This is a genomic window from Streptomyces aquilus, assembly GCF_003955715.1.
In the GTDB taxonomy this organism is placed as follows: Bacteria; Actinomycetota; Actinomycetes; order Streptomycetales; family Streptomycetaceae; genus Streptomyces; species Streptomyces aquilus.
This window is the reverse complement of record NZ_CP034463.1, coordinates 7,861,283-7,918,953: the sequence shown is the minus strand read 5'-3', so window position 1 is coordinate 7,918,953 and position 57,671 is coordinate 7,861,283. Positions and strand designations below refer to the sequence as shown.

General features: G+C 71.5%; 47 protein-coding genes (2 of these 47 running past the window's edge). 28 read left to right on the top strand and 19 right to left on the bottom strand.

Annotated features, from left to right (window positions below; genetic code table 11):
* A protein-coding gene (locus EJC51_RS36380) for a cytochrome P450 family protein (protein WP_126274929.1) crosses the window boundary here: on the top strand, positions 1 to 161 show its final stretch. It extends 1,081 nt beyond the left edge of the window; 161 of the gene's 1,242 nt are visible here — the last part of the coding sequence; the start codon falls outside the window, past its left edge; the stop codon is at positions 159 to 161.
* 5 nt (positions 162 to 166) lie between these two features.
* On the opposite strand, the gene tatA is transcribed toward EJC51_RS36380, so the two are convergent.
* On the bottom strand, positions 167 to 388 hold the full coding sequence (tatA, locus tag EJC51_RS36375) for a Sec-independent protein translocase subunit TatA (protein ID WP_126274928.1): 222 nt from the start codon (positions 386 to 388) through the stop codon (positions 167 to 169).
* Positions 389 to 545: 157 nt separating this feature from the next.
* Here tatA and EJC51_RS36370 point away from each other — a divergent pair, with 157 nt between their 5' ends.
* From EJC51_RS36370 to EJC51_RS36340, 7 genes are all read left to right on the top strand, one after another.
* Positions 546 to 2,045: an LCP family protein gene (locus tag EJC51_RS36370; protein ID WP_126274927.1), complete on the top strand. Its 1,500-nt coding sequence runs from the start codon at positions 546 to 548 to the stop codon at positions 2,043 to 2,045.
* A 185-nt stretch (positions 2,046 to 2,230) separates the two neighbouring features.
* Positions 2,231 to 3,256, top strand: coding sequence for a substrate-binding domain-containing protein (locus EJC51_RS36365; RefSeq protein ID WP_126274926.1), 1,026 nt, complete (start codon positions 2,231 to 2,233; stop codon positions 3,254 to 3,256).
* Between the two features lie 61 nt (positions 3,257 to 3,317).
* Complete coding sequence (locus EJC51_RS36360) at positions 3,318 to 5,582, top strand: sensor histidine kinase (protein WP_126274925.1); 2,265 nt, start codon at positions 3,318 to 3,320, stop codon at positions 5,580 to 5,582.
* An 11-nt stretch (positions 5,583 to 5,593) separates the two neighbouring features.
* Positions 5,594 to 6,016 (top strand): roadblock/LC7 domain-containing protein, encoded by a 423-nt coding sequence (locus tag EJC51_RS36355; protein ID WP_059195721.1) that lies wholly within the window; start codon positions 5,594 to 5,596, stop codon positions 6,014 to 6,016.
* A gap of 1 nt (position 6,017) precedes the next feature.
* Positions 6,018 to 6,380, top strand: a complete 363-nt coding sequence (locus tag EJC51_RS36350; protein WP_059195574.1) for a DUF742 domain-containing protein — start codon at positions 6,018 to 6,020, stop codon at positions 6,378 to 6,380.
* Positions 6,367 to 7,002, top strand: a complete 636-nt coding sequence (locus EJC51_RS36345) for a GTP-binding protein (protein ID WP_126274924.1) — start codon at positions 6,367 to 6,369, stop codon at positions 7,000 to 7,002. Before EJC51_RS36350 ends, EJC51_RS36345 begins: the two co-directional genes overlap by 14 nt.
* An 80-nt stretch (positions 7,003 to 7,082) precedes the next feature.
* Positions 7,083 to 8,504 carry a glycoside hydrolase family 43 protein gene (locus EJC51_RS36340; RefSeq protein WP_126274923.1) on the top strand — a complete coding sequence of 474 codons (1,422 nt, stop codon included), beginning with the start codon at positions 7,083 to 7,085 and terminating at the stop codon, positions 8,502 to 8,504.
* Positions 8,505 to 8,559: 55 nt separating this feature from the next.
* Here the strand turns inward: EJC51_RS36340 and EJC51_RS36335 are convergent, their stop codons facing one another.
* Positions 8,560 to 9,474: an ABC transporter substrate-binding protein gene (locus tag EJC51_RS36335; RefSeq protein WP_244362996.1), complete on the bottom strand. Its 915-nt coding sequence runs from the start codon at positions 9,472 to 9,474 to the stop codon at positions 8,560 to 8,562.
* Between the two features lie 315 nt (positions 9,475 to 9,789).
* Between EJC51_RS36335 and EJC51_RS36330 the strand changes: the two genes are divergently transcribed.
* The 4 genes from EJC51_RS36330 to EJC51_RS36315 are packed head-to-tail and all read left to right on the top strand — an operon-like array spanning position 9,790 to position 13,594.
* Positions 9,790 to 12,141, top strand: a complete 2,352-nt coding sequence (locus EJC51_RS36330) for an ATP-binding protein (protein WP_126274921.1) — start codon at positions 9,790 to 9,792, stop codon at positions 12,139 to 12,141.
* On the top strand, positions 12,138 to 12,587 hold the full coding sequence (locus EJC51_RS36325; protein WP_079311484.1) for a roadblock/LC7 domain-containing protein: 450 nt from the start codon (positions 12,138 to 12,140) through the stop codon (positions 12,585 to 12,587). Before EJC51_RS36330 ends, EJC51_RS36325 begins: the two co-directional genes overlap by 4 nt.
* Positions 12,588 to 12,606: 19 nt before the next feature.
* Positions 12,607 to 13,032: a DUF742 domain-containing protein gene (locus EJC51_RS36320; protein ID WP_126274920.1), complete on the top strand. Its 426-nt coding sequence runs from the start codon at positions 12,607 to 12,609 to the stop codon at positions 13,030 to 13,032.
* The gene (locus EJC51_RS36315; RefSeq protein ID WP_390897611.1) at positions 12,971 to 13,594 is read left to right on the top strand and encodes a GTP-binding protein; all 624 of its coding nucleotides are present in this window, start codon (positions 12,971 to 12,973) and stop codon (positions 13,592 to 13,594) included. Before EJC51_RS36320 ends, EJC51_RS36315 begins: the two co-directional genes overlap by 62 nt.
* 4 nt (positions 13,595 to 13,598) lie before the next feature.
* Here the strand turns inward: EJC51_RS36315 and EJC51_RS36310 are convergent, their stop codons facing one another.
* On the bottom strand, positions 13,599 to 14,477 hold the full coding sequence (locus EJC51_RS36310) for an RNA polymerase sigma-70 factor (protein WP_341870691.1): 879 nt from the start codon (positions 14,475 to 14,477) through the stop codon (positions 13,599 to 13,601).
* Between the two features lie 129 nt (positions 14,478 to 14,606).
* On the opposite strand from EJC51_RS36310, the gene EJC51_RS36305 reads away from it, so the two are divergent.
* The gene (locus EJC51_RS36305; protein WP_126274918.1) at positions 14,607 to 15,092 is read left to right on the top strand and encodes a carboxymuconolactone decarboxylase family protein; all 486 of its coding nucleotides are present in this window, start codon (positions 14,607 to 14,609) and stop codon (positions 15,090 to 15,092) included.
* An 18-nt stretch (positions 15,093 to 15,110) separates the two neighbouring features.
* Here the strand turns inward: EJC51_RS36305 and EJC51_RS36300 are convergent, their stop codons facing one another.
* The 3 genes from EJC51_RS36300 to EJC51_RS36290 are packed head-to-tail and all read right to left on the bottom strand — an operon-like array spanning position 15,111 to position 17,592.
* Entirely contained in the window at positions 15,111 to 15,779 is a 669-nt protein-coding gene (locus EJC51_RS36300) for an ABC transporter permease (protein ID WP_126274917.1), read from the bottom strand.
* A complete protein-coding gene (locus EJC51_RS36295; RefSeq protein ID WP_126274916.1) occupies positions 15,779 to 16,483 on the bottom strand; it encodes an ABC transporter permease in 705 nt (234 codons plus the stop codon). Before EJC51_RS36295 ends, EJC51_RS36300 begins: the two co-directional genes overlap by 1 nt.
* Positions 16,480 to 17,592, bottom strand: coding sequence for an ABC transporter ATP-binding protein (locus tag EJC51_RS36290; RefSeq protein WP_166682936.1), 1,113 nt, complete (start codon positions 17,590 to 17,592; stop codon positions 16,480 to 16,482). The genes EJC51_RS36295 and EJC51_RS36290 overlap by 4 nt, the downstream gene beginning before the upstream one ends.
* 199 nt (positions 17,593 to 17,791) lie before the next feature.
* On the opposite strand from EJC51_RS36290, the gene EJC51_RS36285 reads away from it, so the two are divergent.
* Positions 17,792 to 19,036, top strand: a complete 1,245-nt coding sequence (locus EJC51_RS36285; RefSeq protein WP_126274915.1) for a TIR-like protein FxsC — start codon at positions 17,792 to 17,794, stop codon at positions 19,034 to 19,036.
* Positions 19,033 to 22,131: a KGGVGR-motif variant AAA ATPase gene (locus EJC51_RS36280; protein ID WP_126274914.1), complete on the top strand. Its 3,099-nt coding sequence runs from the start codon at positions 19,033 to 19,035 to the stop codon at positions 22,129 to 22,131. The genes EJC51_RS36285 and EJC51_RS36280 overlap by 4 nt, the downstream gene beginning before the upstream one ends.
* Before the next feature lie 3 nt (positions 22,132 to 22,134).
* Here the strand turns inward: EJC51_RS36280 and EJC51_RS36275 are convergent, their stop codons facing one another.
* From EJC51_RS36275 to EJC51_RS36265, 3 genes are read right to left on the bottom strand one after another with little or no spacing between them, the layout of a single operon-like run.
* Positions 22,135 to 22,872: an FAD:protein FMN transferase gene (locus tag EJC51_RS36275; RefSeq protein ID WP_126274913.1), complete on the bottom strand. Its 738-nt coding sequence runs from the start codon at positions 22,870 to 22,872 to the stop codon at positions 22,135 to 22,137.
* Between the two features lie 2 nt (positions 22,873 to 22,874).
* Positions 22,875 to 23,579 carry an FMN-binding protein gene (locus EJC51_RS36270; RefSeq protein WP_126274912.1) on the bottom strand — a complete coding sequence of 235 codons (705 nt, stop codon included), beginning with the start codon at positions 23,577 to 23,579 and terminating at the stop codon, positions 22,875 to 22,877.
* 10 nt (positions 23,580 to 23,589) lie between these two features.
* Positions 23,590 to 24,873: a ferredoxin reductase family protein gene (locus EJC51_RS36265; protein ID WP_425276851.1), complete on the bottom strand. Its 1,284-nt coding sequence runs from the start codon at positions 24,871 to 24,873 to the stop codon at positions 23,590 to 23,592.
* A gap of 147 nt (positions 24,874 to 25,020) precedes the next feature.
* On the opposite strand from EJC51_RS36265, the gene EJC51_RS36260 reads away from it, so the two are divergent.
* Both EJC51_RS36260 and EJC51_RS36255 read left to right on the top strand, forming a co-directional pair.
* Complete coding sequence (locus EJC51_RS36260) at positions 25,021 to 25,773, top strand: response regulator transcription factor (protein ID WP_126274910.1); 753 nt, start codon at positions 25,021 to 25,023, stop codon at positions 25,771 to 25,773.
* Entirely contained in the window at positions 25,770 to 27,245 is a 1,476-nt protein-coding gene (locus EJC51_RS36255; RefSeq protein ID WP_126274909.1) for a sensor histidine kinase, read from the top strand. Before EJC51_RS36260 ends, EJC51_RS36255 begins: the two co-directional genes overlap by 4 nt.
* A 33-nt stretch (positions 27,246 to 27,278) precedes the next feature.
* Here the strand turns inward: EJC51_RS36255 and EJC51_RS36250 are convergent, their stop codons facing one another.
* The 4 genes from EJC51_RS36250 to EJC51_RS36235 form a co-directional block, all read right to left on the bottom strand.
* Positions 27,279 to 28,352, bottom strand: a complete 1,074-nt coding sequence (locus EJC51_RS36250) for a LacI family DNA-binding transcriptional regulator (protein ID WP_126274908.1) — start codon at positions 28,350 to 28,352, stop codon at positions 27,279 to 27,281.
* A 117-nt stretch (positions 28,353 to 28,469) separates the two neighbouring features.
* Positions 28,470 to 30,794, bottom strand: coding sequence for a beta-galactosidase (locus EJC51_RS36245; RefSeq protein WP_126274907.1), 2,325 nt, complete (start codon positions 30,792 to 30,794; stop codon positions 28,470 to 28,472).
* On the bottom strand, positions 30,794 to 32,557 hold the full coding sequence (locus EJC51_RS36240) for a glycoside hydrolase family 35 protein (RefSeq protein ID WP_126274906.1): 1,764 nt from the start codon (positions 32,555 to 32,557) through the stop codon (positions 30,794 to 30,796). The genes EJC51_RS36245 and EJC51_RS36240 overlap by 1 nt, the downstream gene beginning before the upstream one ends.
* Positions 32,558 to 32,598: 41 nt before the next feature.
* Entirely contained in the window at positions 32,599 to 33,771 is a 1,173-nt protein-coding gene (locus tag EJC51_RS36235) for an MFS transporter (protein WP_244362994.1), read from the bottom strand.
* 91 nt (positions 33,772 to 33,862) lie between these two features.
* On the opposite strand from EJC51_RS36235, the gene EJC51_RS36230 reads away from it, so the two are divergent.
* Entirely contained in the window at positions 33,863 to 36,949 is a 3,087-nt protein-coding gene (locus tag EJC51_RS36230; protein ID WP_483025185.1) for a beta-N-acetylglucosaminidase domain-containing protein, read from the top strand.
* Positions 36,950 to 37,061: 112 nt separating this feature from the next.
* Here EJC51_RS36230 and EJC51_RS36225 read toward each other — a convergent pair whose 3' ends face one another.
* The gene (locus tag EJC51_RS36225) at positions 37,062 to 37,826 is read right to left on the bottom strand and encodes a sugar isomerase domain-containing protein (RefSeq protein WP_126274905.1); all 765 of its coding nucleotides are present in this window, start codon (positions 37,824 to 37,826) and stop codon (positions 37,062 to 37,064) included.
* Between the two features lie 153 nt (positions 37,827 to 37,979).
* On the opposite strand from EJC51_RS36225, the gene EJC51_RS36220 reads away from it, so the two are divergent.
* The 6 genes from EJC51_RS36220 to EJC51_RS36195 all read left to right on the top strand — a co-directional run bounded on the left by EJC51_RS36220 (position 37,980) and on the right by EJC51_RS36195 (position 47,251).
* Positions 37,980 to 38,861 (top strand): MurR/RpiR family transcriptional regulator, encoded by an 882-nt coding sequence (locus EJC51_RS36220; RefSeq protein WP_097270098.1) that lies wholly within the window; start codon positions 37,980 to 37,982, stop codon positions 38,859 to 38,861.
* A gap of 118 nt (positions 38,862 to 38,979) precedes the next feature.
* Positions 38,980 to 43,197 (top strand): glycoside hydrolase family 38 N-terminal domain-containing protein, encoded by a 4,218-nt coding sequence (locus EJC51_RS36215; RefSeq protein ID WP_126274904.1) that lies wholly within the window; start codon positions 38,980 to 38,982, stop codon positions 43,195 to 43,197.
* Positions 43,194 to 43,856 carry a peptidyl-prolyl cis-trans isomerase gene (locus EJC51_RS36210; RefSeq protein WP_244362992.1) on the top strand — a complete coding sequence of 221 codons (663 nt, stop codon included), beginning with the start codon at positions 43,194 to 43,196 and terminating at the stop codon, positions 43,854 to 43,856. The genes EJC51_RS36215 and EJC51_RS36210 overlap by 4 nt, the downstream gene beginning before the upstream one ends.
* A gap of 136 nt (positions 43,857 to 43,992) precedes the next feature.
* Positions 43,993 to 45,369 carry an extracellular solute-binding protein gene (locus tag EJC51_RS36205; protein ID WP_126274903.1) on the top strand — a complete coding sequence of 459 codons (1,377 nt, stop codon included), beginning with the start codon at positions 43,993 to 43,995 and terminating at the stop codon, positions 45,367 to 45,369.
* 2 nt (positions 45,370 to 45,371) lie between these two features.
* The gene (locus tag EJC51_RS36200; RefSeq protein ID WP_126274902.1) at positions 45,372 to 46,373 is read left to right on the top strand and encodes a carbohydrate ABC transporter permease; all 1,002 of its coding nucleotides are present in this window, start codon (positions 45,372 to 45,374) and stop codon (positions 46,371 to 46,373) included.
* Positions 46,370 to 47,251: a carbohydrate ABC transporter permease gene (locus EJC51_RS36195; protein WP_126274901.1), complete on the top strand. Its 882-nt coding sequence runs from the start codon at positions 46,370 to 46,372 to the stop codon at positions 47,249 to 47,251. The genes EJC51_RS36200 and EJC51_RS36195 overlap by 4 nt, the downstream gene beginning before the upstream one ends.
* Here the strand turns inward: EJC51_RS36195 and EJC51_RS36190 are convergent.
* Together EJC51_RS36190 and EJC51_RS36185 are read right to left on the bottom strand one after the other, a co-directional pair.
* Positions 47,241 to 49,505: a glycoside hydrolase family 3 N-terminal domain-containing protein gene (locus EJC51_RS36190; RefSeq protein WP_126274900.1), complete on the bottom strand. Its 2,265-nt coding sequence runs from the start codon at positions 49,503 to 49,505 to the stop codon at positions 47,241 to 47,243. The two genes, EJC51_RS36195 and EJC51_RS36190, sit on opposite strands and share 11 nt — an antisense overlap.
* A 30-nt stretch (positions 49,506 to 49,535) precedes the next feature.
* Positions 49,536 to 50,564: an N-acetylglucosamine kinase gene (locus EJC51_RS36185; protein ID WP_126274899.1), complete on the bottom strand. Its 1,029-nt coding sequence runs from the start codon at positions 50,562 to 50,564 to the stop codon at positions 49,536 to 49,538.
* A gap of 8 nt (positions 50,565 to 50,572) precedes the next feature.
* Between EJC51_RS36185 and EJC51_RS36180 the strand changes: the two genes are divergently transcribed.
* A complete protein-coding gene (locus EJC51_RS36180; RefSeq protein ID WP_126274898.1) occupies positions 50,573 to 51,832 on the top strand; it encodes a glycoside hydrolase 5 family protein in 1,260 nt (419 codons plus the stop codon).
* Here the strand turns inward: EJC51_RS36180 and EJC51_RS36175 are convergent.
* Entirely contained in the window at positions 51,829 to 53,316 is a 1,488-nt protein-coding gene (locus tag EJC51_RS36175) for a glycoside hydrolase family 3 N-terminal domain-containing protein (protein ID WP_126274897.1), read from the bottom strand. The genes EJC51_RS36180 and EJC51_RS36175 overlap by 4 nt on opposite strands.
* A 362-nt stretch (positions 53,317 to 53,678) precedes the next feature.
* On the opposite strand from EJC51_RS36175, the gene EJC51_RS36170 reads away from it, so the two are divergent.
* Together EJC51_RS36170 and EJC51_RS36165 are read left to right on the top strand one after the other, a co-directional pair.
* Entirely contained in the window at positions 53,679 to 54,680 is a 1,002-nt protein-coding gene (locus tag EJC51_RS36170) for a lysylphosphatidylglycerol synthase transmembrane domain-containing protein (RefSeq protein ID WP_208870763.1), read from the top strand.
* Positions 54,681 to 54,856: 176 nt separating this feature from the next.
* Positions 54,857 to 55,471, top strand: a complete 615-nt coding sequence (locus EJC51_RS36165) for an RraA family protein (protein WP_126274895.1) — start codon at positions 54,857 to 54,859, stop codon at positions 55,469 to 55,471.
* 30 nt (positions 55,472 to 55,501) lie between these two features.
* On the opposite strand, the gene EJC51_RS36160 is transcribed toward EJC51_RS36165, so the two are convergent.
* Positions 55,502 to 56,857, bottom strand: a complete 1,356-nt coding sequence (locus EJC51_RS36160) for an FAD-dependent oxidoreductase (RefSeq protein WP_126277266.1) — start codon at positions 56,855 to 56,857, stop codon at positions 55,502 to 55,504.
* Between the two features lie 182 nt (positions 56,858 to 57,039).
* On the opposite strand from EJC51_RS36160, the gene EJC51_RS36155 reads away from it, so the two are divergent.
* Positions 57,040 to 57,237 (top strand): dehydrogenase, encoded by a 198-nt coding sequence (locus EJC51_RS36155; RefSeq protein WP_126274894.1) that lies wholly within the window; start codon positions 57,040 to 57,042, stop codon positions 57,235 to 57,237.
* 41 nt (positions 57,238 to 57,278) lie between these two features.
* Here the strand turns inward: EJC51_RS36155 and msrB are convergent, their stop codons facing one another.
* A protein-coding gene (gene msrB, locus EJC51_RS36150; RefSeq protein WP_126274893.1) for a peptide-methionine (R)-S-oxide reductase MsrB crosses the window boundary here: on the bottom strand, positions 57,279 to 57,671 show its 3' portion. It continues 15 nt past the right edge of the window; only the last 393 of its 408 coding nucleotides appear in the window; its start codon lies beyond the right edge, outside the window; its stop codon occupies positions 57,279 to 57,281.

Here is a 57,671-nt window from a genome sequence, read left to right as displayed (position 1 = left end):
GCCTGGGTGCCCCGCTCGGCCGCCTGGAGGCCCGCGTCGCGCTGCCCGCGCTGTTCGCCCGCTTCCCGGGGCTCGCGCTCGCCGTGGCGCCGGGGGAGCTGGAGCCGGTGGACTCGTTCATCTCCCACGGCCACCGGTCACTACCGGTGCGCCTCGGCTGACGTACTCACTGCGACGGCGATTGCGCGGCAGCCGGCGTCTCCACGGGCGCGGTCACCGCCGTCGCCGGCGCTGACTCGTCCTTCATCGCCTGCGCCTCGCTCTTGAGAATGCGCATGGACCTGCCGAGCGCCCGCGCGGTGTCGGGCAGCTTCTTCGAGCCGAACAGCACGATCACGACGATCGCCACTATCAGCAGGTGCCAGGGTTCCAGTCCGTTACGCAGCACGGCCGCGCCTTTCTCTCGCCCGAGTTCTCAACTCGCTCTTACGTCGGTCGCGCACACTTGCGGCGGCCGCCGCCCGTCGGATGACGGTTGCTGTCGTGCGCAACTGTACAACCGGGGCTTAGGCGACAAATCCCAGCAATTTGCAAAAAGGGCGCGGATGACGATCACCAGTGCAGGGAGGCCGGCACCCCCGCGGCACCGGCAGGAGCGCCCCGGCGGCCGTCGCCGGGCGGGCCGCCGCCGGGGCCGCCGGATACGCGTCGCCCTCGCCGTCTGCCTCTCGCTGCTGGTCCTCGCGACCGCCGGCGCGGGCTGGCTCTATCTGAAGCTGGACGGGAACATCAGCACCTTCGACTCGGGCGGCGTCTCCGACGACCGGCCCCGGGCCGGCTCCTCCAAGGGTGAGAACGTCCTGCTCATCGGCTCCGACGCGCGCACCGACGGCAACGCGGCGCTCGGCGGCGGGAACAAGGACGACATAGGGCGCTCCGACACCACGCTCCTGCTGCACGTCTACGCCGACCACCGGCACGCGCTCGCGGTCTCCATCCCCCGCGACACCCTGGTCACGATCCCGCCCTGCAAGCTGCCCGACGGCAGCTGGACGAAGACGCAGACCGACACGATGTTCAACGCGGCCTACTCGGTGGGCGACACCGCCAAGGGCAACCCGGCCTGCACCCAGAACACCGTCGAGCACCTCACCGGCCTGCGCGTGGACCACACGGTCGTCGTCGACTTCAAGGGTTTCGCCCGGCTGACGGAGGTGGTGGGCGGGGTGCGGGTGTGCCTGCCGCAGGACGTCTACGAGAACGATCTCAACCCGCACCGGACGACCCCGGGCAGGCTGCTGTTCAAGAAGGGGGTGCAGACCGTCTCCGGGCAGAAGGCGCTGGACTACGTCCGCATCCGGCACGGCATCGGCGACGGCTCCGACATCGGCCGCATCAAGCGCCAACAGGCTTTCGTGGCAAGCCTGTTGAAGGAGGTGAAGAGCAAGGGCCTGACCCCGACCCACCTGTTGCCGCTCGCCGACGCCGCGACGAAGTCCCTCACCGTCGACACCGGCCTGGGCTCCGCCGACAAGCTCATCTCCTTCGCGATGTCCCTGAAGGACGTCGACCTGCACAACACCAAGTTCGTCACCCTGCCTTGGCGGTACGACGGTTCACGCGTCGCGATCGTCGAACCGGACGCCGACGCCCTGTGGGCGGCCCTGAAGTCCGACCGCACGATCGACGGCAAGAACGCCACGGGGAAGCAGAAGACACCCACGGCGTCCCCCACCCCCGTCTCCGGCGCCGGCATCTCCGTCGGCGTCTACAACGGCACCACGGTCACCGGCCTCGCCGCCCGCGCCGCCGCCGCGCTCACCTCCGACGGCTTCACGGTCACCGGCACGGCCACGGCGACCACCCAGGACCACCCCACCACCCTCGTCGAGTACGGCCCCGGCGAAATGTCCCGGGCCCGCACGGTCGCCGCGGCCTTCCCCGGCGCCACGCTGGAGTCCGTCACGCGCGCCGGCATCAGCCTCGTACTGGGCCAGTCGTACGCCACCACACCCACCGCGTCCCCGACGGCCGTGCCCAGCACGGTCGCGGACGGCGCCCGGTCGGCGGACGACAACCCCTGTTCGAACCTGACCTACGGCTGACCTCGCCGTCGACCATCACGATGCGGCACCGAGAAGTCGCTACAAGCGGCTGATCACTTGACTACCGGCGGTCACACGCGGTTGGCTCCGGGCAAGTGAAAGTTCAACAGGCCGACGCACACCCGCGTTTCGGCCTCCCTTTCGCGTTCCACCTGCTCGGCCGCACAGTGAGGTGCCGCACCCTCATGATCACCACTCCCCCACCGCAGGCATCTTCCGGATCCGGCGCATCCGTGCGTCTCGCCGTCGCGGCCTCGGCCGCCCTCCTGCTGCTCGTCGGCTGTTCCGGCCCGGGTTCCGCTTCCGGTTCCGGTTCCGCAGCCGCGCGGCTCGGGTCGGGGGCGAAGGGCGCGATGAAGGTCGCCCTGGTCACCCACGGGGGTGAGGGGGACGCCTTCTGGGAGCTGGTGCGCAAGGGGGCGGAGGCGGCGGCCGTGAAGGACGGGGTCGAGCTGACGTACGTGAGCGACTCCGACCCGGCCCGGCAGGCGCAGTTGGTGCGGGACGCGATCGGGGAGCGGGTGGACGGGATCGCGGTGACGCTGGCCAAGCCGAACGCGATGAAGGCGCCGGTCGCCGAGGCCAGGGCGGCGGGTATACCGGTCGTCGGGCTCAACTCCGGTATCGACGCGTGGAAGTCGCAGGGGTTGTTGGAGTACTTCGGTCAGGACGAGAGCGTCGCGGGCGCCGCCGTCGGGGACAAGCTCGACGCGCTGAAGGCCAAGCACGCGCTGTGCGTCATCCACGAACGGGGCAATGTCGCGCTGGAGGCGCGCTGCGCCGGGGTGAAGAAGACGTTCGGCGGCGAGACCGAGAACCTCTATGTGGAAGGCACCGACGCCAAGGCCGTGGACGCCGTCCTCACCGCCCGGCTGCGGCAGGACCCCGGTATCGACGAAGTCGTCACGATGGGCGCGCAGTTCGCGCTGGACGCGGTCGACTCGGTGAAGGCGGCGGGCAGCAGGGCCCGGGTCGCCACCTTCGACCTCAGCAAGGACCTGGCCCGGGCCGTGCAGGACGGGTCGGTGCAGTTCGCGGTGGACCAACAGCCGTATCTCCAGGGCTATCTCGCGGTCGACTCGCTGTGGCTGTACCGCACCAACGGCAATGTCAGCGGCGGCGGGGTCGCCCCCGTGCTGACCGGCCCCGCGTTCGTGACCCGGAGCAATGTCGCCGCCGTGGCGAAGTTCGCCGCCGCCGGAACCCGCTGAGCGAGCCCCCTCCCCGCTCGCACACCCACCTCCCCTCCCCGCTGATCGCCCAAGGAAGACCATGTCTGACCGGACAGGCCCCCGGCGCCGGCGCCGTCTCGGCTCCATACGGATCTCCCTGATCCTGCTGGCGCTGGTGCCCAGCGTCACGCTCGCCGCCATGTGGGGCGTGACGACGATCCAGATGTTCTCCGAGGGCCTCAGGCTGCGCTCGCAGACGGAGCTGAGCCGCTCGACCGGCGCCATGGGCACCGAGGCCACGCTCGCGCTGCAACGTGAACGGGCCCAGTCCGCCGCCTGGTTGGCCAGGCTGCCCGGCTCCCGGGCCGCCCTGGACCGGCAGCGCGCGGAGACGGACAAGGCGGTCGCCAAGCTCGTCGGCCGCGCCGAGGAGATCCAGCGGGCCCCGGACCGGGTCGCGGAGCGGCTGTACTCGGTGGTCGCCTCGCTGGGCAGCCTGGAGTACTACCGCGACCAGGTGGACGACCCCGCCGACATCCCCGCCGAGCAGGTCCTGGACCAGTACACGTCGATCGTCGACGGTCAGATCCACGCCTTCCAGGAGCTCTCCCAGGTCGACGACGGCGACCTCACCTCGCAGGCGGAGCCGCTCGTCGCCCTGGAGCACGCTGCGGAGCTGACCTCGCAGGAGGACGCCGAGCTCACCCTCGCCTGGCCGAACGGCCATCTGGACGAGAAGGGCTGGACGGAGTTCGTCCAGCTGGTCAACACCCGCCGCTGGCTGGTCCAGGACCAGATCGTGCCCGCGCTGACCGGTGACGCGAAGACGGAGACCGAGCGGATCCTGGCCAGCAAGGAGTGGCAGACCCTGCTGTCCGTCGAGGACCAGGTCCTCGCCGCCCGCCCGGACCGCGCCGACGGCCGGGTCGCGCTGCCGGACGCGCGGAAGCGCTGGACGGCCGCGCTGGACACGGTGTCCGACCGCTACTCGGTCCTCATCCAGCAGCAGACCTCCGGGCTGCTCACGCGCAGCGCGGACAAGGCCGACGACCTGCTGCTGACGGCCGCCTCGCTCAGCGCCGGCGGGCTGGTCGCGCTACTGCTGTGCGTCGGCATGTCCTGGCGGATCACCCGCTCCCTGTCCCGCCGGCTGAGCGGCCTCCGGGTCGCCACCCTGAGCCTCGCCCAGGAGCGGCTGCCCGACGTGGTGGCCCGCCTGGAGCGGGGCGAGAAGGTCGACGTGGACCGGGCCGCGCCCGAACTGGACTACGGCACCGACGAACTCGGCCAGGTGGCCAGGGCGTTCAACACCGCGCAGCGCACGGCCGTGGAGACCGCAGTCGAACTCGCCGACACCCGGCGGGGTTTCCAGAAGGTCATCCTCGGCATCGCCCGGCAGAGCCAGAACCTGGTCAACCTCCAGCTCAGCCGCCTCGACACCCTCGAACGCCGGCACCAGGACCCCGAGGTCCTCGCGGGCCTGTACGAACTCGACTCCACGGCCAGCCAGTTGCGGCGGTACGAGGAGAACCTCGTCATCATCAGCGGCGGGCAGCCCCGGCGCAGCTGGACCGAGCCCGTGGCGATCGTCGACATCCTGCGCAGCGCGGTCGGCGAGGTCGCCGAGTACCAGCGGGTGGAGGTGCACACCGACGAGGAGCTGTCCCTGGCGCCGCCCGCCGTGGCCGACGTGATCCATCTGCTGGCCGAGCTCATCGAGAACGCCACGCTGTACTCCCCGGCGCCCAGCCCGGTCGGGGTGCGGGCGACGTTCGTCGCCAAGGGCCTGGCCGTCGAGATCGAGGACCGCGGGCTCGGCATGTCGGAGGAGGACTACGCCTCGTTCAACGCCCAGTTGGCCGAGGCGCCGAAGTTCGACGTGGTGGCCCTGGCCGACGATCTGAGGCTCGGCATGTTCGTGGTCGCCCAGCTCGCCGACCGGCACGGGATCGCGGTGACGCTGCGCTCGTCGCCGTACGGCGGGACGACGGCGATCGTGCTGATTCCGCACGAGGTGCTGGTGCGGGAGGAGGACGGGGGCGCCCCGGCGGAGAAGCCCGACCGTGAAGAAGCACCAAAGACCACCGAACCGCCCGAACCCACCGCGCTCGTGGCACCCGCCGCCACGCCCGTCGCGGCCGACGCCTCCGCCGCTCCCTCCCCCCTCCCCCGGCGCGTCCCCCAGACCAGTCTGGCCGTGGAGCTGCGCGAGGAGGCGCCGGTCGTCGCCGACGACGACCCCGACGGCTTCACCGCGGAGCACGCCGCCTCCTCGCTCGCCGGGTTCCAGCGCGGCACGCTCCAGGCCCGGGAAGCGGCCGAACCCGCCACCGTCCCCACCACTCCGCACACCGACCGCTCATGAAGGACAACGCCATGACACGCCCCACCCCCGCCACGCACACCGCGCTGGACCAGTTGCTCACCGGCCTCGTGGACCGGGTCGCGGACGTCACGCAGGCCGTGGTGCTCTCCGACGACGGGCTGGTGGTCAGCAAGTCCACCGGGTTCCTGCGTGACGACGCCGAGCGGCTGGCGGCGACCGCGTCGGGGCTGATGAGCCTCAGCAAGGGCGTCAGCATGGACTTCCGGGGCGGGCCGGTGCGGCAGGCACTGATCGAGATGGCCAACAGCTTCCTGATACTGACCTCGGCCGGTCCCGGCGCCCATCTCGTCGTGCTCACCGGGCCGAACGCCGACGTCGGCGTGGTGGCGTACCAGATGAACATGCTGGTGAAGAAGATCGGCGAGCATCTCAGCGCGGCACCGCGGACCGGGCTCGGTCCCACCGGCGCGTGAGGTGAGCGAAAGCGACGCGGTGGCGGGTCGGCTGGTCCGGCCGTTCGCCCTGACCGGCGGGCGGACCCGGCCCAGCCGCGCCTGCTTCACCCTCATCGCCACGGTGACCGCGGTGGACCCGCCACCGGAGCGGGCGCCCCGGCCGCAGCCCGAGCAGGCGCGCATCCTGCGCCGGTGCGCCCGGCCGGTCGCGGTGGCGGAGCTGGCGGCGCTGCTCGACCTGCCGGTGAGCGTGGTCGTCATCATGCTGTGCGACCTGCTGGAGGCGGGCCTGATCACCGTCCATCCGCCGCATCCCGTCACCGACCGCACCCTGGACCTGGACCTCCTCCAGAAAGTGAGGGACGGCCTTGGCCGGCTCTGAGGCATCCGCCGCCGCGACCCCCGCGGCGCCGGACACCGTCAAGATCCTGATCGCCGGGGGCTTCGGCGTCGGCAAGACGACCATGGTCGGGTCGGTGAGCGAGATCGTGCCGCTGCGCACGGAGGAGCCGCTGACCATGGCCGGGCTCGGCATCGACGACCTCGCCGGCATCGAGCGGAAGAAGGCCACCACGGTGGCCCTGGACTTCGGCCGGATCACCATCAACGACCGGCTGGTGCTGTATCTGTTCGGCACGCCGGGGCAGCAGCGGTTCTGGTTCATGTGGAACGACCTCGCCGTGGGCGCGCTCGGCGCGGTGGTCCTCATCGACGTGCGGCGGCCGGAGGCGAGCTTCGCCGCGGTCGACTTCTTCGAGCGGCGCGGCATCCCGTTCGTCGTCGGCGTCAACGGTTTCGACGGTCGGCACCCCTATCCGCCCGAGGAGATCAGGGAGTCGCTCGTGCTGCCGGAGGGGGTGCCGGTGGTGCTGTGCGACGCGCGGGAGCGGGAGTCGTCGCGGGATGTGCTGATCGCCCTGCTGGATCTGCTGATCGCGGCGGCGGTCGGCGGCACGGCGGGTTCCCAGGTCATCGGCGGGAATCCGCCAACCGTGCCGGAGTGATTGACGGACAACTCCCGTCCCTCTACTTTCCATTCGCCTCATCGAACCGCGTTCGACATATCGACCGTCTGGAGAGTCGCATGTCCGCAGAGCCGCCCCCCGTTTCCCTCCCCTCCGCTCCCGGCCTCTCCCGCCGTCGCCTGCTCGGCATGGCCGCCGCCGCACCGCTCGCCGCGACCGGTGCGCTGGCGCTCGGCGCCGGGACCGCGCACGCCGCCGACTCGGCGTACGCCATGGCCTACTTCACCGAGTCGACCAACCTCGGGGACGGCACCGACTACGGCCTCCATCTCGCCGTCAGCAAGGACGGGCTGCTCTGGACGCCGCTGAACCAGAACAACCCGGTGGTCACCCCGACCGAGGGCGCGGGGGGCCTGCGCGACCCGTTCATCCTGCGCAAGCAGGACGGCACGTTCGTGGTGCTCGCCACCGACCTCAAGGGCACCGACTGGAACTACAACAGCCAGTACATCCACGTCTGGAACTCGACCGACCTGCGCACCTTCACCGGATACCACCGGCTGAAGCTGCACGACATGGTCACCCACAGCTGGGCGCCGGAGGCCTTCTGGGACGCGGGCCGCGGCCAGTACGCGATCATCTACTCGTCGGTCAACTCCAGCGGCCACAACGTGATCATGGTCAACTACACGACCGACTTCGTCACGGCCTCGGCGCCCCAGGTCTTCTTCGACCCCGGGTACGACGCGATCGACGGCGACATGACGGTGGGCGTGAACGGCGTCAACTACCTCTACTTCAAGAACAACAGGAGCGGGACGCTGCTGGGCGCGCGGTCCACGTCCCTCGACCCGGGCAGCTTCACGACCTTCACCTCGGGGGTCGCGCACGGCGGCACCGAGGCACCGACGGTCGTCAAGTCCCTCACGTCCGGCACCTACTGGCTCTGGGGCGACACCTACACGCCCAACGGGGTCTTCTACGCCTGGCAGTCCACCGATCTGGCGGCGGGCACCTGGACCGCGCTCGACCAGCGGACGTACACCCAGCCGGTCAACTCCAAGCACTGCGGCATCACGACGATCACCGGCGCCCAGTACGACAACCTCGTCGCCAAGTGGGGCGCGCCCGCCTGGAACCGGCTGAAGTCCTACAACTACCCGGCCCGTTACGTCCGGCACGCCGACTACGTCGGCCGTATCGACGAGTACCCGATCGAGCCGTACAAGGATTCGCTGTGGAAGCTCGTGCCGGGCCTCGCCGACTCCTCCGCGGTGTCGTTCCAGTCGGTCAACTACCCGACCCGGTACCTGCGGCACTACGACTACGCGCTGCGGCTGGACGCCAACGACGGCACGTCGACGTTCGCCGCCGACGCCACGTTCCACCGGACAGCCGGTCTCGCCAACTCCTCGTGGGCGTCGTTCCGTTCGTACAACAACCCGACCCGGTACATCCGGCACTACGACTACGCGCTGCGGATCGACCCGATCTCCACCGGCACCGAGCAGCAGGACGCGACGTTCCAGGTCGGCTACTGAGCACGCGGCCGCCGACGCGGGATCCGCGTCGGCGGCCGGGTCCGGGGTACCGGCGTCAGGACGCCAGGCCGGCCGTCTTCAGCCAGGCCTTCGCGACGTCCAGCGGGTCCTTGTTGTCCAGCTGGACCTGGGAGTCCAGGTCGAGGAGCGTCTTGGTGTCCAGCTTCTTCGAGACCGCGTTGAGCGCGTCCACGCCCTCCTGGGAGAGGCCGCTCTTGTAGACCAGCGGGGTCACGTTCGCGAAGCCGAAGAGGTTCTCCGGGTCCTGGAGGACCACGAACTTGTTCTTCGTGATGTTCGGGTCCGTGGTGAAGATGTCCGCGGCCTGCACGGTGTTCTTCGACAGCGCCGCCACGGTCAGCGGGCCGCCCGCGTCGAGCGCCTTGAAGGACTTGAACTTCAGCCCGTACACCGACTCCAGGCCCTTCAGGCCCTGCTGCCGGGTCTGGAACTCGGGCGAGCCGCCGATCACCAGCTCCGGGGCGGCCGCCTTGAGGTCCGCCAGGGTGGACTCGCCGGTGAGGCTGTACTTCTTGGCGGTGTCCGCGTTGATGCTGACGGAGTCCTTGTCCTCGGCGGACGACGACTCCAGCAGCGTCAGCTTGCTGTCGAGCTTGGTCTTGACGGCCGCGTTGACCTCGTCGGCCGACTTCTGCTCCGCCTTGGCGTCGAGGTACGACAGCAGCGAGCCGTTGTACTCGGGCAGGACGGTGATGGAGCCGTTCTTCAGCAGCCCGTAAGTGACCTCACGGGAGCCTACGTTGGGCTTGTAGGTGACCTTGATGCCCTTGGCCTTCAGGGCCTCGCCGTAGATGTCGGCGAGCAGGATGCTCTCGGCGAAGTTGTTGGAGCCGACGACGACCGTGTCGCCGCTCGCGGCCTTGCCGGTGTCCTCGGCCAGAGGGTCGGAACCGTCGTCGGAGCCGCATCCCGCGAGCAGCGCCGCCGAGGCGGCCAGCGCGACGGCCATCGCGCCGGGATGCTTCCGAAGGGACCTGCTGCGTGGGGCGTTGGAAGTCACGATTCCCGTTCCGGGCTGTGTGGGCTGATGAGAGAGAAGACGGTACTGATCCAATCCAGCCAGTTCTTGATCAGTCAAGAGAAACCTGGTCACCAATTGGCGTCGATATGTTGCTTGTTGTGAACAACAAGTTAAGCAACCCGCAAGGCGGCACGCCCGGCCCGTAATGGATTCTTGACACAAGCACGCATGATCCACATCCGGAAGAGACGGTAGTCTCCGGTTTGTTGGCGAGCGATCAGAATCGGTCACGAAGGAGGCCTGTTGTCCATACGGGGTTTCACCGACCGCTGGACCTTCAGGCGCAAGCTCAACCTGCTGGTCGGCGTGCCGCTGACCGTGGTCGCGGTGCTGCTCGCCTACCTCATCAACGACCAGGTCGGCCGGTCCTCGGAGGCCTCGGACGCGGCCCGGCTGGTCCGGGACAGCAGCGAGGTCGCGACGCTGGTGGACCGGCTGGAGGCCGAGCACCAGCAGGCGATCCTGCTCTCCGTGCGCCACGAGGCCACCAACGACGGCGGCACCCCCTCGCAGGACGCCTACCGCGACGCGCAGGTCGCCGTGGACCGGCAGGTCGAGCGGGTCCGCAAGACCTTCGGCGGCCGGCTCCCCGCCGAGGAGGCCCAGGCCCTCAAGGAGATCGACGGCCTGGAGAGCCTGCGCAACACCGTCGAGCAGGCCTATCTCCCCGCCGACAACATCGACCCGGCGTACACCAGCGCCGCCAAGGCCCTCATCGACGGCCTCGGCCTGGACCGCAACGCCGCCCTCGCGGCCACCTTCACCGGCAACCTCCTCGACTCGCTGCTGCGCGCCGACGCCGCCCACAGCGCCTTCGAGACCGGCGTCTTCTCCGCCACCACCGGCGACTCCAACGCGCTCATCGAGTTCATCGGCGCCATCGGCTCCTACGACGAGTACACCCACCAGGCCGACCGCTTCTCCCGGTTCGCCACCGAAGCGCAGGCCGAGCGGCTCGCCGGGATCGAGCACAACAGCGCCCAGGCCGTCATCAACGAGCAGTACGCCGAACTCCAGATCGACCCCAGCTCCCTCCAGGCCGGCTCCCCCGGCGAGATCCGCGAGGCCTTCCGCACCGCCTTCGACTCCTACCCGTCGTACCGCAAGCAGGCGAGCATCCGGCTCGGCATCACCACCTCGCTCATCGACCAGATCGCCGACCGCGCCGACGCGGCCTCCGCCGACGCCCTGCACAACGCCGTCCTGCTGCTGGGCCTCGCCCTCCTCGGCTTCCTCCTGTGGTTCGCGCTCTCGGTGGCGGTACGGCGCTCCGTGGTCCGCCCGGTGCAGGCGCTGACCGGCGCCGCCCGGGAGGTCGCCGACGTCGCCCAGCGCGAACTGGCCCGGGTCGCCGCCGACGACGCCGAGGACGACGCCCCGCCGCGCCTCGGCAAGGTGCCGGTGACCGCGCGCGACGAGATCGGCGACCTCGCCGAGGCCTTCAACCACGTGCAGACCACCGCGGTCGCCCTGCTCCAGCGCCAGGTCCTCAGCCGCCGCAACGTCGCCGAGATGTTCGGCAACGTCGGCCGCCGGGTCAGCAACCTCACCTCCCGGCAGCTGGCCCTGATCGACGCCGTGGAGCGCGGCGAGACCGACCCCGAGCTCCTCGAACGCCTCTACAGCATCGACCACATCGCGGTCCGCCTGCGCCGCAACGCCGACAGCCTGATGCTGCTGGCCGGCATCCGCGAGATCGGCGTCGGCTCCGGCCCGACCGCGCTCACCAACGTCGTACGGGCCGCGCTAGGGCAGATCGAGGGCTTCCGCCGGGTCCACCTCCAGGCCCGCAGCGAGGTCATGGTCGAGCCGGACGTCATCGGCGACCTGACCCTGATGGTGGCCGAACTCGTCGAGAACGCCGTGTCGTTCTCCCCCGAGGGCAGCCCGGTCGAGGTGACCGTGCAGAACGCGTCCGACGGCGCGGTGATCGTGGTCGCCGACCACGGCCTGGGCATGAGCGCCGAACGGCTCGCCGAGGAGAACGCCCGCCTGGTGCACCGCGAACGCCTCGACCTCGTCCCCACCAAGGTGCTCGGCCTGTTCGTGGTCGGCGCGCTCGCCCGGCGCTGGGAGATCTCCGTCGTCCTCACCCGCACCGCGGGCGGCGGCGTCACGGCCGAGGTGACCCTGCCGTCCTCGCTGCTGCTGCCGGCGGCGGCCGTGGCGGCGCCGGCCGCGACCACCCCGGCGGCCGAGCACGGCGACTCCGGCCCGCGCCCCGCCTCCGACGACCCCACCGGCCCGCTGCCCCGCCGGATACCCCGCCGCGAGACCTCCGACGAGACCCCCGTCATCCCCGCGGCCCGCAGCGGCGAGCCGCCCGCCACCGACACCCCGGGCGCCTCCTCCCGCCCCCTGCGCCGCCGCGTCCGCGGCGCCACCCTGCACACCACCACCGGCGCGGTCGCCGCGCCCGTCGTACGGCAGGAGGTCCGCCCCGCCGACGCGGAGGCCGTCCGCTCCGCCCTCGACGAGTTCGAAGCCGCCGTGGAACGCGCTCACCGTGACACGGGCACGCACAACGTCGTGGTGCCCGAGGCACCCCCCACCCCGCAAGACCAGAACCACCTCCCGGAAGGAGCGGAGCAGTGAGTGAGCCGATCTCGGCCGAACTCAAGGCCGCCGCAGCCGACTTCACCTGGCTGTTGAATCGTTTCGCGACCGAGACCGCGGGCGTCGTCGACGCCATCGCCGTCTCCTCCGACGGACTGCTCATCGCGGTCTCCGAACTCCGCGAGCACGCCGACTCCGAACGCCTCGCCGCGATCGTCTCCGGCATCACCAGCCTGGCGGCGGGCGCCTCCGGCAACTACGGTCTCGGCGGCCTCAACAAGGTCATCATCGACCTGGAGGGCGGCCACGTCCTGGTCTCCGCGATCGGCAGCGGCGCCGTCCTCGGCGTGGTCACCGACAAGGAGGCCAAGCTCGGCAACATCGCCTACGAGATGACGGTGTTCGCCAACCGGGCCGGCACCGCGCTCAGCCCCCAACTGGTGCTCGCGCTGAAGAACAGCGTCGGCTCACCGTCGGCCCTGTAGACCGGGACGGACACATTCCATGGCGGACGGCTCCCCACCTCCGGGCGACGACCCGGTCGGCCCCGCCCCCGCCGTACGGCCGTTCCTGGTCACCGCCGGCCGGGTGGCGGCCGGTCCGACCGGGCGGGCGATGCCCGTCGAGACCCAGGTGGTGGCCACCGTCGAGGGTCTCGGCGCGCTCGACGGGCTCTCCTTCGAACAGCACGACATCGTGGCCGCCTGCCGCCGCCCGCAGTCCATCGCGGAGCTCGCGGCCCGGCTGCGGCTGCACCTCAACGTGGTCCGGGTCCTCGCCGAGGACCTGCGCGAAGAGGGGCGGCTGACGGTGCACGTGCCCGACTCCGACGCCACGCACGACGCTTCCGTCCTGCGCAGACTGATCGATGGCCTGCGCGCCATCCCCGACTCCGGGAAGGTACTCCGTGACAACGGCGACAACGGCTGAACCGGCCGCCGTACGACCGCCGCTGCCGGTCAAGATGGTGATCGCGGGCGGCTTCGGCGTGGGCAAGACCACCGCCGTCGGCTCGATCTCCGAGATCGAGCCGCTGACCACCGAGGCGGCCATCACCGAGGTCGCGGCGGGTGTGGACGACCTCTCGCTCACCCCGCAGAAGACCACGACCACGGTGGCGATGGACTTCGGCTGCATCACCATCGACCCGACGCTGAAGCTGTATCTGTTCGGCACGCCCGGGCAGGAGCGGTTCGGGTTCATGTGGGACGACATCGTCGAGGGCGCGGTCGGCGGGCTGGTCATCGTCGACACCCGGCGGCTCGACGACTGCTACGCCGCCGTCGACTACTTCGAGCACAAGCGGATCCCGTTCGCGGTCGCCGCCAACGCCTTCGACGGGAAGGTCGAGCACACCCTGGACGAGGTCCGCTGGGCGCTCGACGTGGCCGACCACGTCCCTGTCGTCGTCTTCGACGCGCGGGAGACCGGCTCGGTGCGGGACGCCCTGCTCGTCGTACTCGAACTGGCCCTGGCCCGGACCGAGTCCTGACCGTTCAGCGGCTCACCGCGGTCTCCCGGTCCAGGCGCGACAGCTTCTCCGGGTTGCGCACCGCGTACAGGCCGGTGATACGGCCGTCGTCGATCCGCACCGCCATGACGCTGTGGACGGCGCCGTCCTGGAAGAGGGTGAGCGCCGGGTAGCCGTTGACCCGGGTGGGCCGCATCGACAGCGCGCCGGTGATGTTGCCGAGCACCCGGGCCACCTGCGCGGCGCCGACGATGGGCGCGGGCGCGGCCTGGACCACGCCGCCGCCGTCGGTCAGCAGGACCACGTCCGGTGCGATGAGATCCAGCAGCCCCTGAAGGTCACCGGTGTCCACGGCCCCGCGGAAGGCGTCCAGGACACCGCGGGTCTCGGCCTGCGAGACGATCTCGCGCGGGCGACGAGCCGCCACATGGGTCCGGGCCCGATGCGCGATCTGCCGCACCGCCGCCGGGGTCTTGCCGACGGCCTCCGCGATCTCGTCGTATCCCAGGTCGAACACCTCGCGCAGCACGAACACCGCGCGCTCGGTCGGCGTGAGGGTCTCCAGGACCAGCAGCATCGCCATGGAGACGCTGTCGGCGAGTTCGACGTCCTCGGCGACGTCGGGGGCGGTGAGCAGCGGTTCGGGCAGCCAGGGGCCGACGTAGGTCTCCTTGCGGCGGCGCAGGGTGCGCAGCCGGGTCAGGGCCTGCCGGGTGGTCGTACGGACCAGGTAGGCGCGCGGCTCGCGGACCGTCGCGTGGTCGACGTCCGCCCAGCGCAGCCAGGTCTCCTGGAGGACGTCCTCGGCGTCGGCGGCCGAGCCGAGCATCTCGTAGGCGACGGTGAAGAGCAGGTTGCGGTGGGCGACGAAGGCCTCGGTGGCGTCCGGGGTGTCCATACGCATGGGACGCCGGTCGCGGCGGTTCTGTGACACCCGTCGTCCGTGGCGTGTGTCACAACTCCCCGCTGTCACAGGGTCCGTGCGGCCGGCGTCTCGTGTTCGTCAAGCACATCCCAGAGTGAGGACGACGCCATGGAACCCCGTTTCGACCTGTTCGACAGTCCGACCGCCGCGAAGGTCGCCAAGCGCTTCTACAACGTCTCCCTGGCGCTGGAGGAGTCCACGCTGCCCAAGAGCCTGCGAGAGCTGGTGGAGCTGCGGGTCGGGCAGATCAACGGCTGCGGCTTCTGCGTGGACATCCACACCAAGGAGGCCGCGGCGGCGGGCGAGAGCGCGGTCCGGCTCGCGCTCGTCTCCGCCTGGCGGCACAGCACCGTGTTCACGGAGGCCGAGCGGGCCGCGCTGGCGCTCGCCGAGGAAGGCACGCGGCTGGCCGACTCGGCCCAGGGCGTCACGGACGAGACCTGGGCCGAGGTGCGCAAGCACTTCGACGACGATGAGGTGGGCACGCTGGTCTGCGTCATCTCCCTGATCAACGCGGCCACCCGGATGAACGTGATGGTGCACAAGCAGGGCGGGGACTACGAGCCCGGCATGTTCGCCAAGCTGTCGAACTGACGGGCGGCGGCGCAGTGTTCACCCGCTGCGCCGCACCCCCGGCGACACCGCGACCCTTCCCGCCGCCCAGAACACGGCGAGCGTCGTCAGTGCCATGCCGGCGACCAGCGTGGCGCCGCCCACGACCTTCTCGTAGTCGCGCTGGTAGAGGCCGTCGATGATGAACCGGCCGAGGCCGCCGAGACCGACGTACGCGGCGATGGTGGCCGTGGAGACGATCTGGATGGCGCCCGAGCGGATGCCGCTGAGCACCAGCGGGAGCGCGGCCGGGAGTTCGACCTGGAACAGCACCCCGGCCTCGCTCATGCCCATGCCCCGCGCCGCGTCCACCGGCGAGGGATCGACGGAGCGCATCGCCTCGTAGGTGGTGACCAGGATGGGCGGCACGGCGAGAACGACGAGCGGCACCATGACGTTCACCAGGCCGAACCCGTACAGCAGGGTCAGCAGCACGAGCAGACCGAAGGTGGGCAGCGCCCGCCATGCGGTGGCGATGAGGGAGAGGGCGTTGCCGCCGCGGCCGTAGTGGCCGGTGACCAGGCCGACCGGCAGGCCGATCAGGACGGCGAGGCCCAGCGCCTCCAGGGTGTAGCCGAGGTGTTCGGCGAGCCGGGTGGGGATGCCGTCGTAGCCGTGCCAGTGCGCGTTGTCGCTGAAGAACGCGTCGATGAAGTGGAACAGGTTCATCAGACTTCCTTCGCAGTCGCAGGCGCACTCGTCTTCGTCTTCGTCCGCGCACGCGTCACCCGGCGCGGCATCCACGGCGTCAGCACCAGCCGTACGGCGACCAGGGCGCCGTCGGTGAGGAGGGCGAGCAGCGCCATGCTGAGCACGGCGTTCACGGCGAGCTCGGGCCGGTTGTAGATGTTGGCGTCGTTGATGAGATTGCCGAGGGCGCCCTGGTTGCCGATGATGCTGCCGATGCTGACCAGGCTGATGCTGGACACGGTGGCGACCCGCAGACCCGCGATGATGGCGGGCACCGCGATCGGCAACTGGACCTGGACGTAACGGCGTACGGGTCCGAGGCCCATGGCGGTCGCGGCGGCGAGGGTCTCCTGCGGGACCGAGCGGACGCCGTCGACGATCGCCGGGACCAGCACGACGAGGCTGTAGACGGTGAGCGGGATCATCACCGTGAGCTCGGTCTGGCCGGTGTAGTCGATGAGGAGGACGAAGAAGGCCAGCGAGGGGATCGCGTAGAGGATGGTGGTCACCCAGAGCACCGGCGGGTACAACCAGCGGAAGCGCACGCAGAGTTGGGCCAGCGGGAGCGAGACCAGCAGCCCGGCGAGGACCGGGAGCAGGGCCTCGCGCAGATGCAGGCCGACCAGGCCGAGCCAGCTGTGCTGGAGGTCGCTGGGGATGTCGAAGAGGCGGTCCCAGTTCATCCGGTGACCTTCGCGTCCGCGTCCGTACGGCCCTCGTCGTGGGCGCCCCGGATCGCCTGGGCGATCGTCTGCTGGGACACCACGCCGGTCACCTTGCCGTCGGTGTCCACGGCCACGGCCCACCCGGTGGGCGAGAGCACCGCGCAGTCCAGCGCGGCCCGCAGCGAGTCGGTGCCGGCGACGAACGGACGCCCGTAGGGCAGCAGTTGGCCGTCGGCGGCGAGGTCCCGCGGCCTGGTCCAGCCGAGCGGCCTGCCGTCGGCGTCGGTCACCAGGAGGAACTCGGCGTCGGTGGCCGCCCGCTCGGCGCCGCCGCCCGCCTTGACGACGGGCGCCATGGTCAGTTCCAGCCCCGTGGACGGGAAGAAGGACAGCCGCCGGACGCCCCGGTCCGCGCCGAGGAAGTCCTCCACGAACTCGTCCGCCGGGTGCGACAGGAGCTCGGCGGGCGGTGCGAACTGGGCGAGCTTGCCGCCGGTGCGCAGCACGGCGACCATCGTGCCGAGCTTGACGGCCTCGTCGATGTCGTGCGTGACGAAGACGATGGTCTTGCCCAACTCGGCCTGGATGCGCAGCAGTTCGTCCTGCAAACCCTTGCGGACGACGGGGTCGACGGCGGAGAACGGCTCGTCCATGAGGAGGACGGGCGGGTCGGCGGCGAGCGCCCGGGCGACGCCGACGCGCTGCTGCTGGCCACCGGAGAGCTGGTACGGGTACCGCTTGGCGAGCGAGGCGTCGAGGCCGACCCGGTCCATGAGTTCCCGGGCGCGCTCGCGGGCCTTGTCCTTCTTCCAGCCGAGCAGCCGGGGCACGGTCGCGATGTTGTCGACGATGGTGCGGTGCTGGAAGAGGCCGGCGTTCTGGATGACGTAACCCATGGACCGGCGCAGGGTGTTGACCGGCTGCTGCCGGCTGTCCTTGCCGTCGATGAGGATGGTGCCCTCGCTGGGCTCGATCATCCGGTTGATCATGCGCAGGGTGGTGGTCTTGCCGCAGCCCGAGGGTCCGACGAGGACCGTGATGGAGCGGTCGGGTATCTCCAACGAGAGCCGGTCGACCGCCACCGTGCCGTCCGGGTACCGCTTGGTGACTGAATCTATCCGTATCAAAACGCCGAATACCCTTCGGGTCTGGCATGAGTTGCCCGTTTTCGGCCCCGGTGGGACCGGCCGTTGCGGCTGAGTGTAGACCGGCCATGTTGCGGACCTGCGAAGACATCGCGCTCGCCGGGCATGATCCGTGAGTCCGCCCCGGCGTTTTCCAGTAGTGTCACGCCACCGGACGGGCAGCGACGGCGAGTGAGGTCAGGTGGCGCACTTCTTCTTCAGCTATGCGCGATCCGATCTCGTGGACCCGTACCTGGACCGCTTCTACGAGCATCTGTGCCGCGAGGTGTCCACTCGGGGCGGCCTGCCCCTCGGTTCGGTGGGTTTCATCGACCGGGAGCAGCAGAGCGGGCAGTCGTGGGCCGACATGCTGGGTGAGGCCCTGGCGCAGTGCAAGGTCTTCGTACCGGTGTATTCACCGCACTACTTCGCCAGCCACGTGAGTGGCCAGGAGTGGTCCGCGTTCGCCACCCGCCTGACTGCCCACCAGGAGGCGACCGGGATTCTGCCGAAGAGTGTGGTTCCGGTGTGGTGGCTACCGGTACGTGGCGAACTTCCGCCCATGGCCGGTGCTTTGCACGATCCCCGGGACGCATTCGGCACGGAGTACAAGAAATTCGGGCTCCGGACCCTCGTCCGGCGACGCGATTACAAAGACAAGTACGTCGACTTCCTGGACCGCTACGCCGACATGATCCTCAAGGCCGCGGAGACTCCCCCGGACCGCTTTCCGATCCCCGACCTCCTCTCCCTGCCCAACGCCTTCGCCCCGGCCGAGCGGCCCGGCCCCGCGAACGGGCGGGTCCCCGCGGCGCGTGCCGCACGGGGTGCCAGAAAGGTGGTGTTCGTCGTGGCGGTAGGCCGACGGAACGACATGCTGAACATCGCCCATGCCGAACTCGACATGTACGGCGAGGAGTTGGTGGACTGGCGGCCCTACCATCCGGCGTCCTCGGGCAGTATCGTCGCCCGCGCCCAGAACGTGGCCTCCACCCGGGAGATGGAGTCACAGGTGGTGCCCGCCGACGACTCGTTGTTCACGCTCCTCGACGGGCCGGCGGAACACCAGTGCCTGGTCGTGCTGATCGTCGATCCCTGGGCGACCGAACTGGCGTCGTTCCAGGAGCTGTTCGCCAGGCTGGACCGGACCCGGTCGCGCAACTCCGTCATCCTGGTTCCCGCGGACCTCGACGAGCTGCGCAAGCAGCCACAGGGCAACCATCTCTACAACCGGCTCTTCGCCGGCTTGGGCAACTGGATGGATGCGGGCGGCGGCGCCTTCCGGGGCGACCTGCCCTCGATGGAGGACTTCGAGCGGGTCCTCGGGCAGGTGCTCATCGAGATCCAGGGACGCATCATGCGCATGGCCGAGGTCGTACGCCGCGTCGACGAGGCCGGGCCGCAGTTCCGGCCGGTGCTCACCGGACCCGGAGGGCTGGGGCGTTGAGGGCGCGGATCGTCACCTTCTACTCGTACAAGGGCGGCACCGGGCGCACCATGGCCCTGGCCAACGCGGCCTGGATCCTGGCCTCACGGGGCAAAAGGGTCCTGGTCGTGGACTGGGACCTCGAAGCGCCGGGCCTGCACCGCTACTTCCATCCGTTCCTCCCCGACGGCGAACTGCGTTCCTCGCCCGGGATCATGGACCTGGTGTGGGAGTTCGCGACCTCCGCCACCGACCCGGCCACTCCGGACGAGCCCGACTGGTACGAGCCGCTCGCCGCGATCCAGCCGTACGCCATGTCTGTGGAGCACGACTTCCTTGAACCCGGTTCCATCGACCTCGTCCCTGCGGGCCGCCAAGACCATCTGTACTCCACGCTCGTCAGCACCTTCGACTGGAACAACTTCTACGAGCGGCTCGGCGGTGGCAGCTTCATCGAGGCCCTCAAGCGCAGCATGCGGGAGCACTACGACTACGTCCTGATCGACAGTCGTACGGGACTCAGCGACACCGCGGGCATCTGCACCGTCCAGCTCCCGGACATCCTGGTCAACTGCTTCACCCTGAGCAACCAGGCCATCGACGGCGCGGAAGCGGTCGCGGCGTCGGTGCACCGACAGCGGGCGGGCAATCAACTGCGCATGTTCCCGGTGCCGATGCGGGTCGATCAGGGCGAGGCCGACCGGCTGGAGCAGGGACGCCGCTACGCGCGGGCCAAGTTCGGCCGCTATCTGTCCCATGTGCCGGATCCCGAGCGCTACTGGGGTGCCGTGGAGGTGCCCTACCAGCCCGGATACGCGTACGAGGAGCTTCTCGCGGCCGTGAGGGACGAACCTCTGCGCCCCGCCAGCCTGCTCGCGTCGTCGGAGCGCCTGGTCGCGTACCTCACCGACGGGGAGATCACCCAGGTCAGGCCACTGGAGGAGCCGGAACGCCGCGGCCTGCTGCGCCAGTTCATGCGCACCGTGCCCGTGGCACCAGCGGCGCTGACACCGAGCGACCCCGAGCAGTCGGGCAGGCGCGTGTTCATCACCTACGCCTACGACTCCCCCGACCACTTCGAGGCCGTACGCGAACTGTGGTTCCTGCTCCGGGGTCACGGCATCGACGCCCGGCTGGACCTGCCGCCGGGCCAGCGCGGGGAGGACTGGCCGAGCTGGCAGCGTGGGCAACTCGTGGGCTCCGAGCTGGTGTTGCCGGTGCTGTCGCCGGGATACCACAGTATGCCGGACGGAGAGGCCACCCAGCTCAGGGACGTGTACTACGCCTACCCTGACCGCTTCCTGGCCATCAGCCTGCCCGGCGGTCCGCCCGACGGTCTGCCCGAGTTCCTGATGCCGCTGCGGCGAGCGGAGGCCACCGACCTGACGGCCGAGGGGGTGCGCCCGGTGGCCGAGCTGATCAACCGGCGTGCGGTGATCGAGAAGTCGGTGCAGGTGCGCGCTCCGCTCGTCGAGAAGGCGAACTGGGGGCCGTCGGCCTTCGACCCGGAACTCGCCAGGGCGGCCGAGGCGCTCTCCTACGCGGTGGAGCGCAACCTGCGGGAGGTGTGGAAGCGGCGCGACTTCGATGATCGCCACGGGCTGCCGATCCGCTGGTCCCTCAGCCGCAGGGTCGTGTCCCGTTCCGACCCCGGACGCATGTCCCTGGCCTCCGGTGACCTGCTGCGCGACCTCTACCGCCTCTTCGACGCCGTGCCGGACGGGCGCCTCGTCCTGATCGGAGCGCCAGGCTCGGGCAAGACGACGGCCGCCTACCAACTGGCGGCCGCCCTGCTGGAGATGCGGACGCTGCGAGGCGCCGTACCGGTGATGCTGTCCCTGGCCTCCTGGCACCCACGCACGCAGTCACTGACCGACTGGATCATCGACTGTCTGCGGACGGACTACCCGGCGCTCTTGACCGAGTTGGGGCCCGATGTCCTGGCGCTGCTGGTGGACGAGGGCTGGGTCCTGCCCTTCCTCGACGGGCTGGACGAACTGCCCCCCGAGAGCCGTGCCGTGGCGATCGAGGCCTTGAACCACGCTCAGGGGAGCATGTACGTGCTGACCTCGCGTACCAGCGAGTACGAGGACGTCGTCCGACAGGGCGGCCTCCCGCTGCGGAGGGCCGCGGTCCTGGAGCTCGAACCCCTCGGGATGCAGGACGCCTTCCGGTATCTGTCACAGAACCTGCTGCCGGGGGACGACCGGTGGGACCTGGTCTTCGACCACCTGCGCGGCCGGCCGTCCCACCCGCTGGCCCGGGCCCTGAGCACGCCCTTCATGCTGCGCATGGCCATGGAGGTCTACCGGGACCCCTCGACCGACCCCAGTGACCTGCTGGCGCTGACCGACTCCGCCCAGGTCCAGAGGCATCTGCTCGACGGCTTCATTCCCGCCGTCTACCGGTACAGCGCTCCCACGCTCACGCGACCGGATCGGGCCAGTCGCTGGCTGGCCTTCCTGGCGAGGCACATGGAAGGCCTCCAGACACGTGACTTCGCCTGGTGGGAGCTGCACCGGGTCTACGGCCCCCTGAGGTTGCGGCTCCGGCTCGGGGGCGCCGCCGTCGTCCTGACGGCACCACTGCTCAGCGTGGGCCTCTCCCTCCACGGAGGCGCTCGGATCTTCTACCTCGCGGTCGCTGGAGCGTTCCTGGCTCTGGTGGTTCTCGCCACCGCACGATCACCGCAACCCCGCTGGGCATTCCTGCCCCGTCTCGGCCGTTCACGGCAGGCACCCGACGCCGTCAGCCCGCGGCAGAGCCTGCGTCGGGACCTGCGCGCGGCACTGTTCGCACCGGTCGTCGCCGGTGTGACCACCATGGCCGCCTTCGCGGCGTCCGGGTCCTGGAACCCTGCCTCGCTGCTCTTCGCCTTCCTGATGATCGCCTTGCCGACGTCCGCCTTGATGCTGCGCGGCAGGGCGTCGCCCCGCTATTACGTCGTCGTCGGCTCTTTGGCGCTGACCGGACGGGGCCCGCGGCGCCTGATGAGGTTCCTGGAGGAAGCTCACCAGCTCGGCGTGCTGCGCCGCAGCGGGTCCGTCTACCAGTTCCGTCACGCGGCCCTCCAAGAGGTGCTCGCCACTCGGGAAGGACAGGAGAGGAACCGATAGGGCTCAGGAACGACTGTCCGCCGCCGCCACCGGGAACCCCGGCGTCCGCAGCACCCTGCGCTCGGCGTCCACCGCGAACACCTCGACGCCCGGCAGGGAGGCGGCCCAGTCGACGCCCTCCGGGCCCATCGCGAACGCGGCCGTCGCCACCGAGTCGGCCTCCGTGAGGGAATCGGCGACGACCGTCAGGCTCAGCAGGCCCGTCGCCGGACGCCCGGTGCGGCCGTCGATGATGTGGTCGCCGCGTTCGTAGCGGGCGGAGGTCGCGACCGCGCCGTCCGTCAGGTCGAGGACCGTGCACAGCTTGTCGGCCTGTTCGGGGTGGCGTACGCCCACCCGCCAGGGGCCGCCGCCGGCGGCCACGTCGCCGCCGGCGTTCAGCACGAAGCGGCGTGCGCCTGCCGCCTTGAGGAGGTCGGCCGCGCGCTGCACCGACCAGCCCTTCACCACCGCGCAGGGGTCGAGGGCCCGGCCGGGCAGCCGGATGTCGAACGCGCCGCCCGTCGCGGTCCGGTAGTGCTCGCACAGGTCGAGCACCAGCCGGAGGTCGGCGCTGACCTCCGACTCCGCCAGCTCGCCGCGGCCCAGCCGCGACACCTCGCTGTCCGGCTTGAACGGGCTGAAGCGGGCGTCGACCTCGCGCAGCCAGGCGAAGACCCGGTCCCCGGCCGGCTCGAAGTCGCCCTCGTCGTCCACGCGCAACGACACCGGGAAGCCCATGACGTGTTCGACCCTGTGCATGATCAGCCCTTCGCGTCGATCGCGGCCTGGAGGGACTCCTTGTAGGCCTCGCTCGTGATCGTCGCTCCCGACACCGTGTCGATGTCCGCGCTCTGCGCCTCCAGCGTCGCCGCGATCAGCTTCGGCACCGCCGCCGTCGTCTGCGGATGGTTCGGCTGCTGGAGCATCTTCACGGCGCTGATCTTGTCGCCCTCGAAGGTCACCTGGACCTGGACGGGACCTTTCTCCGTGGTCAGCGCCGAGCCGTCGACGGTCTGGGAGGCGGCGGCCGACGGGGAGGGGGACGCGGTCGCCGCCGCTTTGGCGTTGTCGTCGATGGCCGCCTGGAGGGACTCCTTGTAGGCCTCGCTCGTGATCGTCGCACCGGACACCGTGTCGATGTCCGCGCTCTGCGCCTCCAGCGTCGCCGCGATCAGCTTCGGCACCGCCGCCGTCGTCTGCGGATGGTTCGGCTGCTGGAGCATCTTCACGGCGCTGATCTTGTCGCCCTGGAAGGTCACCTGGACCTCCACCGGGCCCTTCTCGGTGTTGACCAAGGTGCCCTTGACGACCGTGCCCGAGGACGAACCTCCGGACGAGGAGGCCGTCGACGGGGCCGGTGCCGCCGCCTCCGTCGTCGACGTACCGCCGCCGATCGACGGCTCGTAGCGCCAGACCGGGACCAGGCCCGCGATGCTGAGGACGACTACAGGTATGGCTCGCTTCACGATCTCTTCCTCATCCCGCCAGGCTGAAGCGCTCGAAGTGGGTCTGCGCCTTGGGCACGCCCAGCTCGCGCAGGTTGGCCAGCACCGCGCTCATCATCGGCGGCGGCCCGCACAGGAACACGTCCCGGTCAGCGATGTCGGGGACCATGCGCAGCAGTTCGGCGGGGGCCAGCTTGTCGGGCTGGACCGGGCCGGTCACAAGGTGCAGCTCGGCGCCCTTGGCCCGGGCCAGCTCGCGCAGCTCGTCGTAGAGGACGGCGTCGCGGTCGGTGGCGACGCGGTAGATGACGACCGCGTGGCCGTGCAGCTCTTCGAGAAGGGCGCGGATGGGGGTGACGCCGACGCCGCCGGCAATGAGGACCGACTCCGGGCGGGTGCGGTGCAGCGCGGTGAAGGCGCCGTAGGGCCCCTCGGCGAAGACGCGGGTGCCGATCTGGAGGTGCCGCAGGGCGGCGCTGCCGTCGCCGGCGGCCTTCGCGGTCAGGCGCAGCGTGCGGCCGTCGGGGGCCGCCGACAGGGAGAAGGGGTTCGCCTGCCACCAGCGGTCCTTGGTCAGGAACCGCCACAGGAAGAACTGGCCGGCGCGGGCGGGCAGCTTGTCCAGGTCGCGGCCGGTGATGTAGATCGAGACGACGTTGTCGGACTCGGGGACGACCGCCTCGACGCGGAACTGGTGGCGCAGGTTCCGCCACAGCGGCAGCACCGCGCGGCCCAGGACGACCGCGCCGAGGGCGACGGTCCACACGCCGTACCAGTACGTCCTGGCGACGGACGACGAGGTGAACGTCGTACCGACCGCGACCTGGTGGGTGATGGCGAGCACCACGGCGACGTACGTGTAGAAGTGGATGAAGTGCCAGGTCTCGTAGGCCAGCCGGCGCCGGGCCCAGCGGCCCGAGACGGCGCCGACGACGACGATGATCCCCAGCGCGACGACCGCGCGGAGCACGCCCTCGGTGGTCTCGGCGAGGTCGACGATCGTGCCGATGGGGCCGACGTCGGTCCCCTCGGCGTAGCCGAAGGCGATGAAGACGGCGTGCGCGAGGAGCGTCCAGAGGATGCCGAAGCCGGTCCAGCGGTGCCAGGAGGTCAGCCGGTCCATGCCGATGCGGCGGTCGAGCCAGGGCAGCCGGGCCACCAGCAGCAGCTGGAAGGCCATGAGGAGGGCGCCGTAGAGGCCGAAGAGGCGGCCCAGCACGACGAGCGCGTTGGAGGCGAAGCCGGCCTGGGCGAAGAAGACGGCCACGGCGACCACGTTCGCGGCGAGTACGGCGTACAGGCCCGTGCGGGCCACCACCTTGGGCCGTATCGCCGTGGGGGGCGCGCTGGGCGGTTTGACGGTCGTCGTCACGGAACGGAGCTCCTTGATCGGGGCCTGGGACTCGAGCTTCGCCCGGGCGACCTGTCGAACAGCTGTCATACAACTTTCAAGGTCTTATCGATGTGGTCCCGGGGAGGATACGGCTCTGGTCTGTGGGGCCGCGTGCCGCACTATGAACGGGTGGAAAAAGTACGACTCCTCGTCGTGGACGACGACCCGCCGATCGCCGACCTCGTGGCGACGGTCGCCCGCTACGAGGGCTGGGAGGCGGTCACCGCGAACTCCGGTGAGGAGGCGCTGAGCCGTGCCGCCGAGTTCCACCCGGACATCGTGGTGCTCGACCTGATGCTGCCCGACCTCGACGGCTTCGGGGTCCTGGACCGGCTGCGGCGCTCGGGAACGATGGTGCCGGTGGTGTTCCTCACCGCCCGGGACGCGGTCGCCGACCGGGTGGCGGGGCTGACCCGGGGCGGCGACGACTACCTGGTCAAGCCGTTCGCGGTGGAGGAGCTGATGGCCCGGCTGCGCACGGTGCTGCGGCGCGCCGCGGGCCCCGGCTTCCAGCGCTCGGTGCTCCAGGTCGCGGACCTCACGATGGACGAGGACACCCGCGAGGTCCGGCGCGGCGGCAAGCTGCTCACGCTCACCCCGACCGAGTACGAGGTGCTGCGCTACCTCATGCGCAGGTCGCCGACCGTACTGACCAAGGCGCAGATCCTCGACCACGTGTGGGAGTACGGCTTCGGGGGCCGCTCGAACGTCGTCGAGCTGGTCGTCAGCAGGCTGCGCCGCAAGCTGGACGAGACGGGTGACGATCCGCTGATCCAGACCGTGCGCGGCTTCGGGTACGTCATCCGGCAGGCCTCGGAGTGATCGGGCGGCTGCGCTCGGCGTACCGGCGGATGCGGCTCGGCACCCGGCTCGCGCTGGGGCTCGGCGCGCTGGCCCTGGTGGTGTTCGGCGTCGTGGGCACGGCCCTGACGACGTACATGCGCGACTATCTGTCGAACCAGCTCAACGAACAGCTGTCGATCGCCCAGGTCGCCCAGGCCAAGAGCATCGCGGAGTCCGGCAGCCTGGCGGACAAGAAGTACTGGCGCTGGTACTACGCGGTGTACGACGTGAAGAACGGCACTCCGGTGCTGCGCACCCCCGAGGACTCCACCGACCTGCCCAAGGACGTCGACGAGTTCACGACGGTCGCCGAGGCCAAGACCGTCGCGAGCACGGACGTGACGCGCACCGAGCATCTCGCGGGCGCGGGCGAGTACCGGCTGCGGGCCTGCGAGGTCGAGCCCGGTGTGATCCTGGTCAGCGCGGCGCCCATGGACGACATCGACGACACCGTGGGGCAGCTGATCACGGTCCAGGTCGTCGCGTTCGGCCTCGCCCTGCTGGCGCTGGTGCTGTTCGGCCGGAAGGTGCTGCGGCGCGGGCTGAAACCGCTGAGCGACATGGCGTCCACCGCGCACGGCATCGCCTCGCACGACCTGACCGAGTCGGCGGCCCGGCTGCCGCTGCGCGCCGACCGCAAGGGCGGCGGCCCGGAGGTCGAGGAGCTGCGGACCGCGTTCAACTCGATGCTGGAGCACATCGACCGCTCCCTCGCGGTGCGTTCGGAGGCCGAGCAGCGGCTGCGCCGGTTCGTCGCGGACGCCTCCCACGAGCTGCGGACGCCGTTGATGTCGGTACGGGGCTACGCGGACCTCTTCCAGTACGCCGCCGCCAACGCCCCCGAGGAACGGGACAAGCACCTGGCCCGGCTCAGGGCCGAGGCGGCCCGCATGGGCGTCCTCCTCGACGACCTGCTGCTGCTCGCCCGCCTGGACGCGGCGGAGGTGGAGACCCCGCTGCGGCCGGCGGACACGGATCTGGTGACGCTGGTCCAGGACGCGGCGGACGCGTTCCGCGCGGCGCACCCGGACCGGCCGCTGACGCTGACGGACGGCCCGGCGTCGGTGGCGCTGCGCGTCGACCCGCACCGCGTCCGCCAGGTCCTGGACAACCTCCTCACCAACGCGGCGGTGCACACCCCGGCCGGGACACCGGTGTGCGTGACGGTGTCGGCCGGCTCGGGCCGGGCCCGGGTCGAGGTCACGGACGCGGGTCCCGGCATCCCGCCCGCCGACCGGGAGCGGGTCTTCGACCGCTTCTACCGCGTCGACAAGGCCCGCAGCCGGGACCGTGGCGGCAGCGGCCTCGGTCTCGCCGTGGCCCGCTCACTGGTGCGGGCGCACGGCGGCACGGTGGAGGTGACCAGCGAGCCCGGCAGGACCGTCTTCACGGTGTCGCTTCCGCTCAGGGCGGCGGCCGCTCCGGTGAGCGGAGGCCCGGAGCGATCCTGAGGCCGTCCCCCGGTCAACGCCCCGGACGGGTGGTCAGCCGCGGGGCGGCACTCCTGAACTGCGGCGCACGACGAGCTCGACGGGAATCATCGGCTCGCCCCCCGCAGCGGCCTCGGTGCGCCCGTCGATCCGGTCCAGCAGCAGCCGCAGCAGCCGGGTGCCGATCTCGGCGAAGTCGGTCCGCACGGTGGTCAGCGGGGGCAGGAAGTGGGCGGCCTCGGGGATGTCGTCGTAGCCGACGACACTGATGTCGTCGGGGACGCGGCGGCCCGCCTCGTGGAGGGCGTGCAGCAGCCCGAGGGCCATCTGGTCGTTGGAGGCGAACACGGCGGTGACGTCCGTGCGGCGGGCCAGTTCCCGGCCGAGTGCGTACCCGGACTCGGCGCTCCAGTCGCCGACGAGCGGCGGGTGGATCTCGGCACCGGCCGCCTTCAGCGTGTCCTGCCAGCTGGCCACCCGCTGGTCGGCGGAGGTCCAGCCGGCCGGCCCCGCGATGTGCCATACGGTGGCGTGCCCGAGCCTCAGCAGATGCTCGGTGGCCTGGTGGGCGCCGCCCCGGGAGTCGGCGGTGGCGAGCGGGGTGCCGCCCCTGACCTCGTTCTCCATGACCACCAGCGGGGTACCGAGCCGGGCCTCGGCCAGCGCCTGCCCCACCCGGTGCTGCGGGGCGAGGGCGATCACCCCGTCCGCGCCCTCGGTGGACAGCCGCTGCACGGCTTCGGCGACGGTGGCGTGGTCGGCCGTGTCGTCGAGCGCGATGGAGCTGAGCAGGTAACCGGCCTGCTGCGCGGCGGTGTTGATGGCGGTGAGGATGCTGGCGGGCCCGTAGCGGGCCGCGTCGAAGGAGATCACCCCGACCATCCGGGTCCGCCCACTGGCGAGCGACCGGGCACTGGCGCTGGGCCGGTACCCGAGCACCCGCATGGCGTCCCGCACCGCCTCCCGGGTCTCGTCCCGTACCGCCGGGTGATCATTGAGCACCCGGGAAACGGTCTGCTTGGACACCCCGGCCATCCGCGCCACGTCGTCCATCACAGGCCGAGCCCCCGCGAAGTTACGACGACTGCGCCCTCGGGGGGCGGGATGGTCGGCGGCGGGGGGTGTCATCGGCGGGGCACTTCCTCGGTAAGGGGGGCCGGGACGCCCCAGCATACGGCTGCCGCAACGCCGTATAGGGGGCGCGGGGAACTGCGCGATCAGCCGCAGCGAACGCGAGGTCGAAACTCATCGCACAGCCCAACGGCGGACAGTCACCAACTCCACCCGCTCGACGAAAGCCGCACTCCGGCTCCCCTCCGCCACATACACACCCGCGGTGTCATCCCCCCTGAGCACACGCAACCGCAGCTCCCCCACCGGCACCCGGTCCAGCCCGATGTCCCACACCCGTCCCGAATAGAACTGGTCGGCGACAAGCGTGTCCCCCACATACGCCCGCCCCACATCCCCGGACCAGTGAATCCGCAACAAGGTCCCGCCCGGCACACCGTCCGGCAGCGAGACGACATACTCGGCCGCCACCGTCTCGAACCACTTGTCCTCAGGCACACTCGCCCGCCCCATGACCCCGGTCACCGGCTCAGGCGCAGGCCCAGCAGCCCTCACGAGACGAAGGACAGCGTCCCCAACAGAGCGGCGCTGCTCACCCAGCACGAACCGCGTGAACACCCCGTCCCGCACCCCACCGGCCCTCGGCGAAGGCGAAGGCGAAGGGAACACGGCGTAGGACGGCCGCTCCGCGGCACTGTGCACCCGCATCTCCTCCCGGTCGAAAACCACCCCACCATCCGCGAGCACCAACCGTTCGGCGCCCCACAGCACACCCCGGTAGGCGGTACGAGCCGTAGCGGCATCCAGCACCAGCAGCCCCACCCGCCGCCCGTCCACCGTCTCCGCCTCGACGAGCGCGTCCGTCCCGGCCCGCACCCCGGTGACCAGGGCCCGCCCGCCGACGAAGGACACCTCCCCGGACGGAGCCGAAACCGAAGCCGCGCCCAACAGGGCAACCTCAGGAGCGATACCGTCAACGGCCGCCAGCACCAGCACAGTTCGGTCACCGTCCACCACCGTGCACACCGGCTGCGCCGTGGCCCACTCCACCCGCACCCCACCCACGTCCAGCCGCAACGGCCAGCAGAACGAGGCACCGGACGGCACGGTCACCGGCACCGAGGGGAAGCTCAACTCCCCGTCCTCAAAACCGACTTCGAATGACGTCCCCGGATGATCCGGCAACGGCTCGTGCGGCTGATGGTTGTTGACGAACAGGAACCCCGACGAGCCGTCCCCGCGCACCGCCCACCGCAGCGTCTCCCGGTCACCCTGCCCCCGCGGGCGCACGTCCGGCAGCACGCTCTCCATCGGCGCGACGAGATGCCCGAAGTCGGCCAACAACAGGTGCTGGAGCCGGAGTTCGTCGTACACCGGCCGGTACTGCCCGTACTCGCCGAGCGGCGCCTGGAAGTCGTACGTCAGCACGGGCAGGTCGTTCGGGTACCCCGTGGCGTGCGACTCCTGAAGGGTCGTCAGCTCCCCCACCGGGTTCGTGCCGCCGTGGAACATGTAGTACCCCTGCCACACCGACCCGCACCCGATCTTGGTGAGCCCGAGCGCGGCGATGTCGGCGGCGTCGACCCGTGGCCGCCGGTGGTAGGAGACCGCCATGCCGCCGCCCAACTCGCAGGTGGCCCACGGGAACCGGTCGGCCGAGACGTCCGGTGCGCTGCCGCGGACGGCGGTCAGCGGGCGCAGGTCCGCGCCGATGCCCTCGTCGTCGCGCTGGTGGGTGAAGAAGAAGTGCTTGCGGCAGGTGTCGGGCCAGCCGCCGTCGGCCTCGGTCCAGAACGTCTCGGTGTAGCCGCCGTAGAGGGGCAGCAGTTCGTCGGGTGGGAGTCGTACGCCGCCCCAGGCGGTCGACGTCCACAGGGGGGCGTTCAGCCCGGCCTCCTGGGCCATGCGCTTCAGGGTGAGGAGGTGGCCGGGCTGGTCGTAGAGCTCGTTCTCGATCTGGATCGCGATGACCGGGCCGCCGTGGGCGCGGTCGAGGCCGTCGAGCTGTTGGGCGATCGCCGTGTACCAGGGGCGGACCGCGGCCAGATAGGCCGGGTCGTCGGTGCGTGGCGCGCAGTCGCGGGCCAGGACCCAGTCGGGCAGGCCGCCGTTGCGGACCTCGGCGTGCACCCAGGGGCCGATCCGCGGGATGAAATCCAGGCCGTGGCGGGCGCAGAGTTCGGCGAAGCGGCGCAGGTCGCGGTCGCCGTCGAAGCGGATGCGGCCCTCGGTCTCCTCGTGGTGGATCCAGATGAGATAGCTGGCGACGACCGTCACTCCGGCCGCCTTCATCTTCAGCAGTTCCTCCTCCCACTCGGCGGCCGGGTAACGGGAGTAGTGGAACTCGCCGGAGACCGGGAACCAGGGGCGCCCGCCGCGGGTGAGGAAGCGGCTGGTGACCTCGATGGGGTCGGGCACGCCGGGCGCGTCGGCGAACGGCAGATGGCCGGTGAGCGGGGGTGCGGCCGCCTCGGGGACGCGCAGGTGGTGGTGGGCCATCAGGGGTTCACCGGTCCGAGGTCGGGGGTGTCGGTCAGCTGGGCGCGGGTGGCGGTGGTGGCGTGGAGTTCGAGCAGGATCAGCTCGTTGCCGCCGGCGCGCAGGACCGGTCCGGGGACGTACAGGGTGTGCTGGGGGCCGCGGTTCCAGTAGCGGCCGAGGTGGAAGCCGTTGATCCAGGCCTGGCCCTTGGTCCAGCCGGGCAGCGAGAGGAAGGTGTCGGCGCGTTCGGCGACCTCGAAGGTGCCCCGGTGGAAGGCCGGTTCGAAGGCGGTGGCCGCGGCGGAGGGTGCGAACGGCACGGCGGTGAGGTCGTCGAGGGCCAGCGGGTGGCAGTCCCAGCCGTACAGGCCGGTGCCGTTGAAGGTGACGGGGCCGAGCAGGCCCTTGGGGGTGCCGATGCGGGGGCCGTAGTTGACGCCGCCCATGTTCTCGACGAGGACGTCCAGCGTGGCGCCGGCGCGGGGCACGTGGACCGGCAGGGTCTCGTCGTGGCGTTCGCGTTCGAGGACGCCGACGGGGGCGCCGTCGACGAAGACCTGGGCGCGGTCGCCGACGCCGCCCGCGAAGTGCAGCAGGCCCTGGCCCGCCGTGGGGAGGACGGCGCGGTAGAGGGCGTAGCCGGAGGCCAGGCCGAGTTCGTCCATCATCGCCGGGTTCTCGGTGCGCAGGGGCGTGGCGAGGGTGGCGGCGAGCGGGAGCAGCGGGGCGCGGTGGTCCAACTCGACGGTGAGCGGGGCGAGTTTCGGGGCGGGTGCCGGGACCGGCTGGTCCGGCACGGGGACGTGACGGGCGATGACCTCGCGGAAGGCGTGGTACTTGGGGCCGGGGTCGCCGGACTCGGTGAGCGGGGCGTCGTAGTCGTAGGACGTGACGGTGGGCTCGTAGGTGTGGTGGTGGTTGGCGCCGTTGTGGAAGCCGAAGTTGGTGCCGCCGTGGAACATGTAGAGGTTGACGGAGGCGCCCGCGGACAGCAGCCGGTCGAGGTCGGCGGCGGCGTCGGCGGCGCTGCGGGTGTGGTGCGGACCGCCCCAGTGGTCGAACCAGCCGACCCAGAACTCCGCGCACATCAGCGGGCCTTCGGGCCGGTGGGTGCGCAGCTCGGCCAGGGCGGCGTCGACCTTGCCGCCGAAGGTGCCGGTGGTGAGGACGCCGGGCAGGCTGCCGGCGGTGAGGTGTTCCTGGTTGACCTGGTCGCAGGTGAAGAGGAGTTCCTCGACGCCCCTGTTCCGGAAGCCTTGTTCGAGGTGTTTGAGGTAGGCGGTGTCGTTCCCGTAGGCGCCGTACTCGTTCTCCACCTGGACGGCGATGACGGCGCCGCCGCGCGCCGCCATGTGCGGGAGCAGCGGGGGCAGCAGCAGGTCGAGGTAGCGGTCGATGGCGGCGGTGAAGCGGGGGTCGGAGCTGCGCAGCGCGATGTCCGGGTCGGAGGTGAGCCAGCCGGGCAGACCGCCGCCGTCCCACTCGGCGCAGATGAACGGGCCCGGCCGCAGCAGGACGTGGAGGCCCTCCTCGCGGGCGAGGTCCAGATAGCGGGGCAGGTCGAGGATGCCGTCGAGGACCAACGCGCCGTCGGGATCGGGCTGGTGGGCGTTCCAGGGGACGTACGTCTCGACGGTGTTGAGGCCCATCAGGCGGGCCTTGCGCAGCCGGTCGGCCCACTGGTCGGGGTGGACGCGGAAGTAGTGCATGGCGCCGGAGACGATGCGGAACGGCTCGCCGTGCAGCAGGAATCCGTCGGAGGTGGTGGTGAGCGCGGGCATGCGGGGCTTCCCTTCAGCGCGAATGGATCAGGGCGAATGGATCACTGCGAATGGGATCGGGTGCTGCGGATGAGCCAGAGCGTCGCGGCCAGGCACAGCGCCGAGACGCCCCCGAGGAGCAGCGGTACGGCCTCGACGCCGGACCACTCGATGGCCTTGCCGAGCGCCGGTCCGGCCACCACGCCGCCGACCATCGAGGCGGCGATGACCAGGGCTCCGGCGCGCCGGGCGCGCGGGGCGGCCCGGTGCAGCCAGGGCAGGCCGGTGGGGAAGATCGGCGCGATGAAGAGGCCGACGCCGGCATAGGCGTAGGGCGCCAACTCGCTGATGGACGCGAGCATCAGACAGACCGTCATGCCGGCGCAGGAGACGGTGATGATGGCCTGGGGCGAGTGTCTGAGGGCGATCGGGGCGACCAGGAACCGGCCCACCGTCATCATCAGCCAGTACACGGAGGTGGCGGTCGCGGCGGCCCCGGCGCCGTAGCCGACGGTCTCCAGATGCGTGGGTTCCCAGCCGCCGACGCCCGCCTCGATGCCGACGTGCAGGACGTAGAGGGCGACGAAGACGCCGAGTACGGAGGCGAGGCTGCGGCCGAGGACGCCGCCGGAGTCGTAGGCACCCTCGGACGGCTGCGGGGCCCGGTCCCGCACGCCCTTCAGGCACAGCAGCAACGGCAGGTTGACCAGCGCGAACACCAGGAACACCGCCGGGTAGTGCGCGGCGCCGACCGCGCCGATCAGGGCCGGGCCGAGGATCGCGCCGACGCCGAAGTGGGCGTTGAGGATGTTCAGCATCGCGGTGGAACGGTGGCCGAAGCCGACGGCGAACAGCTGGTTGAGGCCGTAGTCGATACCGCCGAAGCCGAGCCCGGCCAGCAGGGCGGCGGCGAGGGCGAGGGGCCACCGCGGGGCGAGCGCGAAACCCGCCGCGCCCACCGCCATGAGCAGATACGAGGCCCCGAGGATGCGCCGGTTGCCGATCGCCCCGAACCAGCGGTCGAACAGCAGTACCCCGCCCACCCCGCCGACGAAGTGCGCACTCAGCCCCAGCCCGGCGGCCGACGGGGACAGCCCGAACTCCTCGCGGAGGGCGGGGATCGCCGGGCCGTACAGGGCCTGGAGCACACCGATCAGCACGAAGCCGACACAGGAGGCGACGACGGCGGCCGGGCTGAACACCGGGGCTTCGACTACACGGGTCTCTCGCAGCACGCCAAGAAATGTTACCGGTAACATCACGGCCGTCAAGATTGCCGACAGCTCTGCCATTGAATGCTTGAATCGACATCCATACACTCACTCGGTGGATGAATTCACCTTTCGTAGACGCTCGACGAGATCAGCGAGGGTGGCCGCCGTGCTGCTGATGGCCGCCGGTCTCACCACCACTCCGTCCCTGACCACCACGGCCTCGGCCGCCCCACGGCAGCCCGTGGTGTGGCCGCAGCCCCAGAGCATGCAGACGGGGCCCGGCCGGTTCACGGTCCCCGACCGGGTCGTCGAGGTTGTCGGCCCGGACACGGACCCCTCGGCCCGCAAGGTCGTCGAGTCCGCGCTGCGCGCCGCCGGCGCCGACCGCATCGACACGGTCGACAAGCCCCCCGCGTCGGCCGCCTTCACGGTCTACCTCGACGGCCCCGGCACCACCGGGGCCCTGAAACGCCTGGGCGCCCGCTCCCCGCAGGGGCTCCCCTCCGGCGGCTACGCCCTGGCCTCCGGCCGCACCCACGGCCGCACCCTCCTCGCCCTGGCCGGCTCCGACGCCACGGGCACCTTCTACGCCGCCCAGACCCTGCGCCAACTCCTCACCGGAAGCGGCGAGTTGCCGCAGGTCGTCATCCGAGACCGGCCCGCCGCCGCACTGCGCGGCGTCATCGAGGGCTTCTACGGCACTCCCTGGACGCACGCCGAACGCCTCTCCCAACTCGACTTCTACGGCCGCACCAAGCAGAACGTGTACGTCTACTCCCCCAAGGACGACCCGTATCTGCGCGCCCAGTGGCGCGAGGAGTACCCCGCGGCCGAACTCGCCCGGCTGAAGGAGCTGGTGGACCGGGCCGCCGCCAACCACGTCCGCTTCACCTACGCCCTCTCCCCCGGCCTGTCGGTCTGCTACTCCTCCGCCGCCGACATCGCCGCCCTCACCCGCAAGTTCGACTCGCTGTACGCCATCGGGGTGCGCTCCTTCGCCGTCCCGCTGGACGACATCAGCTACACGAAATGGAACTGCCCCGAGGACGAGGCGGAGTTCGGTACGGGCGGCGGCGCGGCGGGCGCGGCCCAGGCGCATCTGCTCAACACTGCGTGGGACGGCTTCTCGGCCGGCCACCCGGGCCTGGAACCGCTGGAGATGGTCCCCACCGAGTACTCCGACCTCGCCGACTCCCCCTACAAGACGGCCCTGCGCGAGCGGCTCGACCCGTCCGTGGTCGTGGAGTGGACCGGCGTCGGCGTGATCGCACCGACGATCACCACCGCCCAAGTCACCGAGGCGCGCAAGGTGTTCGGCCACCCGATCCTGATCTGGGACAACTACCCGGTCAACGACTACGTCACCAGCCGTCTCCTCCTCGGCCCCTACACCGGCCGCGAACCCGGCGTGGCGAGCGCGGCGACCGGGGTGACGGCCAACCCGATGGTCCAGGGCGAGGCGAGCAGACTGGCGCTGTTCACGTCGGCCGCCTACCTCTGGAACCCGGAGGCCTACGACCCACGGGCCGCGTTCCTCGCCTCGGTGCAGGACCTGGCAGGTCCAGGCGGCGCCGCGAAATGGCTGCGGATCTTCGCCGAGAACAACTACTCCTCCCAGCTGGACCCGACCGAGTCCCCGACCCTGAGCAGGCTCATCGCCGCGTTCCGCACGGCGTACGAGGAGGACGGCGGGCTCGACCGGGCCGCCGCCGCGCTGCGGTCGTACTTCACGGACATGGCGGCAACCCCCGCACAGCTCCGGGCCCGGCTCGCCAACCCCGGTTTCCTGTCCGAGACTTCGGCCTGGCTGAACAAGCTGGGCCGCTACGGCACGGCGGGGCAGACGGCCGTCGACCTGCTGCTGGCCCACAAGGCGGGCGACGGCGACGCGGTGTCGACGTACTGGAACCGACTGCGCGCCCAGCGCAAGGAGTTGGACGCGATCCCGGAGCAGGTCTCGCCGGGGGTGATGGACCAGTTCCTCTACACGACGATGCTGGAGAACGCGCCCGACCCCGGTGTGGACGCCGCCTTCTCGCCGGGCTCCCTCTCCCTGGAGCCGGGTGCCTCCAAGACGGTCACGCTGCGGTTCTCGGACGCGTCCGCGAAGACGGTCGGCTGGAAGCTCGACGTACCGGACGGCGTCACCGCCTCCCCGGCCGAGGGCACGGCGACCGTTCCGGCCGGGGGCAGCGCCTCGGTGACCGTCACTCTGACCGGCGTCAGCGAGGGCGTGCACGCGGTGGTCGTGTCGGGGACGGGTGTCCTCGACCGGGCCCTACCCGTCCAGGTCGCGGACGGCGCCGGCTCACCGCGCGCGCTGACCGCCAACTTCAGTGGCGCGTCGGTGAGTTCGATCGATCTGAAGGCCGGCACGACGAAGGACATCGCCGTCGGCGCCAACCCCGGTGAGGTCGTCGTCGGCGCGGACGGGCGGACCGCCTACACCGCGAACCAGGGCTCGAACACGGTCAGCGTGATCGACGTGGCGAGCGGTTCCGTCACCGGCACGGTGGCCGTGGGGCGGGTGCCGGCGGGGCTCGCGCTGACGCCGGACGGCGGGACGCTGTGGGTCGCCAACTACGCGGACGGCACGGTGCAGCCGGTGGACACCGGCACTCTGGCCGCGGGCCCGCCGGTCCCGGTGGGCGACGGGCCGGAGAACATGGCGATCACACCGGACGGCAGGACCCTGTACGTGGCCGACATCCACGACAACACGGTCAGCCCGGTCGACCTGGCCACGAAGAAGGCCGGTCCCGCGATCCCGGTCGGGCCCCGGCCGTTCAACGTGGTCGCCGCGCCGGACGGGAGGACGGTGTACGTGTCCAACTCGGGCGGTTCGACGGTGACCCCGATCGACACGACGACGAACGACACCGAGCCGACCCTCCTCGTCACCGGCCAGGCGTACGGCCTCGCCCTGTCACCGGACGGCAGGACGCTGTGGGTGAGCCCGAGCACCGGGGACTACGTCACACCGGTGGACACGGTGACCGGCGCGCCGGGGACGAAGGTGACGGTGGGGAGGTCGGCGTTCGACGTGGGCCTGGACTGGAGCGGCGACACGGCGTACGTGACGACGGCTGACGGCAACGCGCTGGTGCCGGTGGATACGGCAAAGGGCACCACCGGGACCCCACTGACGACCGGCGCGTATCCGCTCGCCGTAGCCCTGACTCCAGTACCCGTGAAGTGACGGAGGGGTAACTCACCCAGGGGCGCGGGGCTGTGTCGATATGCGGCTCCGCCGCGGGGGCGCGACCAGCCCCCACCGGCCCGCAGCCGATCCACCGCCCCTGGCGGAGCGCCTAGCTGGCGGTACGCCGGATCCGCCCGGCGTACCGCTTCTCCAGCTCCAGGTTCCCCTCGAACCCGCCCGGCACATTCGCCGACACGTACACCGGCGGCCGCTCCCCCTCAGCCAGCAGCAACGCCGACGCCTCCGCGACAGCCATCTGCACCAGCATCACCCCGGTCAACGTCGACAACGCGCACACCGCACCGCCACCCGGCAACTCCAGCAGCGCGTCCCCGCGCGGGGCGGCGTTGTCGAGGACCACGTCCGCGAGGTCCACGAGCTTCTTGCCGCTGGCGTGACCGGCCGGGACGGCGTGGGTGTGGGTGAGGGAGGTGATGGCGAGGATCTTGTGGCCCTGCTGTTTGGCGTGAAGGGCCATCTCGACGATGACGTTGTTCACGCCGGAGTTGGAGACGATGACGAAGAGGTCCTCGGGGCGGGGCGCGGCGAGGTCGTAGAGGCGGGCGGCGATGCCGGGGCTGCGTTCCAGGAGCGGGTCGTCGAGGACGGCGGGGTCGTCGCCGCCGTACAGGACGAGGTCGGCCATCTGGAGGCGGTTGGTGGGGACCAGTCCCCCTGCCCGGCCTGCGACTTCGAGGACCATGGCCTGGGAGTGGCCGGTGCCGAAGGCCTGGATCACGCCGTCCGAGCGGACGCAGTCGGCGATCAGCCGCGCGGCACGGGCCACGTCCTCGCGACCGGACTCGGTGATCTGCTGGAGGACGGCAAGGCTCTGCTGGGCGAAGGCCTGGGCGCTGACGGACTCGACGGACACGTGACACTCACTCCCCACTGATGGATTGAACCACCCTATACGCCGCTATCGATGAATCAATAAATCACAGGGTGCCTGATGCGTTCAATCGGGCGGGATCCCCGGTACTGGTATTCAAGGAGTCAGTTCTCCGGTGGCTGGTACCTTCTCTCCATGCCCCCGACGGACGTCACCACACTGATCCGCACCGAGCTGCCCCGGCTGGCCGGTTCCCTGCGCAAGGTCGGCGAGCTGATCCTGGAGGATCCGGCCGCCGTCACCCACTGTTCGGCCGCCGAGCTGGGGCGCCGCACCGGCACCTCCCAGGCGACGGTGACCCGCTTCTGCCGGGCCATCGGGCTCGACTCCTACCAGCACCTGCTGATCGAACTGGCCCAGGAGCGCGGCCGCGGCCAGGTCTCCGACTGGGGCACCGCCGAGATCGGCCCGGACATCTCCCCGGACGACTCCCTGGAACGGGTCGTGCAGGTGGTGGGCAACGCGGACCTGCGCGCGGTGCAGCAGACCATCGACCGGATCGACCTCGACGCGATCGAGCGCGCCGCGCAGGCCGTGGCACGGGCCCGCCGGATCGACGTGTACGGCGTCGGCGGCAGCGGGGCCGTGGCGCAGGAGACCGAGACCCGGCTGTTCCGGATCGGCTGCGCGGTGCGCGGCTGGACCGAGGTGCACGGCGCCACCACGTCCGCCGCGCTGCTCACCCCGGCGGACGTGGCCGTCGGCATCTCGCACTCCGGGGCGACCCGGGAGACCGTCGAGCCGTTCGAGCTGGCGAAGGAGCGCGGCGCGACGACCGTGGCGATCACCTCGGACCCGCGCTCGTCGCTGGCCAGGTCCGCCGACATCCGGCTGATCTCGTCCGCCTCGGAGACCAACTTCCTCACCGGCATCGGCGGCCGGCACTCGGTGCTGGTGCTGCTCGACTGCCTGTACGTCCGGGTCGCCCAGCTCTCCTACCAGCGGGCGAGCGCCTCGCTGGCGCTGACCGACCACATCATCCCGCAGCACGCGGTGAAGGGGCGGCGGGGCCGCTGACCCGCTGGACCGAGCCGGTTTTGCATGGATGAACCACCAGACATAACTGAAGATGGTTGTTTGAATCATCCTCGCGATGCCAGGATGGGGCTCCGCCGAGCATCCTCGTAGGAGACCCATGCGCGTCACCTCTGTCGAGTCGACCGAGCTTTTCGTCGGCACCGCCGAGCAGCCGTACCAGGTGGTGGTCGCCGAGATCGAGCACGTCCCGGGCCGCGAGGTCCGCCTCACCGCCGAGGGCCCGGGCGTGCGGAGCGTCGGGGAGACCCTGGCCACCGTCGGCGAGGACGGGACCGTACGCGCCGAGATACCCGTGACCGGCGACGGCGAGCACGTCACGGTGACGGCGACCGACGGCTCCGAGACCGCCCGGCGCACTGCCCCGTTCACCGCGGCCGAGCCCGGCTGGACCATGTTCATGGTCAGCCACTTCCACTACGACCCCGTCTGGTGGAACACCCAGGCCGCCTACACCGAGACCTGGGACGTCGCCGACGACCCGGCCTCGTCCGGGCTGCCGGCCCGCACCTTCGACTCGCGCGGCCAGTCGGGCATGAGCCTGGTGCGCGCCCACTGCGATCTCGCGCGGCGCGACCCCGCGTACACCTTCGTGCTCGCCGAGGTCGACTACCTCAAGCCGTACTGGGACGCCTTCCCCGAGGAGCGGGCGTTCCTGCGCGAGCTGATCCGCACCGGCCGCGTCGAGATCATGGGCGGCACCTACAACGAGCCCAACACCAATCTCACCGGCGCCGAGGCGACCGTGCGCAACGCGCTGTACGGCGACGGATACCAGCGCGGGGTCATGGGGGCGTCCCCCGAAACCGCCTGGCAGCTCGACGCGTTCGGGCACGATCCGCAGTTCCCGGGGCTCATGGCGGACGCCGGGATCACGTCGAGCTCGTGGGCGCGCGGCCCGTTCCACCAGTGGGGACCGACCCTCTCCGTCTTCGGCGAGGAGCCGCGCGACCCCCAACGCATGCAGTTCCCGGCGGAGTTCGACTGGATCGCCCCCTCGGGGCGGGGCATCCTCACCGCCTACATGGTCAACCACTACGGCGCTGGTTGGGCCATCGACAACGCTCCCACCCTGCCGGAAGCAGAACAGGCCGCCTTCAAGCTGTTCCGGGGTCTGAAGAAGGTCGCGCTCACGCGCAACGTTCTGCTTCCGGTGGGTGGGGACTACGCGCCGCCGTGCCGGTGGGTGATGGGCATCCACCGGGACTGGAACGAGCGGTACGTCTGGCCGCGGTTCGTCACCGCGATCCCGCGCGACTTCTTCGCCGCCGTGCGCGCCGAGTTGGAGGCCGAGGGGCGCCGGGCCTCGCCGCAGACACGGGACATGAACCCGGTCTACACCGGCAAGGACGTCTCCTACATCGACACCAAGCAGGCCCAGCGGTACGGCGAGACGCTCCTCGCCGACGCGGAGGCCTGGGCGACCCTCGCCTCCCTCGTCGCCGGGTACCCCTACCCGGACGCGGCGCTGGACAAGGCGTGGCGGCAGCTGATCTACGGCGCCCATCACGACGCGATCACCGGCTCGGAGTCGGACCAGGTCTACATCGACCTGCTCACCGGCTGGCGGGAGTTGTACGACCTGGCCGAGGCGGTGCACGCCGACGCGACGGACGCGCTGGCCCGCAGGGTCGCTCAACTGCCGGGTTCAGAGAAGGACTTGGTGGTCTTCAACGCGGCCACCCGGGAGCGGCGGGACGTGCTCGCCGTCGCCGACCCCGGGATGGTCCCGCTGGACGACACCGGTCTGCCGCTGCCCGCCGTGCGGGAGGAGGACGGTGAACTGCGGGTCGTCGTACCGGAGGTGCCGGGCCTCGGCCTCAAGGCGCTGCCGCTCGCCGAGGGTTCGGTCGGCGGGTGGACGCCCGGCGAGGGGACGACGATCCGCAACGAGTTCTACGAGGTGACCGTCGACCCCTCGCGCGGCGGCGGCGTCAGCAGTCTGCGCCAGGGCGGCCGCGAGCTGCTGCGCCCTGGTGACATCGGCAACGAACTCGTGGTCCAGGAGGAGTACCCGAGGCACCCGCGCTTCGGCGAGGGGCCCTGGCATCTCACCCCGACCGGCGTCACGGCCGCCCGGAGCCGGGATGTCACCGCTGACATCGATGTCGCCCACTCGCCCGCCGGACAGCGCATCACCGTCCGCGCGGACCTCGGCCTCTTCCGCTACACCCAGCGACTCACCCTGTGGAAGGGCGTCGACCGGCTCGACGTCTCCACCACCGTCGACGGCTACGACGGCGCCGACCGGCTGATCCGGGTGCGCTGGCCGTCCGACGTGCGCGGCGGGCTGCCGGTGCACGAGGTGGCCGACGCGGTGATCGGGCGCGGGTTCGGGTTCGTGGAGGTGGACAGCGAGCGGTTCCCGTGGACGCTCGACAACCCGGCCAACACCTGGTTCGGGCTCGGCTCGACCGCCCGGGTCGCGGTCCACGACGACTCGGGCACCCTGCTCGGCCAACGGGCCGTCGGCGTCGCCGAGTTGGTGTACGACGACTGGGAGGCGGCCGGTGAGCTGGGCGGCCCGCTCGCGGCGGCCCTCGTCCGCGCCGGGGTCACCGCGACCTCGACCGTCGCGGGCGGTCCCCGCTACGGCGACCTGGAGGTCGACTCCAATCTCCCCGACCTCCGCATCGCGGTCGGCGGCCCCGACCGCAACGCGGTGGTCGCCGAGGCCCTCGCCATGGATCCGGCCGCCGGACGGGAACTCCGGCGCCAGTTGGCCGAGTCGGGGGTGGCGGCCGTATGGGTCGCGCCGCGTGCCTCGCTGCGTGAGGAGTGGGTGCCGGGAGCGGATCTGCGGGATCTGGAGCGGCTGCCGCTGCTGGTGGTCGCGGACACCGGGGACGGCGCCAAGGCGGTCGACGCGCTCATCGCCGACCTCGACGACTTCACCGTGACGGCCACGGCGGCGGGCGGCGGCGAGGCGCTGCCGCCGGGCGATGCCTGGGACGGCCGCAGCTTCGCCGTCCTCAACCGGGGCACGCCGGGCTGTGTGGTCACCTCCTCCGGCGACCTCTGCATGTCCCTCATGCGCTCCTGCACGGGCTGGCCGTCCGGCGTCTGGGTCGACCCGCCGCGCCGCACGGCTCCCGACGGTTCCGCGTTCCAGCTCCAACGCTGGTCGCACACCTTCGAGTACGCCGTCGTGGCGGGCGAGGGCGACTGGCGGGACGGCGAACTCCCGGCCCGGGGCCACGAGTTCAACCATCCGCTGACCGCGCGCGTGCGCACCGGGGCCGAGGACGCCGTACTGCCCAGGAAGGGCGCGTTGCTGGAGCTGGAGCCCGCGGGGGAGGTCCTCCTCGACGCCCTCAAGCCGGCCGGCTCACCGCTGGCCCGGGGCAGCGTGCGGCGGGCGGACCCGGCGCGCGGGATCGTGGTCCGGATGCACGAGGTGAACGGACGCGAGGTCCGGGCACGCGTCCGGGGCCCGCTCGCCTGGACCGGGGGCGCCCGGGCCGACGTACTGGAGACACCGGGCGAGCCGCTGACGCCGGACGCACAGGGCACCTTGGACATTCCCCTGAACGGCTTCGAGGTGGCGACGCTCCTGGCCACTCCCGCCGAAGCGGCACCCACTGTGTCACCGGCCCTGGGCGTCGCCGCCCACGAGCCCGCCCAGCCGGTCCACACCCGCTACTGGCTCCACAACTCCGGCCCCGCACCGCGCGGCAACATGCCGGTCACGGTGTACGTCTCCCCGACCGCCCTCACCGCCTCCGCCCCGGTCACGGCAACGGTCCGCATCGCCTCGGAGCTGACCGACGCCCCCGTGCAGGGCACGGTGACCTTCGAGGTACCGCCGGGGTGGCTGGCCGAGCCCGCCGAGCTGCCGTACGCGCTGGGTCCCGGCGGCTTCTCCCTGGCCGAGGTCACGGTGACCCCGCCCCCGGACGCCGAGCCCGGCAGACACTGGCTGGCGGCCCGGCTGTCGTACGGCGGGCAGACGTACGAGGACGTGGTGGCCCTCGATGTGCCGGGCGGACCACCACCGGGACCGACGCTGGTGTGCGCCTTGGGCGCCGAGCGGATCACCGTACGGCGGGGCGAACGCGTCCACGTGCCGGTGCGCCTGCGCAACACCACGCTCGGCGCGATCAGCGGCCAGCTGTGGGCGGTCTCGTCCTGGGGCACCTGGGCGGGCGTCGCCCCGGGCCTCCAAGGCTTCACCGTGCCGGGCGGGGAGCTGCTGGAAGCCACGATCGAGGTGGACGGCTCAACGATCCCACCGGGTTCGTACTGGCTGATGGCAAAGGTCGGATGGAACGGCTGTGTCGCTTACACGGAGGCGGTGGAGCTGGAGGTGACGTCGTGAGCAGCCATGTGCACAACCATGGGACCGTCGCGGCGACAGTGAACGGCGAGGCGGTGTCGAAGGAGCGCGTGGAAGCCCTCTTGGAAGCCGTCCCGGCCCGTGACCGCGCGACCCGGCCAGAGGCGTTCGCCCGGGCTGAGCGGCAACGAAGGCGGTGGGCGACGCAAGTCGTCGTCACGGACGAACTCGCCCGACAGGCCTGCGCGGAGCGCGGCCTGAGGGGCGCGGGGAACCGCGCGACCGGCCACGACGGCGCCGCAACCGACCGACCACCCACCACGGCTCACCCTGCCGAGCTGGGCAGCATCGTCGCCACCGCCCTGGCCCACTCCCCCGCCGCCCGCGTCCTCCTGGCCGAGCTGGAGCGCGAGCAGCCGGTGCCCGAGGAGGCGGCCCGGGAGTACTACACCCGCAACCGTGACCGCTTCCTCACCCCGGACGCCCTCAGGCGTGGTGTGAACCCCTTCCAGGGGGCCACGGACGCGGACTTCGTGCCGTACGAGCGGGCCCGTGAGGGCATCGTGGGCGACCTGCGCCGCGCCGCCGGGCAGCGTGCCTTCTTCGACTGGCTGGACCGGGCGCGGGTGGGCGTGGAGTACGCGCCGGGGCACGAGCACCCCGGCGACCCGTCCCACCCCGATCACGAGCACCGGCACTGAGCCGGCACCGGCTCGGCCGCGAGAACGGCATCCAAACGCAACACGGCAAACCATTGACCTCCGATGAATTCTGGTCCACCTTTTCATCAATCGGAGTCCAAGTTGGTGATTTGAACCAGCCGAGAGGACAGTTCACATGCGTGCGAAGAGACTGACCGGATCCCTTGCCTGTCTCGTGGTGCTGACGCTCACGGCCGCCGGGTGCGGCCTGTCGGGCGGCGGCTCGGGGGACGGGGACGCCAGCGCGGGCGGTTGCAAGGTCGACCAGGGCAACGTCGGAACCGGGAAGCTCAGCGGGGAGGTGAAGGGCAAGATCACCTTCCAGACGACCAACTTGAAGAAAGACTTCGGGACGTTCTTCAACAGCGTGATCGCCGACTTCGAGAAGGCCCACCCCGGCACCGAGGTCAAGTGGATCGACGACCCCGGCGACAACACCTTCACCACCCGCACGGTGGCCGACGCCCAGGCCTGCACGCTCGCGGACGTCATCAACGTCAACGCCCCGACGGCGACGGCCCTGACGAAGGCCGGCTATCTGCTGGACGTCGGCACCAAGGACCCGGACGCCGCCAAGCCGTTCGTCCCCGCGTTCTGGAAGACCGCCGTCTTCAAGGACGCCGGCGGCAAGGCGATCCACACCGCGCTGCCCTGGTACACCGGCGGTGTCATCCTGACGTACAACAAGGACCTGCTGAAGAAGGCCGGTGTCGACCCGGCGAAGCCGCCGACCACGTTGTTCGGGCTGTTCGCCGACTTCGAGAAGGTCGCCAAGGCGGGCGACGGCAAGTTCTACGCCACCATGGCCAATCCGATCTGGCGCATCCCGTCCGACTTCGACCAGATGGGCATCAAGACCCTCTCCGACGACGGCAAGTCCGCCGTCTTCGCCGACGACCCGCGCACCACCCAGTGGGTGGCCTGGATGGCGAAGCTGTACAAGGCGGGCGCGATGCCGAAGGACTCGCTGTCCTCCAGCAACGACCCGTCCACGCTCTACAGCCAGGGCAAGGTGGCCTACGGTTCGACGAACCCGAGCTTCGTGCGGTTCGTGAAGCAGAACAGCCCGTCGATCTACGACAGGACGGCCGTCGGCCAGCAGCCGTACGACGCGCTCGGCCGGGCCTCCGCCGGTGCCCCGCAGTACATATCGGTCGCCGCGACCAGCAAGAACGCGCCCACGGCACTGTCGTTCGCGGAGTTCCTCACCAACGCCGAGAACCAGACGGCCTGGTGCAAGGACCCGGCGGTGGTGATCTTCCCGACCACCACCGAGTCGCTGAACGACCCGTTCTTCCAGAAGGTCACCGGCACCGACCCGTTCTCCCAGGCCCGCAAGCTCGTCGCCGACCAGCTCAAGACCGCCAGCACCAACCAGACCAGCCTCTCCCCGGCCGTGCAGAACGCGATGGTCGCCCAGGTGCAGCTGGCCATGCAGGGCAAGAAGAGCCCCGCGCAGGCCGTCAAGGACGCCCAGGAGAAGGCGAACGAGCTGCTGAAGCAGGCGGGTTGACGGTGACGGTCCAGATCACGAAGCCGGTTCCGGTGCCCGGCACGGAGGCTTCCGTGCCGGGCCCGGCCCCCTCCCGCCTCCGGGCGCTGCTGCCCGGCCCGTCCGCCGGGGCCAACGGGGCCGCGATGTACCGGCGTTGGTGGCTGCCGTGGCTGTGGACGGCGCCCGCGATCGTCTGCGCGGTGGTGTTCGGGGTGTTCCCGTTCCTCAACACCGTCCTGCTGTCGTTCACCAACGCCAAGCCGCTGGGCGGCGCCGCGAGTTTCGTCGGACTCGACAACTACACGCGGATGCTGGACGACTCGGACTTCTGGCTGGCGACCCGCAACAGCATCCTGTACGCCGTCATCGTCGTCCCCCTGATGGTGCTGCTGCCGCTGATGCTGGCCGTGCTGGTGGAGAAGAACCTCCCCGGCATCGGCTTCTTCCGCTCCGCCTTCTACACGCCGGTGCTGGCCTCCAGCGTGGTCGTGGGCCTGAGCTGGCAGTGGCTGCTCGCGGACGACGGACTGGTCAACACCTGGCTGGAGAAAGCCCACTTGATCAGGTCGGCGATCCCGTTCCTGTCCGACTCGTGGCTGATCCTGCTGTCCGCGATGGGCCTGACCCTGTGGAAGGGCCTCGGCTGGTACATGGTCTTCTACCTGGCCGCCCTCGGGAACGTCCCCAAGGAACTGCACGAGGCGGCTCAGATGGACGGCGCCGGCGCGGTCCGCCGCTTCTGGCACATCACGATCCCCGGCGTACGCCAGGCCATGATGCTGGTGGGCACCCTGACCGGCATCGGCTCGCTCAGGGTCTTCACCGAGATCTACATGCTGGGCAGCTCCACCGGTGGCCCCGGCGGCGCCGACCGCACCCTGCCGTTCTACATCCGGGACGTCGGCCTGGACCCCATCACCGGCAACGCCGGCTACGGCTCGGCCGTCAGCGTGGCCCTGTTCCTGCTGACGCTGGGGCTGACCCTGCTGGCGCAGCGCCTGACGAAGGAGGACGAGTCGTGACGACGACGGCCCTGGACAAGCGCCGCCGGCTGCTGCCCCGCTGGGGCGACTACGGCAGGCCCCGCGAACTCGTCGTCCGCTACCTGCTGTTGTTCCTCGTCCTCGGTCTCACGGTCGGCCCGCTGCTCTGGCAGCTGCTGGCCTCCCTGAAGGGCACGAGCGAGGACGTCTTCGGCGCGAACGCCACCCTGCTCCCGCACCACCCGACCCTGCACGCCTACCGGACGGTCTTCGACCAGGTGCCGGTGTGGTCGTACATCAAGAACAGCCTGATCGTGGTCGCCCTGTCGATCACCAGCCAGCTCGTCTTCTCCACCACGGCCGGCTACATGCTCTCCAAGCCCGGCTGGAAGGGCCGCAAGGCGGTCTGGGTGGTGCTCATCGCCTCGATGATGTTCCCCTTCGAGTCGATCATGGTGTCGCTGTTCATCAGCATCCGCGACCTGGGCCTGGTCGACAGCCTGGCCGGCGTCTGGCTGCCCGGCTTCGTCGGCGCGATCAACGTCCTCCTCATGCGCGGCGCGTTCCTCGCGGTCCCGCGCGAGATCGAGGACTCGGCGATGCTGGACGGCGCCAACGAATGGCAGCGCTTCCGGTATCTGTACCTGCCGTCCGCGTGGGGCGCGGTCATGGTGGTGGTCATCAACACCTTCATCAGCGCCTGGGACGACTTCCTGTGGCCCCTGATCGTGCTGCGCTCGGAAGGCAACATGACGCTCACCCTGGGCCTTTCCCGCCTCCAGTCGTCGTCGTTCGGCTACGACCAGCGGACGGTGATGGCCGGTTCGGTGATATCCGTGATCCCGGTGCTGGTGCTGTTCGTGATCACCCAGCGGTGGTTCTACAAGGGCGTGTCCTCGGGAGCCGTCAAGATCTGAGGTCGAGCCGGACGGGTACGGCGGTGAGCGCCGCCCGCGCCGACTCGGCGACCCGGAGCTCCACCAGGCCCGTCAGGTCGCCGTCGAGCGTCAGCGTGACCGTACGGCGCTCCCCCGCCGCGAGACCGACACCCTCGAACGCGCACAGTTCGAGGGTGCGCGGCCAACTGGTGGCGATCAGCCGCCGCAGATAGACCTGCACGACCGAACGGCCGTACCGCTCCCCGGTGTTGGTGACGTCGAGGGAGACGGTACGGCCGTCCGTGCTCGGCGGTCCGTAGTTGAAGCTCGTGTACGACAGCCCGTGCCCGAAGGAGAAGAGCGGCCCGGCGTCGGCGTCCACGTAACCGCCGTACTCGGTGTCCTTGTGGTTGTAGTAGACGGGGAGTTGGGCGGCCGAGCGCGGGACGGAGACGGGGAGCCGGCCGCCGGGTTCCGCGAGTCCGAGGACGACCTCGGCGATCGCCTCACCGCCCCACGGGCCCGGATACCACGCGGTGAGGAGCGCGCCCGGCGTATCGGGTACGACATGCGGGCGCCCCTGGACCAGCACGACCGCCGTGGGGGTGCCCGTCGCGACGACGGCGTCCAGGAGCGCGTACTGGGCGGCCCCCAGCCGCAGCCCCGCGAGGTCGACGCCCTCGCCGCACGTCATCTCCGAAACGGCCTTGAGAGCCGCCCCGTTGGCGGCGAAGTCGGTGTCCGGCGTACGGGCGCTGCTGCCGCCCAGCACCAGCACGGCGAGATCCGAGGCGGCGGCCGCGGCGACCGCCTCGGGGATGCCGGAGAGGTCGTCGCCGGTGAGGGCGCAGCCACGGGTGTGGCGGATGTCGACGCCGGGCGGGACGAGGCGGCGCAGCGCGTCGAGGACGCTGCTGCCGGTGCCGGGGGCTTGCGGGGCGGTGTAGTCGCCCAACTGGTGTGCCGTGGTGGCTGATTGGGGGCCGAGGACGGCGATGCGGGAGACGCGGGCGTCGACGGGGAGTGTGCCGTCGTTGCGCAGGAGGGTGACGGCGGCGCGGGCGAGAGAGAGGCTGAGGTCCTTGCCTCCGGTGGGGGCCGGGGGTGTGGTGGGTGTGGTCCCCTGCCGGTCGAACAGCCCCAGGCGGAACTTGAGGCGCAGCACGCGGGCGACGGCCGTGTCGAGGACCGTCTCCTTCACCAGCCCGCGCTCCACCGCCTCCTCCAGCCGCGTGAACCCCTCGTCCCAAAGGCTCAGGTCCACACCGGAGTTGAGCGCGAGCGCGCCCGCGGAGACCGTGTCCCCGGTGATGCGGGCAAGCCGGTCGACGGCCAGCCCGTCCGCCATCACCAGCCCCTCGAACCCCCACTCCTCTCTGAGGAGTTCGGTGAGCAGGGCGCGATTGCCGGAGCAGGGCATGCCGTCGACCTCGTTGTAGGCGGCCATGACGGCGGCGGCTCCGGCACGGATGCCCGCGCGGGCCGCGGGGAGGTGGATCTCGTGCAGTTCCCGCAGGCCCAGTTCGGACTCGGCGGAGTTGCGGCCGCCGACGGTGGCGCCCTGTCCGGCGAAGTGCTTGAGGACGACGGGGGACTTGTCGGGGGCGAACAGCTCGCCCGCGCCCTGCATCCCGTGCACCAGCGCCTCCGTCAGCCGGGCGGCCAGGTACGGATCCTCCCCGAAGCACTCCTCGGTACGGCCCCAGCGGGGATCGCGGGCGATGTCCAGGGCGGAGACGAGGGCGACATGGCCGCCGCGGGCGCGGAGTTCCGCGGCGGCGTGGGCGGCGGCGCGCTCGTACAGCGCCGGGTCCCAGGTGGCGCCTACGGCCAGGTTGACCGGCAGGACCGTGCCGTCGAGGGCCATGAGGCCGTGCGGGACCTCCTCGACGAACAGCGCCGGGATGCCGAGGCGGCTGCTCTCGACGACATGGCGCTGGACGAGGTCGGCGAGCGTGGCGGCGTCCTCGGCACCGGGTCCGCTGCCGTGCGCGACGCCGGACCAGGCGTCGGCGCGCTGGAGGCCGTACAGGGCGCCGAGTCCGGCGAACCGCTCGGTCTCGGCGCGGAGGGCGCCGGTGAGTTCGAAACCGCCGCCTGGGGTGCGACGGTAGGCGTCCCAGCCGTACATGCGCTGGTTGAGCTGGCCGACCTTCTCGCGCAGGGTCATGCGGGCGAGCAGGTCGTGGACGCGGGCGTCGAGGGGGGCGGCGGGGTCGCGGTAGGTGGTCACAGGCGGCGTCCGTGGTCGAGTTGGTGCGCGGGCCGGTACGTGGTCACAGGCGGCGTCCATGGTCGAGTTGGTGCGTAGGCCGGTACATGGTCACAGGCGCCGTCCGTGATCGAGCCGGGCGAGGGCTACGGCCCCCCGGCAGCCGTCGGGGACCCAGTCGAGGGTCGGCACCAGGGCGTTCAGCCGTGCGGTGAGGGGGCCTTCGGGGCCGAGCAGGCCCCCGGTGGCCACGATCCGTTCGCCGGGTCGCGGCTCCAACGCCCGCACCGTGTCGGCGAGGTGGCCCGCCGCCTCGTCGAGAAGCGCCTGCGCGACGACGTCCTTCTCCCGCGCCGCCTCGGCCACCAGCGGGGCGAACCGGGCGAGCCGGATGGGCGGTTCGGCCATGACGGCGGGGAGGAGATGCATGCGGTAGGCCTCGCGCCCGGCCCGGCTCCAGCCGTCGTCCGGCAGGCACTCGCCCGGCACCCCCAGCGCCCGCCCGACGGACAGTGCGAGCAGCGTCGCCGGGCCGCGCCCGTCCGCCATCCGCAACGCGGCCCGTACCGCACTGCGGCCGAGCCAGAAGCCGCTGCCCTCGTCGCCGAGGAGCCACCCGTCGCCGTCCACGGTGGTCGTGGCACGGCGGCCGGTGACCCGCATCGCGACCGCGCCGGTGCCCGCCACCAGGGCGAGGCCGTCGGCCGGGGCGCCGGGGGCGGAGGCGAAGGCGGCCTCGATGTCGCTCCAGACGCCCCGGCGCCCGGCCGGGATGCCGAGGCGGTCCAGCGCGGCGGTGAGCGCGGTGCGGGCGCGGACGGACCCGGGGTCGTCGGGCGAGGCCGACGTGGCGCCCGCGAAGCCGCCGGCGACCGCAACGACCCCGGCGCGCGCGGACTCCGGCACGGCTGCGGCGAGCGCCTCGACGAGGTGCTCGACGAGCTGCGCCGGCGACACCGTCAGGGCGTTGCCCGGCCCGCCCGCTCCCTCGCCCAGCACAGGCCCGCCCTCCGCGCCGGAGGCACCGACGGGGGCGAGCAGCGCGCGGGTGCGGGTGCCACCGGCGTCGAGGCCGACGACCAGCTCCGTGCCCCGAAGATCCCGTGCCACTTCCGCTTCCTGGTTCAAATCATTACCCATCGACGACTATGGTGATTGATACATTCGCGCAGGACAAGGCCCGGCCCGGGGAGGATCCCATCCGTACACTCCGCTTCGGCGTCAACTACACGCCCCGCCACGGCTGGTTCCACTCGTGGTACGACTTCGACCCGGGCCGCGCCCGCGAGGACCTGGCCCAGATAGCCGGCCTCGGGCTCGACCACGTCCGGGTCTTCCACCTGTGGCCGCTGCTCCAGCCCAACCGCACCCACATCCGCACCTCCGCGGTCGACCAGCTCGCGCACCTCGTCGACCTGGCCGGCGAGGCCGGGCTCGACGTCCTGGTGGACGGTGTGCAGGGCCATCTGTCGAGCTTCGACTTCTACCCGGAGTGGACCCGCAGCTGGCACCACCGCAACGTCTTCACCGACCCGGACGCCATCACGGCCCAGGCGGACCTGCTGCGCACCCTCGGCCGCGCCCTGGCCGGCCGCCCCCACCTCATCGGCCTCCAGCTCGGCAACGAGCTCAACAACCTGGTCGAACACAACCCGGTGACCCCGGCCGAGGTCGACCACTACCTCGACACGCTCCTCGCTGCCGCCCGCGCCGGACTCGGCCCGCACGGGCTGGTCACGCACTCCGCGTACGACGCCGCCTGGTACGGCGACGACCACCCCTTCACCCCCGAGGCCTCGGCCCGCAAGGGCGATCTGACCACCGTCCACCCATGGGTGTTCACCGGCGACTGCGCCCGCCGCTACGGCCCGCGCTCCCCGCAGGTGCACCATCTCGCCGAGTACGGCACGGAGTTGGCGAAGGCGTACGCCACCGACCCGGAGCGTCCGGTGTGGGTGCAGGAGACGGGCGCGCCCGAGCCGCACATCCCGGCGGCTGACGCCCCGGACTTCGCGCGGGCGACCGTGCGCAACGCGACCGAGTGCGAAGGACTGTGGGGCGTGACGTGGTGGTGCTCCCACGACGTGGACCGCTCGCTCGCCGACTTCCCGGAACTCGAGTACACCCTGGGTCTGTTCGACGCGGCCGGCCGCCCGAAGCCCATCGCCGAGGCGCTCGCGGAGGCCGTCGCGGAGCCGCACATCGTCCAACCCCGTGACACCGCACTGGTGTTGGAGTGCACGCCGAGCACCCGTTCGGTGTCCGGGCCGGGCGGGGAGTACTTCGAGGCGTGGATGCGGATGCGGGAGCGCGGGGTCCGCCCGGCCGTCGTGCTGGCCGAACGGGCCGAGGACGAGGGGTACTTGGCGGCCCGGGGAATCAAGTCCGTGGTGCTGCCGGGCCTCTAGGCTCCCGTCAGCGCCTCCGCGACCGCCCTCAGGTTCACCCGCCCCCGCCCGTACGAGCAGAGGTCGCCGCCCTCCGGCAGCCCCGTGTCGATCCGGATCGCGTCGGGGCGCCGGGCCAGGAGGGCGTCGCGGAGGCGGGCCTGCCAGGGGTGGAGTCCGGCGTCGCAGGTGGCGAGGACCAGCGGCCGGTCGCGGCTCAGGATGCCGTCGACGAGGGCGGCTGGGTCGTCCGGTTCGCCGGTGACGGCCGTACCGGCAGCCGTGGCGTCGAGGGCGGAGAACGGGGTCAGCAGGTCCTCGCCGCCCCAGTTGAGGGCGGGGTGCGGCGGCGGGAACAGGTCGACGACATGGGCCCCGCGGACGGCGGACGGCACACCCCGGCCGCCCGCCGACTGCCGTACGGCACGGCGTGCGGCCTCCAGGCCGGCCTCCGTGGCCCAGGCGGCGACGGTTGTGGCCGGGGTGGCGTACCGCTCGGCGAGCCGGCGCACCCGCTCCGCCGCCTCCCGCACCCGGTCCTCGGGCAGCACCCCGGAGCGCAGCGCGTCGAGGACCGCGTCCCGGCAGGCCAGCGTGACCTCCAGATCCGGTACGGCGACGATCACCTGGTCCGCTCCGGCGGCGAGCGCGATCCGCGCCCCCGCCGCCTCGCCGTACTGGTCCGCGATCGCCTTCATCTCCAACGCGTCGCTGACCAGGACACCCTCGAAGCCGAGGTCGTGCCGGAGCAGGTCGCCGAGGATGCGGCGGCTGAGGGTGGCGGGGCGGTTGGCGTCCAGCCCGGGGAAGACGACGTGCGCGCTCATCAGCATCGGCACGCCCGCGGCGACGGCGGCGCGGAACGGTTCGAGGTCGACGAGGAGTTCGTCGTACGGCCGCGGGTCGACGGCGATGCCGTGGTGGCTGTCGGTCTCGGTGCCGCCGTGGCCGGGGAAGTGCTTGGCGCAGGAGGCGATGCCGCGGCCTTCGGTGGCGGTGATCCAGGCGCGCAGATGCCGGGCGGCGAGTTGGGGGTCGGCGCCGAAGGAGCGGGTGCGCACGATCGGGTTGTCCGGCCGGTGCTGGAGGTCGGCGACGGGGGCGTACGAGGCGGTGATGCCGAGCGCCGCCAGGTGGCCGGCGAGGGCGTCGGCGCAGCGGGCGGTGAGGTTGGGGTCGTCGACGACGCCGAGGGCGTAGGAGCCGGGGACCTCGGGCGCGTCCGCCGCGACCAGGTGTCCGATGCCGCCGCCCTCGTTGTCGATGCCGACGAGCAGATCGGGCCGGAGCGCGCGCAGCGCGTCGGTGAGCTCACGGACCTGTGCCGCGTCGCGCACGTTGCGGGTGAACAGGATGACCCCGCCGAGGCCCCGGTCGATCAGCCGTTTCAGGGTGTCGGGGAAGGTCGTGGTGCCGTCGAACCCGGCGACGAGACAGCGGTGGGCCGCCTCGTCCAGGTCGGACGGGAGGAGGCGGCCTTCGGGCGCGTGCGCTGCATGGGTCACCTTCTCGATTCTTCTGGCTGGTTCAGCCGGAAGTCAACATGGGTATGGATTCTTTGATTCATCACTGCCGGGTGCACGACGGATCCGGCGACTCGTCCCCGGCGATTCGGCTCTCGGACACCCGGCTGTCACACGGCCGGGGCACGTTTCGCTCGTCACCCTCCCCGCCCGCTCTGCGCTCCGCGCCGCCCGCCCTGCGCTCCTCCCCGCTTGTCCCGCGCGACCCCGCTTCTCCCCCTCCCTGCCTGGCCTGCTCTCCTCCCCGCTTGTCCCGCGCGCCCCCGCCTCTCTCCCCCCTCCCCTCTCCCCGCCTCCCCTCCGCCCGTTCCCCGCGGGCGCGACGTGGAAGGACGACGTGTGCCGTGACCCTGCTCCCGCTCGAAGAGCTGCCCCGCCCGCTCCCCAGCACCGCCACCGCGCCCACCCCCGCACCCGCCCCCGTCCCCACCCGCGTGCTCCGCACCGGGCTCAGTCTGCTGCCGCTGCTGCTGATCGGCGCGTGGGCCGCGATCGACCGGCGTTCCCTGTCCGACGGCGCCGCCCGGCTGGCCTCGGCCGACCCCTGGTGGCTGCTGGCCGGGGTGGCCTTCACCCTCCTCGGCTGGGTGTCCGCCGCGTGCGTACGGCAGGGCGCCCTGCCGGAGCGGCTGCCGCCCGGGCTGCTGCTGGCGTCGCAGTTCGCCGCCGGCGCCGCCAACCACGTCCTCCCGGCGAGCATCGGCGCCCACGCGGTGACGCTGCGCTTCCTGCAACGCCAGGGCGTGCCGCTGCCCCGCGCCACCGCCTCGCTCGCCCTGTACTCGCTGGTCAGACCGGTGGCGAAGACGCTGGTGCTGGTCGCCTTCGTCGTCCTGTCCCCCGGTCTGCTGCGGCTCGGCGACCTGGTGCCCGACCGGCGGACCCTGCTGCTGCCGGTGGCGGCCACGGGCCTCGCGCTGGTCGGCGCGACGCTGCTGCTGGTGTGCGTCCGCCCGGTGCGCGCTTTCGTCCGCACCGCCCTCACCGACGTACGTCAGCTGCACACCCGTCCGTCCCGTGTCCTCGCCCTGTGGGGCGGGGCGGCCGCGGCCCCGCTGCTCCAGGCGGGCGTGATCTTCTCGGTCGGCGCCGCGCTCGGCCTGTCCCTGTCCTGGACCGAGGTCGCCTTCGCCTTCCTGGCCGCGAGCACCGCGGTCGGGGCGGTGCCCGCGCCGGGCGGCATCGGCCCGGTGGACGCGGCGCTGGTGTTCGCGCTGGCCGGCTTCGGCGCGCCGACGGGCCTGGCGACCGCGACGGTCGTCGGCTACCGGGTGCTGACGGTGTGGGTCCCGCTGCTGCCGGGGGCGCTGGTGCTGTCGGCGCTGGTGCAGCGGAAGGTGCTGTGAGGGACGGCGGCCCTTTCCGGGGGATCTCTTCGCCCGGGAGATCTCTTCGCCCGGGGGATCTCTTTGCCTGGGGGATCTCTTTGCCTGGGGGATCTTGAAGAACCCCGCGGTGTCCCGCTGCAATGGACCCGGACCGGGCCTGACCACCCTGCAACGACGACGGGACGACAACCACCATGGACACCGCGTTCAAGGACGTTCCCCCGACCACCCTCGCCGACCTGCTGGGCCGCGAGCAGGTGATGGACATCGGCATCCGCCCGCTGTGGGACGCACCGCGCATCGCGGGACCCGCGTACACCGTGCGGTGCGTGCCCGGCGACAACCTGATGCTGCACGCCGCGATCCACCGCGCCGAGCCCGGCTCGGTGATCGTCGTGGAATCGGGCGACCTCGACTACGCCCTGGCGGGCGGCAACGTGTGTGCCGTGGCCCAGCGGCGGGGCGTGGCCGGCTTCGTGCTGGACGGCCTCATCCGCGACCTCGGCGAGGTCCGCGAGGCCGGCTTCCCGGTCTTCGCCCGCGGTGTCATCCCCATTCCCGGCACCAAGGCCAAGGGCGGGGCGCTCGGTGAGCCGGCCCGGGTCGGCGGGGTGCTGATCCAGCCGGGTGACATCGTGGTCGCCGACGAGGAGGGCGTCGTGGTCACCCCGGCGGCCCGCCAGGAGGAGATCCTCGCGGCGGCGCGGGCAAAGCTCGCGAAGGAGGCCGCGGAGTCGCTGGACGCCTGGGAGGAGAACCACCGGGCACGGATCGACAAGGCGCTGAGGGAGCTGGGGTACGACGGCTGAGAGGCCACCGTCTCCCTGATGCCCGGATGCCTACCGGGTCTCCGCCGCCTCCGGCCTCTCCGGAGGCTCGGTCGGTGTCGGCGCGGGCGGCTGGAAGAGCACCGCCCGGGCCACAGCCGGCGCGAACAGCGCGGTGACCGGCGCGGCGAGGTGGAGTACCGCGCGGAAGGCGTCCCCGACGACGGCGTCACCGGGCGACCTCTCCTGGACCCGGCGCAGATACCAGCCGGTGATCCGGTCCGTGGACCGGCCGTCGAGCGCGTTGCCGACCGCGCCCGGCATCTTGCGGTCCGCCCCGGCGGAGATGTCCCAGGCCAGCCGGGACGCCCCGAGCAGCGCCCGCTGCACGCGCCGCGTGGTGGGCGTGCGGCGCCGGTCGGCGAGCGCGTCCCGTAGGGCTACGGCGCTCATCGCGGCGACGGCCATGCCCTGCCCGTAGATCGGGTTGAAGGCGCACAGCGCGTCGCCGGTGGCGAGGAATCCGGCGGGGTGGCCGGGCAGGTCGTAGCGGCGCCGGACGTTCGCGGTGCGCCGGTAGCCGAAGGGCGGGGAGAGGGGCTCGGCGTCCGCCATCCAGCGGTCCAGGAGCGGATGCGCGAGCCGCTTGGTGTACGCCTCGAACTCGTCCTCGTCCGTGGGCGGTTCGTCGCCGCGCAGCCCCGAGACGATCACCAGATGGGTGCCGTCCTCCAGCGGCAGCGCACCGCCGCCGTGGACCTGTTCGGTGCCGGGATAGACGTAGTAGCCGACGGTGTCGCCGTCGAGGACGCCCGCCGGGCCGCGGTAGACGCGGGAGGCGTAGGCGAGCCCGGTGTCGATGGTCTCCTCGTGCGGGGACGCGGCGCCGATCCCGGCGAGCCACTGGGCGGCCTTGGTACCACCGCCGGAGGCGTCGACGACGAGGTCGGCGTCCAGGGCCCGGGGTTCGGCGCGGGCGTCCCCGGCCCGCTCCCGCACGAGAACCCCTCGTACCCGGGACGCGTCACCGGTCAGCCCGACGACGTCGGCGCCCTCCATCACACTGATCGCCGGATTGGCGAGAACCCGCCGTCGCACGAGCCCTTCGAGCTGCGCGCGGGAGCCGGTGTAGATGTACGTCGACGTCGGCACCCGGCGGAACCAGCGGCCGTTCTGCCACAGCACCATGTCCGTCGGCATGCCCACCCGGGGCGCGCCCGCGTCCCGCAACTCCGCGAGAAAGCCCGGCAACAGATCCTCCACGGCCGCCTGCCCACCCATGAGCAGCACATGCGGATGCCGTCCCTGCGGGACGCCGGGCCGTGCGCCGCCGTCGTCCGGGAACCGGTCGCGCTCGACGACGGTGACCCGGTCGGCGTGCCCGGCCAACACGTGCGCCGCGAGCAGCCCCGCGAGGCTTCCCCCCACGACCACCACATGCCGCCCACCCCAACGGCCCGCCACTCCGACGGAGTTCACCACTACGCCCCCTGATCGCCGGTGTCCTGAGAAGACACAAGTATCCCGTCCCCGTACGAGGAGCCGACCGAGTTCCGGTCAGGCAGGGCGCGGCCGCCGGCCAGGTATCGGGACCGGCTAGGGTGCGCCGCATGCCCGACCCTTCCCAGTGCCCCACATGCGGTCGCCCCCTGAAGTACGGCGGCCTGGTCCTCACCGTCCGCGAGGACGACGGCAAGCGAACCTGCCGGGCCCTGTGGAAATGCGCCACCCGGCACCTCTGGTGGCAGTGGTCCGACCGCCCCGACGCCCCCTTGGAAACCTGCCCCGTGCCGAGCCTGTTCGCCTGACCCCGGCCACCCGAGTCAGATCGTCCGCGGCAACCCGAGGATCAGCCCTCGTCCGGCGTCAACCGCAGCGAGATGCTGTTGATGCAGTACCGCTGATCCGTCGGCGTCGCATACCCCTCACCCTCGAACACATGCCCGAGATGCGACCCGCACCGCGCGCACCGCACCTCCGTCCGCACCATCCCGTGCGACCGGTCCTCGATCAGCTCGACCGCGTCGGTGTCCTTCGGGTCGTAGAAGGAGGGCCAGCCGCAGTGGGACTCGAACTTCGTGGTGGACGTGAAGAGCTCGGCGCCGCAGGCGCGGCAGGAGTAGACGCCCTTCGTCCTCGTGTTCGTGTACTCGCCCGTGAAGGCGGGCTCCGTGCCGGCCTGGCGCAGGACGGCGTACTCGGCCGGGGTCAGCTCCGCACGCCACTGCTCTTCCGGCTTATC

Bases quoted from the DNA above. Each gene is read 5' to 3' on its own strand.
- EJC51_RS36340 (WP_126274923.1), top strand. From the start codon at position 7,083: ATGTCCGCAGAGCCGCCCCCCGTTTCCCTCCCCTCCGCTCCCGGCCTC.
- EJC51_RS36360 (WP_126274925.1), top strand. From the start codon at position 3,318: ATGTCTGACCGGACAGGCCCCCGGCGCCGGCGCCGTCTCGGCTCCATA.
- EJC51_RS36335 (WP_244362996.1), bottom strand. From the start codon at position 9,474: ATGGCCGTCGCGCTGGCCGCCTCGGCGGCGCTGCTCGCGGGATGCGGC.
- EJC51_RS36260 (WP_126274910.1), top strand. From the start codon at position 25,021: ATGTGGTCCCGGGGAGGATACGGCTCTGGTCTGTGGGGCCGCGTGCCG.
- EJC51_RS36215 (WP_126274904.1), top strand. From the start codon at position 38,980: ATGCGCGTCACCTCTGTCGAGTCGACCGAGCTTTTCGTCGGCACCGCC.
- EJC51_RS36250 (WP_126274908.1), bottom strand. From the start codon at position 28,352: ATGACACCCCCCGCCGCCGACCATCCCGCCCCCCGAGGGCGCAGTCGT.
- EJC51_RS36370 (WP_126274927.1), top strand. From the start codon at position 546: ATGACGATCACCAGTGCAGGGAGGCCGGCACCCCCGCGGCACCGGCAG.
- EJC51_RS36155 (WP_126274894.1), top strand. From the start codon at position 57,040: ATGCCCGACCCTTCCCAGTGCCCCACATGCGGTCGCCCCCTGAAGTAC.
- EJC51_RS36295 (WP_126274916.1), bottom strand. From the start codon at position 16,483: ATGAACTGGGACCGCCTCTTCGACATCCCCAGCGACCTCCAGCACAGC.
- EJC51_RS36245 (WP_126274907.1), bottom strand. From the start codon at position 30,794: ATGGCCCACCACCACCTGCGCGTCCCCGAGGCGGCCGCACCCCCGCTC.
- EJC51_RS36180 (WP_126274898.1), top strand. From the start codon at position 50,573: ATGGTGATTGATACATTCGCGCAGGACAAGGCCCGGCCCGGGGAGGAT.
- EJC51_RS36365 (WP_126274926.1), top strand. From the start codon at position 2,231: ATGATCACCACTCCCCCACCGCAGGCATCTTCCGGATCCGGCGCATCC.
- EJC51_RS36355 (WP_059195721.1), top strand. From the start codon at position 5,594: ATGACACGCCCCACCCCCGCCACGCACACCGCGCTGGACCAGTTGCTC.
- EJC51_RS36240 (WP_126274906.1), bottom strand. From the start codon at position 32,557: ATGCCCGCGCTCACCACCACCTCCGACGGATTCCTGCTGCACGGCGAG.
- EJC51_RS36315 (WP_390897611.1), top strand. From the start codon at position 12,971: ATGGCCTGCGCGCCATCCCCGACTCCGGGAAGGTACTCCGTGACAACG.
- EJC51_RS36275 (WP_126274913.1), bottom strand. From the start codon at position 22,872: ATGCACAGGGTCGAACACGTCATGGGCTTCCCGGTGTCGTTGCGCGTG.
- EJC51_RS36205 (WP_126274903.1), top strand. From the start codon at position 43,993: ATGCGTGCGAAGAGACTGACCGGATCCCTTGCCTGTCTCGTGGTGCTG.
- EJC51_RS36190 (WP_126274900.1), bottom strand. From the start codon at position 49,505: ATGGACGCCGCCTGTGACCACGTACCGGCCCGCGCACCAACTCGACCA.
- EJC51_RS36310 (WP_341870691.1), bottom strand. From the start codon at position 14,477: ATGCGTATGGACACCCCGGACGCCACCGAGGCCTTCGTCGCCCACCGC.
- EJC51_RS36220 (WP_097270098.1), top strand. From the start codon at position 37,980: ATGCCCCCGACGGACGTCACCACACTGATCCGCACCGAGCTGCCCCGG.
- EJC51_RS36305 (WP_126274918.1), top strand. From the start codon at position 14,607: ATGGAACCCCGTTTCGACCTGTTCGACAGTCCGACCGCCGCGAAGGTC.
- EJC51_RS36320 (WP_126274920.1), top strand. From the start codon at position 12,607: ATGGCGGACGGCTCCCCACCTCCGGGCGACGACCCGGTCGGCCCCGCC.
- EJC51_RS36185 (WP_126274899.1), bottom strand. From the start codon at position 50,564: ATGGGTAATGATTTGAACCAGGAAGCGGAAGTGGCACGGGATCTTCGG.
- EJC51_RS36165 (WP_126274895.1), top strand. From the start codon at position 54,857: ATGGACACCGCGTTCAAGGACGTTCCCCCGACCACCCTCGCCGACCTG.
- EJC51_RS36300 (WP_126274917.1), bottom strand. From the start codon at position 15,779: ATGAACCTGTTCCACTTCATCGACGCGTTCTTCAGCGACAACGCGCAC.